Annotated in this window: 55 protein-coding genes and 1 pseudogene (1 of these 56 only partly in view); 33 read left to right on the top strand and 23 right to left on the bottom strand. The window is 54.6% G+C overall.

Annotated features, from left to right (window positions below; translation table 11 throughout):
* The 5 genes from AQS70_RS14260 to AQS70_RS14280 form a co-directional block, all read right to left on the bottom strand.
* Nucleotides 1-96, bottom strand: the 5' portion of a protein-coding gene (locus AQS70_RS14260) for a DUF1244 domain-containing protein (protein ID WP_055103415.1). Its footprint begins 201 nt before the window's first position; 96 of the gene's 297 nt are visible here — the first part of the coding sequence; its start codon is at nt 94-96; the stop codon falls past the left edge of the window.
* A 29-nt stretch (nt 97-125) separates the two neighbouring features.
* Nucleotides 126-497, bottom strand: coding sequence for a dihydroneopterin triphosphate 2'-epimerase (gene folX, locus AQS70_RS14265; protein WP_055103416.1), 372 nt, complete (start codon nt 495-497; stop codon nt 126-128).
* The gene (gene folE / locus AQS70_RS14270) at nt 497-1,060 is read right to left on the bottom strand and encodes a GTP cyclohydrolase I FolE (protein WP_055103417.1); all 564 of its coding nucleotides are present in this window, start codon (nt 1,058-1,060) and stop codon (nt 497-499) included. Before folE ends, folX begins: the two co-directional genes overlap by 1 nt.
* Before the next feature lie 23 nt (nt 1,061-1,083).
* A complete protein-coding gene (gene folM / locus AQS70_RS14275; protein ID WP_055103418.1) occupies nt 1,084-1,794 on the bottom strand; it encodes a dihydromonapterin reductase in 711 nt (236 codons plus the stop codon).
* 95 nt (nt 1,795-1,889) lie between these two features.
* Complete coding sequence (locus AQS70_RS14280; protein WP_055103419.1) at nt 1,890-2,459, bottom strand: putative antibiotic biosynthesis monooxygenase; 570 nt, start codon at nt 2,457-2,459, stop codon at nt 1,890-1,892.
* Between the two features lie 335 nt (nt 2,460-2,794).
* Here AQS70_RS14280 and AQS70_RS14285 point away from each other — a divergent pair, with 335 nt between their 5' ends.
* Nucleotides 2,795-3,736 (top strand): MerR family transcriptional regulator, encoded by a 942-nt coding sequence (locus AQS70_RS14285; protein ID WP_055103467.1) that lies wholly within the window; start codon nt 2,795-2,797, stop codon nt 3,734-3,736.
* A 76-nt stretch (nt 3,737-3,812) separates the two neighbouring features.
* Here AQS70_RS14285 and AQS70_RS14290 read toward each other — a convergent pair whose 3' ends face one another.
* Nucleotides 3,813-4,286, bottom strand: coding sequence for a PAS domain-containing protein (locus tag AQS70_RS14290; protein WP_055103420.1), 474 nt, complete (start codon nt 4,284-4,286; stop codon nt 3,813-3,815).
* A gap of 134 nt (nt 4,287-4,420) precedes the next feature.
* Here AQS70_RS14290 and AQS70_RS14295 point away from each other — a divergent pair, with 134 nt between their 5' ends.
* Nucleotides 4,421-4,876, top strand: a complete 456-nt coding sequence (locus tag AQS70_RS14295) for a flavodoxin (RefSeq protein WP_055103421.1) — start codon at nt 4,421-4,423, stop codon at nt 4,874-4,876.
* Between the two features lie 494 nt (nt 4,877-5,370).
* Nucleotides 5,371-5,745 (top strand): hypothetical protein, encoded by a 375-nt coding sequence (locus AQS70_RS14300; RefSeq protein ID WP_055103422.1) that lies wholly within the window; start codon nt 5,371-5,373, stop codon nt 5,743-5,745.
* Between the two features lie 12 nt (nt 5,746-5,757).
* Here the strand turns inward: AQS70_RS14300 and AQS70_RS14305 are convergent, their stop codons facing one another.
* The gene (locus AQS70_RS14305; protein WP_055103423.1) at nt 5,758-6,552 is read right to left on the bottom strand and encodes an IclR family transcriptional regulator; all 795 of its coding nucleotides are present in this window, start codon (nt 6,550-6,552) and stop codon (nt 5,758-5,760) included.
* Between the two features lie 162 nt (nt 6,553-6,714).
* Here AQS70_RS14305 and hmgA point away from each other — a divergent pair, with 162 nt between their 5' ends.
* From hmgA to AQS70_RS14325, 4 genes and pseudogenes are all read left to right on the top strand, one after another.
* Nucleotides 6,715-8,019 carry a homogentisate 1,2-dioxygenase gene (gene hmgA, locus AQS70_RS14310; RefSeq protein ID WP_055103424.1) on the top strand — a complete coding sequence of 435 codons (1,305 nt, stop codon included), beginning with the start codon at nt 6,715-6,717 and terminating at the stop codon, nt 8,017-8,019.
* Between the two features lie 2 nt (nt 8,020-8,021).
* Nucleotides 8,022-9,326 carry a fumarylacetoacetase gene (gene fahA / locus AQS70_RS14315; RefSeq protein ID WP_055103425.1) on the top strand — a complete coding sequence of 435 codons (1,305 nt, stop codon included), beginning with the start codon at nt 8,022-8,024 and terminating at the stop codon, nt 9,324-9,326.
* A 12-nt stretch (nt 9,327-9,338) separates the two neighbouring features.
* Nucleotides 9,339-9,879: pseudogene (gene maiA / locus AQS70_RS14320) on the top strand (maleylacetoacetate isomerase).
* 352 nt (nt 9,880-10,231) lie between these two features.
* Nucleotides 10,232-11,257: a Leu/Phe/Val dehydrogenase gene (locus AQS70_RS14325; RefSeq protein WP_055103426.1), complete on the top strand. Its 1,026-nt coding sequence runs from the start codon at nt 10,232-10,234 to the stop codon at nt 11,255-11,257.
* On the opposite strand, the gene AQS70_RS14330 is transcribed toward AQS70_RS14325, so the two are convergent.
* The 3 genes from AQS70_RS14330 to AQS70_RS14340 form a co-directional block, all read right to left on the bottom strand.
* On the bottom strand, nt 11,254-11,622 hold the full coding sequence (locus AQS70_RS14330) for a MerR family transcriptional regulator (protein WP_055103427.1): 369 nt from the start codon (nt 11,620-11,622) through the stop codon (nt 11,254-11,256). The two genes, AQS70_RS14325 and AQS70_RS14330, sit on opposite strands and share 4 nt — an antisense overlap.
* Nucleotides 11,623-11,659: 37 nt before the next feature.
* Nucleotides 11,660-12,235: an NAD(P)H-dependent oxidoreductase gene (locus tag AQS70_RS14335; protein WP_055103428.1), complete on the bottom strand. Its 576-nt coding sequence runs from the start codon at nt 12,233-12,235 to the stop codon at nt 11,660-11,662.
* Nucleotides 12,236-12,310: 75 nt separating this feature from the next.
* Nucleotides 12,311-12,568, bottom strand: a complete 258-nt coding sequence (locus AQS70_RS14340) for a YebG family protein (RefSeq protein ID WP_003439988.1) — start codon at nt 12,566-12,568, stop codon at nt 12,311-12,313.
* A gap of 243 nt (nt 12,569-12,811) precedes the next feature.
* On the opposite strand from AQS70_RS14340, the gene AQS70_RS14345 reads away from it, so the two are divergent.
* Complete coding sequence (locus AQS70_RS14345) at nt 12,812-13,312, top strand: phosphate-starvation-inducible protein PsiE (protein WP_055103429.1); 501 nt, start codon at nt 12,812-12,814, stop codon at nt 13,310-13,312.
* Between the two features lie 78 nt (nt 13,313-13,390).
* Here the strand turns inward: AQS70_RS14345 and AQS70_RS14350 are convergent, their stop codons facing one another.
* The 4 genes from AQS70_RS14350 to AQS70_RS14365 all read right to left on the bottom strand — a co-directional run bounded on the left by AQS70_RS14350 (nt 13,391) and on the right by AQS70_RS14365 (nt 17,972).
* On the bottom strand, nt 13,391-13,816 hold the full coding sequence (locus tag AQS70_RS14350; RefSeq protein ID WP_055103430.1) for an HPF/RaiA family ribosome-associated protein: 426 nt from the start codon (nt 13,814-13,816) through the stop codon (nt 13,391-13,393).
* A gap of 201 nt (nt 13,817-14,017) precedes the next feature.
* The gene (gene fecA / locus AQS70_RS14355; protein ID WP_055103431.1) at nt 14,018-16,348 is read right to left on the bottom strand and encodes a TonB-dependent Fe(3+) dicitrate receptor FecA; all 2,331 of its coding nucleotides are present in this window, start codon (nt 16,346-16,348) and stop codon (nt 14,018-14,020) included.
* Between the two features lie 173 nt (nt 16,349-16,521).
* Entirely contained in the window at nt 16,522-17,487 is a 966-nt protein-coding gene (locus tag AQS70_RS14360; RefSeq protein ID WP_055103432.1) for a FecR domain-containing protein, read from the bottom strand.
* Nucleotides 17,484-17,972, bottom strand: coding sequence for a sigma-70 family RNA polymerase sigma factor (locus AQS70_RS14365; RefSeq protein ID WP_055103433.1), 489 nt, complete (start codon nt 17,970-17,972; stop codon nt 17,484-17,486). The genes AQS70_RS14360 and AQS70_RS14365 overlap by 4 nt, the downstream gene beginning before the upstream one ends.
* A gap of 184 nt (nt 17,973-18,156) precedes the next feature.
* Between AQS70_RS14365 and AQS70_RS14370 the strand changes: the two genes are divergently transcribed.
* From AQS70_RS14370 to AQS70_RS14380, 3 genes are all read left to right on the top strand, one after another.
* Nucleotides 18,157-18,708, top strand: a complete 552-nt coding sequence (locus AQS70_RS14370) for an RNA polymerase sigma factor (protein ID WP_055103434.1) — start codon at nt 18,157-18,159, stop codon at nt 18,706-18,708.
* A complete protein-coding gene (locus AQS70_RS14375; RefSeq protein WP_055103435.1) occupies nt 18,705-19,694 on the top strand; it encodes a FecR family protein in 990 nt (329 codons plus the stop codon). The genes AQS70_RS14370 and AQS70_RS14375 overlap by 4 nt, the downstream gene beginning before the upstream one ends.
* A gap of 140 nt (nt 19,695-19,834) precedes the next feature.
* Nucleotides 19,835-22,270 (top strand): TonB-dependent siderophore receptor, encoded by a 2,436-nt coding sequence (locus AQS70_RS14380; protein WP_055103436.1) that lies wholly within the window; start codon nt 19,835-19,837, stop codon nt 22,268-22,270.
* Between the two features lie 53 nt (nt 22,271-22,323).
* On the opposite strand, the gene AQS70_RS14385 is transcribed toward AQS70_RS14380, so the two are convergent.
* Nucleotides 22,324-23,202 carry a helix-turn-helix transcriptional regulator gene (locus AQS70_RS14385; protein ID WP_055103468.1) on the bottom strand — a complete coding sequence of 293 codons (879 nt, stop codon included), beginning with the start codon at nt 23,200-23,202 and terminating at the stop codon, nt 22,324-22,326.
* A 134-nt stretch (nt 23,203-23,336) separates the two neighbouring features.
* On the opposite strand from AQS70_RS14385, the gene AQS70_RS14390 reads away from it, so the two are divergent.
* Nucleotides 23,337-24,236 (top strand): DMT family transporter, encoded by a 900-nt coding sequence (locus AQS70_RS14390; protein WP_055103437.1) that lies wholly within the window; start codon nt 23,337-23,339, stop codon nt 24,234-24,236.
* A gap of 67 nt (nt 24,237-24,303) precedes the next feature.
* On the opposite strand, the gene AQS70_RS14395 is transcribed toward AQS70_RS14390, so the two are convergent.
* Both AQS70_RS14395 and AQS70_RS14400 read right to left on the bottom strand, forming a co-directional pair.
* The gene (locus AQS70_RS14395; RefSeq protein ID WP_055103438.1) at nt 24,304-25,293 is read right to left on the bottom strand and encodes a 2-hydroxyacid dehydrogenase; all 990 of its coding nucleotides are present in this window, start codon (nt 25,291-25,293) and stop codon (nt 24,304-24,306) included.
* Nucleotides 25,294-25,406: 113 nt separating this feature from the next.
* A complete protein-coding gene (locus AQS70_RS14400; protein WP_055103439.1) occupies nt 25,407-26,339 on the bottom strand; it encodes a LysR family transcriptional regulator in 933 nt (310 codons plus the stop codon).
* A 205-nt stretch (nt 26,340-26,544) separates the two neighbouring features.
* Here AQS70_RS14400 and AQS70_RS14405 point away from each other — a divergent pair, with 205 nt between their 5' ends.
* From AQS70_RS14405 to AQS70_RS14425, 5 genes are all read left to right on the top strand, one after another.
* A complete protein-coding gene (locus AQS70_RS14405) occupies nt 26,545-28,017 on the top strand; it encodes an efflux transporter outer membrane subunit (RefSeq protein WP_055103440.1) in 1,473 nt (490 codons plus the stop codon).
* A gap of 72 nt (nt 28,018-28,089) precedes the next feature.
* Nucleotides 28,090-30,276, top strand: a complete 2,187-nt coding sequence (locus AQS70_RS14410) for an FUSC family protein (RefSeq protein WP_055103441.1) — start codon at nt 28,090-28,092, stop codon at nt 30,274-30,276.
* Complete coding sequence (locus tag AQS70_RS14415; RefSeq protein WP_055103442.1) at nt 30,266-30,466, top strand: DUF1656 domain-containing protein; 201 nt, start codon at nt 30,266-30,268, stop codon at nt 30,464-30,466. Before AQS70_RS14410 ends, AQS70_RS14415 begins: the two co-directional genes overlap by 11 nt.
* 10 nt (nt 30,467-30,476) lie before the next feature.
* Complete coding sequence (locus tag AQS70_RS14420; RefSeq protein ID WP_055103443.1) at nt 30,477-31,337, top strand: efflux RND transporter periplasmic adaptor subunit; 861 nt, start codon at nt 30,477-30,479, stop codon at nt 31,335-31,337.
* Nucleotides 31,338-31,415: 78 nt separating this feature from the next.
* Nucleotides 31,416-31,817, top strand: coding sequence for a VOC family protein (locus AQS70_RS14425; protein ID WP_055103444.1), 402 nt, complete (start codon nt 31,416-31,418; stop codon nt 31,815-31,817).
* Between the two features lie 401 nt (nt 31,818-32,218).
* Here the strand turns inward: AQS70_RS14425 and AQS70_RS14430 are convergent, their stop codons facing one another.
* The gene (locus AQS70_RS14430; protein ID WP_055103445.1) at nt 32,219-32,614 is read right to left on the bottom strand and encodes a hypothetical protein; all 396 of its coding nucleotides are present in this window, start codon (nt 32,612-32,614) and stop codon (nt 32,219-32,221) included.
* Between the two features lie 13 nt (nt 32,615-32,627).
* Nucleotides 32,628-33,851, bottom strand: a complete 1,224-nt coding sequence (locus tag AQS70_RS14435; protein WP_055103446.1) for an MFS transporter — start codon at nt 33,849-33,851, stop codon at nt 32,628-32,630.
* 107 nt (nt 33,852-33,958) lie between these two features.
* Between AQS70_RS14435 and AQS70_RS14440 the strand changes: the two genes are divergently transcribed.
* From AQS70_RS14440 to AQS70_RS14470, 7 genes are all read left to right on the top strand, one after another.
* The gene (locus tag AQS70_RS14440) at nt 33,959-34,843 is read left to right on the top strand and encodes a LysR family transcriptional regulator (protein ID WP_055103447.1); all 885 of its coding nucleotides are present in this window, start codon (nt 33,959-33,961) and stop codon (nt 34,841-34,843) included.
* A gap of 343 nt (nt 34,844-35,186) precedes the next feature.
* Nucleotides 35,187-36,380 (top strand): MFS transporter, encoded by a 1,194-nt coding sequence (locus AQS70_RS14445; RefSeq protein WP_241492840.1) that lies wholly within the window; start codon nt 35,187-35,189, stop codon nt 36,378-36,380.
* 119 nt (nt 36,381-36,499) lie between these two features.
* Nucleotides 36,500-37,117 (top strand): CDP-alcohol phosphatidyltransferase family protein, encoded by a 618-nt coding sequence (locus tag AQS70_RS14450; protein WP_055103448.1) that lies wholly within the window; start codon nt 36,500-36,502, stop codon nt 37,115-37,117.
* 17 nt (nt 37,118-37,134) lie between these two features.
* Nucleotides 37,135-38,445, top strand: coding sequence for an ATP-grasp domain-containing protein (locus AQS70_RS14455; RefSeq protein WP_055103449.1), 1,311 nt, complete (start codon nt 37,135-37,137; stop codon nt 38,443-38,445).
* Between the two features lie 76 nt (nt 38,446-38,521).
* Entirely contained in the window at nt 38,522-40,882 is a 2,361-nt protein-coding gene (locus AQS70_RS14460; RefSeq protein ID WP_055103470.1) for a PEP/pyruvate-binding domain-containing protein, read from the top strand.
* A complete protein-coding gene (locus AQS70_RS14465; RefSeq protein ID WP_082428114.1) occupies nt 40,879-41,481 on the top strand; it encodes a gamma-glutamyl-gamma-aminobutyrate hydrolase family protein in 603 nt (200 codons plus the stop codon). The genes AQS70_RS14460 and AQS70_RS14465 overlap by 4 nt, the downstream gene beginning before the upstream one ends.
* The gene (locus AQS70_RS14470; RefSeq protein WP_055103451.1) at nt 41,478-42,203 is read left to right on the top strand and encodes a phosphocholine cytidylyltransferase family protein; all 726 of its coding nucleotides are present in this window, start codon (nt 41,478-41,480) and stop codon (nt 42,201-42,203) included. The genes AQS70_RS14465 and AQS70_RS14470 overlap by 4 nt, the downstream gene beginning before the upstream one ends.
* A gap of 69 nt (nt 42,204-42,272) precedes the next feature.
* Here the strand turns inward: AQS70_RS14470 and AQS70_RS14475 are convergent, their stop codons facing one another.
* Genes AQS70_RS14475 through yaaA form a run of 3 tightly spaced genes read right to left on the bottom strand, consistent with a single transcriptional unit; the run spans nt 42,273 to nt 44,402 of the window.
* Nucleotides 42,273-43,118, bottom strand: coding sequence for an SDR family oxidoreductase (locus AQS70_RS14475; RefSeq protein WP_055103452.1), 846 nt, complete (start codon nt 43,116-43,118; stop codon nt 42,273-42,275).
* A 10-nt stretch (nt 43,119-43,128) separates the two neighbouring features.
* Nucleotides 43,129-43,593 carry a hypothetical protein gene (locus AQS70_RS14480; protein WP_055103453.1) on the bottom strand — a complete coding sequence of 155 codons (465 nt, stop codon included), beginning with the start codon at nt 43,591-43,593 and terminating at the stop codon, nt 43,129-43,131.
* 29 nt (nt 43,594-43,622) lie between these two features.
* Entirely contained in the window at nt 43,623-44,402 is a 780-nt protein-coding gene (yaaA, locus tag AQS70_RS14485; protein WP_055103454.1) for a peroxide stress protein YaaA, read from the bottom strand.
* 145 nt (nt 44,403-44,547) lie between these two features.
* Between yaaA and AQS70_RS14490 the strand changes: the two genes are divergently transcribed.
* Entirely contained in the window at nt 44,548-45,666 is a 1,119-nt protein-coding gene (locus AQS70_RS14490) for a polysaccharide deacetylase family protein (protein WP_055103455.1), read from the top strand.
* Between the two features lie 43 nt (nt 45,667-45,709).
* On the opposite strand, the gene AQS70_RS14495 is transcribed toward AQS70_RS14490, so the two are convergent.
* Nucleotides 45,710-46,030: a hypothetical protein gene (locus tag AQS70_RS14495; RefSeq protein ID WP_055103456.1), complete on the bottom strand. Its 321-nt coding sequence runs from the start codon at nt 46,028-46,030 to the stop codon at nt 45,710-45,712.
* 479 nt (nt 46,031-46,509) lie between these two features.
* Between AQS70_RS14495 and AQS70_RS14500 the strand changes: the two genes are divergently transcribed.
* The 8 genes from AQS70_RS14500 to AQS70_RS14535 all read left to right on the top strand — a co-directional run.
* Nucleotides 46,510-47,904 (top strand): PhoH family protein, encoded by a 1,395-nt coding sequence (locus tag AQS70_RS14500; RefSeq protein WP_055103457.1) that lies wholly within the window; start codon nt 46,510-46,512, stop codon nt 47,902-47,904.
* A gap of 142 nt (nt 47,905-48,046) precedes the next feature.
* Nucleotides 48,047-48,520 carry a cyclic pyranopterin monophosphate synthase MoaC gene (gene moaC, locus AQS70_RS14505; RefSeq protein WP_055103458.1) on the top strand — a complete coding sequence of 158 codons (474 nt, stop codon included), beginning with the start codon at nt 48,047-48,049 and terminating at the stop codon, nt 48,518-48,520.
* Complete coding sequence (locus tag AQS70_RS14510; protein WP_055103459.1) at nt 48,517-48,762, top strand: MoaD/ThiS family protein; 246 nt, start codon at nt 48,517-48,519, stop codon at nt 48,760-48,762. The genes moaC and AQS70_RS14510 overlap by 4 nt, the downstream gene beginning before the upstream one ends.
* Nucleotides 48,763-48,764: 2 nt before the next feature.
* The gene (gene moaE, locus AQS70_RS14515; protein WP_055103460.1) at nt 48,765-49,223 is read left to right on the top strand and encodes a molybdopterin synthase catalytic subunit MoaE; all 459 of its coding nucleotides are present in this window, start codon (nt 48,765-48,767) and stop codon (nt 49,221-49,223) included.
* A gap of 159 nt (nt 49,224-49,382) precedes the next feature.
* Nucleotides 49,383-51,407, top strand: coding sequence for a type VI secretion system Vgr family protein (locus AQS70_RS14520; protein ID WP_055103461.1), 2,025 nt, complete (start codon nt 49,383-49,385; stop codon nt 51,405-51,407).
* 10 nt (nt 51,408-51,417) lie between these two features.
* Nucleotides 51,418-52,308, top strand: coding sequence for a DUF4123 domain-containing protein (locus AQS70_RS14525; RefSeq protein WP_055103462.1), 891 nt, complete (start codon nt 51,418-51,420; stop codon nt 52,306-52,308).
* Nucleotides 52,301-55,699: a toxin VasX gene (locus AQS70_RS14530; RefSeq protein ID WP_055103463.1), complete on the top strand. Its 3,399-nt coding sequence runs from the start codon at nt 52,301-52,303 to the stop codon at nt 55,697-55,699. Before AQS70_RS14525 ends, AQS70_RS14530 begins: the two co-directional genes overlap by 8 nt.
* Nucleotides 55,692-56,449: DUF6708 domain-containing protein (locus AQS70_RS14535; RefSeq protein WP_055103464.1), on the top strand; the 758-nt coding region annotated here is incomplete at its 3' end. The genes AQS70_RS14530 and AQS70_RS14535, both read left to right, overlap by 8 nt.

A 56,449-nucleotide genomic window follows, 5' to 3' on the forward strand; every position in this document is an offset into this window, starting at 1 on the left:
CAGGTCAATGTTCTGCACGTCTTTGCGGCTGTCCAGATGGGCAACGAGGCGGCGAAAGGCGGCAGCTTCAAGTTCAAGGCGCTCTTGGGGGGTCATAAAATTCACCAAGGTTAAATGGGCTGAAACTAGCGGCTAGCCGCTAACGTAATTGACACCGACTCAGCAAAGCGAAGGGCGTGAGGCTTGTCGACTTCGACCTCGGCGTACAGAACCGCGGTATTGCTCATTACCAGATCCAGAAGCTCTTGTGTCAGGCGCTCAAGCAGAGCGAAGCGATTCTCTTCGACGTGTTGAATCACGGCTTTAGTGATGGTCCGGTAGTTCAGTGCGTGGTCAATGTCGTTATCACGCACGGCTTCTTGCGCGGCATAGAGGATGGTGAGGTTGATCAACACATCCTGTTTGTTGAGGATTTCTTCCTCATTGATCCCGATATAGGTGCGCAGACACAGGTCTTTTACGCGGATGCGGGCCATTCCTGGCTGAAGTTGTGGCATTACGACTTGCTCCGTCCTATCAATTGCAGAAACTCCATGCGGGTGCTGCTCGATTCGCGAAAGGCGCCGAGCATGACCGAGGTGTTCATGGTTGAGTTCTGTTTTTCTACGCCGCGCATCATCATGCACATGTGCTTGGCTTCAATCACCACGGCAACGCCAGCCGCTTGAGTGATGTTCTGGATGGCGTCAGCGATTTCTCGGGTGAGGTTTTCTTGGATTTGTAGGCGGCGGGCAAACATGTCGACGATACGGGCTACTTTTGACAGCCCCAGTACTTTGCCGGTCGGGATGTAAGCCACGTGTGCCTTGCCCACAAAGGGCAGCAAGTGGTGTTCGCACAACGAATACAGCTCGATGTCAGCCACGATCACCATTTCATCGCTGTCTGAGGCAAAGAGTGCGCCATTGACGATCTCTTCCACGCTTTGGTTGTAGCCGTGACACAAATACTGCATGGCTTTGGCTGCGCGTTTTGGGGTATCGAGCAGACCTTCGCGCTCAGGGTTTTCACCGAGGCCGACCAAGATCTCGCGGTAATGCTCAGGCAATGATGTGCTCATGAAAATACTTCCTCGCGGACGTCTTATTTAACGTGTCGTCCGCCGTTGACGGTCAAGGTGGTGCCGGTCACGTACGGGTTATCCAGCAGGTAGCGTAGGCTTTGATAAATAACCTCGGCTCCAGGTTCAATGCCCAGAGCTGACTTAGCCAAGGCTTTTGCGCGATACGCCGCGTCGTCGTCGGGGTTGAACATCAGCAGGGCCGGGGCAATGCCGTTGACTTTGATCTGGGGCGCCAATTTAGCGGCAAATGACAACGTCAAGTTGTCTAGGCCCGCTTTGGTCGCGGCATAGGCGATGTGCTTACTACTGCCTTTGCGTGTTACGTCATCACTGATATGGACGATATCAGCGGGGCTTGAGCGCGCTAACAGTTCGCTGCAATGCAGATTAATTAGATAAGGGGCGAGCATGTGTACGCTGAACATTTCGGTAAATGCGCAGGTTTCGCTGCCTGGTGTCTCAGCCAGCCACGTTGACGCATTGTGGACGATAGCCCGCAAACTGTCGGTGTGTGTTTTAAGCCGTGCAATAAAATCGAGAATACCGATTTCAGTCGAGAAATCGGCAAATAAAGTGATCGCGCCCAACTCACGCAAAGCCTGCACGCCGGGTTTTTCGCTGCGATAGCTGATGATCACGGGAAAGCCGTCAGCCAGCAGTTGCTTAGCGCAATGCAAGCCGATGCGCTGGCCAGCACCAGTAATCAGAATCGGGGCATAAGAAGTTGGCATGTCGGGCTCGTTGCAAAATCGCCGGAAACAGTCGCGGCGCACTGGCAAAACTATACCAGCGTGCACGACCTAACGGCCAAGCCCAAGGCGATCCTTTAACTGCGATGACTCAGGGCGTTGTTGGGTAAGGATTTGTTCGGCGCGCTGTGCAGCCAGCTCGCGAGCAAATGCGTCGAAAGAGGGATGAACAAATACACCATCAGCGGCGTTAGGGCCAAGGTACTGACAAACACCCGCGGCAACAGACTCAACTCGCCCAGCAATGGGCCTAAAACAAAGTTGAATAACAACGACACAGGAAAGAACGCCAGCCAGATGGCGACGGCTTGTTTCCAGCGCGGTGGCCGATGCCCTACAGCGCCGAACCAACCATCAATGCCGCTGACGCGATGTTCAGAAGGGTTGGCGAACAAATGGCTGCCGCGTTGCAGCCATGCTTTACGTGAAACCGAGTGTTCCCATGCGTATAACGTGGATTCGTCGGCAAAGCGGAAAATAATCTGAAATTCATCGTCGCCGGGAGGGGGGGCCAACACGCCAGAACCCAGATAACCGGTGAAGTCTGTGGCGAGCTGTTCGCCTTCGTGCAGCCAAACGATTAATTCTTGATAACGGCCTTGTGCAACACGGCGTGCCACCATCAGGGTGACTGGGGAGGTAGACATTGTGTATCTCCATGAGGCTGATGTCGCCCGGGTAGGGCAACCACACAACACAGCGCCGGGGTGTTGGGCTGTGTGAAATAAAACATGCAAGGATTGTTCCTTTATATCGGTAGGAGCCAGTTTACTCGCAATCTTTTGTTTTTAACGATTAAAAGATCGCAGCCTGCGGCAGCTCCAAAAGCAGAAGCAGCGCCGTTGTGGCCGCAGCAACGCAGGTGACACAAAAAAGATCACAAAGATGAGCTGTAGGAGCGAGCTTGCTCGCGATCTTTTTAAAGATCAAAAGACCACCAGTACGCCCGCTCCCACAGTGATGAGTACTCCAGGCCAGAATGATGCCCGAATTGACTAAACTTGAGCCCATTACAGCCTCTGTAGATCCTTCTCAATCTCAGGGTTTGTACCCGATCAGAGAAGTCGCTCGACTGACGGGTATCAATCCGGTGACGCTGCGCGCATGGGAGCGACGCTATGGCCTGATCCAGCCAACACGCACCGAAAGTGGGCATCGCCTGTACACAGTGCGCGATATTGAGGCGGTGCGTCAGGTCATGGGCTGGCTTGAACGTGGTGTGGCGGTCAGTAAAGTCGCCGAGTTGCTAGCGCGTTCGACCTCGTCTGGCTGTGTGTCGCAACCGTTAATGGCCGATGAACACGGGCAATGGCAAGTGCGCATCAGAGATGCACTCAGCGATTTTAATGAGCCTGAGCTGGACCGTCTGTATGGGCAGATATTTTCCCTTTATCCGGTTGAAAGCGTGTTTCAAAGCATCTTGATGCCAATTTGGCATCAGTTGTTGAGGAGCCAGGATGAATTTGGCCGCACCAGCGAATGGCTGCTGTTCGATAATTTCTTGCGCGCACGCGTGCAGCACCGTCTGCACATGCAACCTGTGGATGCGAGCCATCGCGTATTGCTGGTGGCGCTGCCCGACATGTGCCGTGAACTGCAACTGCTGGTCGCCGGTTTACTGTTGAGCCACAGTGATCGGGTTGTCAGGGTGCTGGCAGTCGGTCAACCGCTGGATGAGCTACCCCTGATTTGTGAGAAAGTTATGCCTCAGGCGGTGGTACTTTTTGCCCATCAAGTGTTGGGGGCGGCCCACCAACGTCGATTAGTGCGGCTGGCGCAATCCTTAGAATGTTCGCTAGCGCTGGCTGGTGAAGCGTCTAATGGGGCGCAAGAAGCGCTGAGCGGCGCTTCGATTGTCTGTTTGGGCAGTGAGGCGCGCTTGATGAACCAGCGTCTGGAGAGTGAACTCACAGCCTCGATTTGAAAAACCTACCGTATAGGAGCGAGCTTGCTCGCGATCTTTTGATCTTTAACAGATCGCGAGCAAAGTTTGAGCGGCTTTAAACGGGCGATTTATTAACGGTATTTGCGGCTTTAAGCGCTTGCAGCTCAGCTTTTACTGCGGCCAACTCGAGTTCAAGTTGGGCAGTTTTTTGCTGGGCTTTGACCTGTTGGGTGACGTCTTTTTGCACCCCAATAAAATAGGTCAACTGATCCGAGTCATTGAATACGGGCGTGATCGATAGCTCGTTCCAGAAGGGGGTGCCGTCCTTGCGATAATTACGCAGTATCTGGCGTGTAGGCTCTTTGCGAATGATGGCTTCGCGAATCAATTGCAGGCCCGCTTGGTCGCGATCACCGGACTGTAAAAAGCGGCAATCTTGGTAAAGGATGTCGTCGCTGCTGTAGCCCGTCAGTGTCTCGAACGCTCGATTGACATAAATAAGGATGTTGTCTTCACCTTCCTGTTCGGCCACCACAATACCGTCCTGAGACGCGTCGACCATGCGCTGCAGTAAACGGGCATTGATCATGGTGCGGCACTCCAAAGGTCAGTTAAGTTGGAGCCATTTTAGGTCATCGCGCCAAGCTGTCTACGTGCTATCACCGAAAGCGCTACATCACCTGTTAGTATCCCTGCCTTTTAGTCAGTTACAGGATCAGATTGATGAAAGTCGCCATCCTTTCCGGCTCGGTGTACGGCACCGCAGAAGAAGTCGCTCGCAATGCCAAACAATTATTGAACGCTGCCGGCTTTGAGGTTTTGTTCAATCCGCGCGCTAGGCTGGCCGATATTCAAGCCTTTGCGCCTGATGCTTTTTTGGCGGTCACGTCCACCACAGGCATGGGCGAGTTGCCAGATAATTTGACGCCGCTGTATAGCGAAATTCGCGATGTGTTACCTGCCGCTTGGCGCGGCCTGCCGGGCGCCGTTATCGCCTTGGGTGATTCGAGCTACGGCGATACCTACTGTGGTGGCGGTCAATTGCTGACTGAACTGTTTGCCGAGCTGGGCCTGCAGGAAGTGCAGCCAATGCTGACGTTGGATGCCAGTGAAAGCGTTACGCCAGAGAGCGATTCTGAACCTTGGTTGGAAACACTCATTAAAGCGCTGAGCCAGTAAACACGGTAGGAAAAGCCAGTCGACGGTGGATTGCTTGCGCACTGTTGAAGATCAACAGATCGCGAGCAAGCTCGCTTGTACCTACTCATTGCGCTTTCGTCATACCCCAGACGAAAAAAGGCCGCTGTAAAACAGCGGCCAAGGAAGACGTTCATCAAGGAGCTACAAATCAACGTCAGGGTAAGCAGTGGAGCAGCAGAGTCGTTGAACTTACTGTTCAGGCAGGCAAGGGTAAAGATTTGCTCGTCACGGAGTAAGTTCGATTTTAGACATTGTCTTTTACATGTGAAGCAACAGTCCACCCGCTTTCTTGAGTGCTCTTGTCCGAGAGCGTCAGCTTGCAAGCTCAACGAATTGTTAGTGTTTAAACAATAACAATGTAGTGCACTTAGCGCTCACTCCCGGTGTTCAATAGTTCTGTATAGGCATTCAGCAGGCAGACTTAATTACCGCATGAAGCGGGATGTGCCTTGCTACTTAAAAGGAGCGACACCATGAGTGATTTAAATGATGCACCTTCAGACCCGCGCGCAAATTACATAATGGCTGACATTGAGTTAAAAGAACGAGTGCGGATTTTTTTAAATGATCAGCTCAAATCCTATGGTCTGGAATGCGACAACCTGTACATCAATACCGTCCACGATGTCATTGAGCCAAAGTTAACACTTAGCCAGCCGTTGCATGACGCGGCCATTGAAAGTCTTAAGCGTAAGGTTGCACCCACCTATAGCATGTCGCTTTCGGGTGTGTTTTCTAAGGGCTGGACTTATGAAGACGCCCACCGAATTCGTAAACCCTCAGTGATTCATGTTGAGAAAATAATCCAGAACTTGTTGGATCATGCTCAATACAAATGGTTTTTGTAACCCTGTGATGCATTAATGGGGTAGATACCCCATCCGCCAACTAATGGCGTGGGCGGTGGCCAATAATCGTTTGGCCGCCGGCCCGTTTTCATCGGCGTGAAACAGCGAAGTTGGGCCGACCACGGTCAATACTCCCGCCACCTTGCCGGTGGCCTCGAAGACGGGCGCTGATAGCGCATCCACACCTGGCATCAACAATCCATGCACAAAGTGCAAGCCTCGTGAGCGTATCTGGTCGCTCATTGCGGCATAAGCTTCAACGCTCAGTAAGGGATGCAGGACCTCAGCTTTTTGCTCCAGCGCGCGCAGTTCGGCAGTCTCGCGGTCTGGCAAAAAGGCGTTGAACACCAGCCCCGTAGATGAGCTCAGCAGCGGCAACACTGAGCCTAACTTGGTGACCACGGTGACTGCACGAACAGCGGCTTCAATGTGCACCACGGTCGCGCCCTGGTTACCCCAAACGGCCAGAAAACACGTTTCGTTCAATTCATCGCGCAGCTCAGCCATTGGCAGGGCGGCGACTTTAAGCACGTCCATGCTATTGAGTGCCGCCAGGCCCACGCGCAACGCTTCGCGGCCAAGGGCGTAATGGTTGGTGGCGGAATTTTGTTCGGCAAACCCGCTGGCAATCAGCGCCTGCAAGTAACGATGAACCTTGCTCGCAGGCATTTGCACGTGTTCGGCCAAGCGCGACAACGAGGTCGATGGCGACAGTTCGGCCAACGCCTTGAGGATGTCAGTGCCGACTTCTGCTGAGCGCACTTTCTGTTTACCGGTGCTCTCAGTGTTGCTAGGTGGCTTTGGCATGGCGAGGCGGGTTCTCAAGATAAATGGGGGCCTTTATAGCTTGACGCTTCATACCAATCAAATTACGTTATGCGTAATTAGATTACGATAAAAATAACGCAGTGACCCACACATGGCTTCAGCGTTGAGTGAGTCCACTGTTTTCTCCACTCTGGAGGCTCCATGAACCTCGACTCGTCATTGTCTGATCTTGCGTATCAAGCCGGGTTTGGCAACGAATTCAGCAGCGAAGCACTGCCCGGTGCACTGCCCATTGGGCAAAACTCCCCACAAAAAGTCCCCTACGGCCTGTATGCCGAATTATTGTCTGGCACTGCGTTCACCATGGCCCGCGGCGAATCGCGCCGCACCTGGATGTACCGGATCAAGCCGTCTGCTAATCATCCAGCGTTCACTAAACTTGAACGCCAGCTGGCCGGTGGCCCGCTTGGGGCGGTCACGCCTAACCGTCTGCGCTGGAACCCGCTTCCAATTCCCGCAGAACCTACGGATTTTGTCGACGGGCTGGTCGGGATGGTCGCCAACAATGCTTGCGACAAGCCCGCAGGAATCAGCATTTACAGCTATCGCGCTAATACCTCGATGCAGCGTGTATTTTTCAATGCCGATGGCGAATTGCTGCTGGTGCCGGAGCAAGGCCGCTTGCGCATTGCCACCGAATTGGGGCGATTGGACCTTGAACCCTTAGAAATTGCCGTGATCCCGCGTGGGCTCAAGTTTCGAGTTGAGCTACTCGACGCTCAGGCCCGGGGCTACGTCGCTGAAAACCACGGCGCGCCGCTGCGCCTGCCCGATCTCGGGCCGATTGGCAGCAACGGTTTGGCTAACCCGCGTGATTTCTTGGCCCCGACCGCGCACTACGAAGACACTCAGCAACCGATCACGCTGGTGCAGAAGTTTCTTGGCGAGTTGTGGGGGTGTGAACTAGACCACTCGCCTCTGAATGTGGTTGCGTGGCACGGCAACAATGTGCCGTATAAATATGACCTGCGCCGTTTCAACACCATTGGCACGGTCAGTTTTGATCATCCTGATCCGTCAATTTTCACTGTGCTGACCTCGCCGACCAGCGTGCCAGGCATGGCCAACCTCGACTTTGTGATTTTCCCACCACGCTGGATGGTGGCTGAAAACACCTTCCGCCCGCCGTGGTTCCATCGCAACCTGATGAACGAGTTTATGGGCTTGATCCAAGGCAGTTATGACGCCAAAGCTGAAGGTTTTTTACCCGGCGGTGCATCGCTGCACAGCTGTATGAGCGCCCACGGCCCGGACGCCGAAACCTGCACTAAAGCGATTGCGGCCGATCTGCGACCGAGCAAAATCGACAACACCATGGCCTTTATGTTTGAAACCAGCCAAGTGTTGCGTCCGCGTCAGTTCGCTCTCGAATGCCCGCAACTGCAACCCCATTACGACGCCTGCTGGGCCTCGCTGCCCTCGACCTTTACCCCAAATCGGAGATAACCATGACCCAGACCACCTTAACCCGTAGCTGGATCGCCTCCGCCAATGATCACAGCGATTTCCCGCTACAAAACCTGCCGCTGGGCGTATTCAGCATCAACGGTTGTGCCCCGCGCAGCGGTATTGCGATTGGTGAGCACATCTTCGATCTGGAAGCTGCGCTGGCCGCTGGCTTATTTGAAGGCCCGGCCAAAAACGCGGTAGAAGCTTCGCTTGGCGGCGCGTTAAACGCCTTTTTTGGATTGGGCAAAACCGCCCGTGTTGCCCTGCGTAAGCGTGTGCTCGAACTGCTAAGCGAAGGCAGTACCCTGTGCGGAAAAATCGAGGCGCAGGGGGCAAAACTGCTACCGCTGGCGGCTGATTGCCAACTGCACATGCCAGCGAAAATCGGTGATTACACCGACTTCTATGTCGGCATTGAACACGCCAAAAATGTCGGAAAACTGTTTCGCCCTGATAACCCGCTGCTGCCTAACTATAAGTACGTGCCTATTGGTTACCACGGCCGCGCCTCAACCATTCGCCCGTCGGGCGTTGAGGTGCGTCGTCCTAAAGGTCAAACCTTGCCTGCGGGGCAAACCGAACCTAGCTTCGGCCCTTGTGCCCGCCTGGACTATGAGCTGGAACTGGGGATCTGGATCGGTCAGGGCAACGACATGGGCGATGCCATTGCCGTGAGTGAAGCGGGCGAACACATCGCCGGATACTGCCTGCTCAACGACTGGTCGGCGCGTGATATCCAAGCGTGGGAATATCAGCCGTTGGGGCCGTTTCTATCCAAAAGCTTTATCACCAGCATCTCGCCGTGGGTGGTCACTGCCGAAGCCCTTGAACCGTTCCGTCGTGCCCAGCCTGCGCGCCCAGAAGGTGATCCGCAGCCATTGGCCTACTTGCTGGATGCTAAAGACCAAGCCCAAGGTGCGTTAGATATCGAACTGGAAGTGTTGCTGTTGACCGAGGCGATGCGTGAGCAAAATCTGCCGGCCCAACGTCTGGGTTTGAGCAACACCTTGAACATGTACTGGACCGCGGCTCAATTGGTTACTCATCACAGCGTCAACGGTTGCCAATTGCAGCCTGGTGACTTGTTCGGTTCGGGGACTTTGTCGGGGCCTGATCGCTCGCAACTGGGCAGCCTGCTGGAAATCACCGAGGGCGGTAAACACCCGGTGGAATTGGCGTCGGGCGAAGTGCGTAAATTCCTCGAAGACGGCGACGAAATTATCTTCCGAGCCCGTTGCACGCGTGAAGGTTTTGCCTCCATTGGTTTCGGCGAGTGCCGGGGCAAGATCATCGCTGCGCACTGACAGGAGCGAGCCATGCAACTCTTTACCTATTACCGCTCGACGTCGTCCTACCGGCTACGAATCGCGCTGGCGCTCCAAGGGTTGGATTCAGGCAGACGATGGCAGCGGCCTCATTCAGTCACCGGCAATCATCGAATACCTTGAAGAGCGCTATCCGGCGCGGCCATTGCTGTCCAAAGACCTGCTTACACGTGCCCACGAACGGGCAGTTGCGGCCTTAGTGGCCTGTGATATTCACCCCTTGCACAACGTCAGCGTGCTCAACCAACTGCGCCAACTGGGGCAGAGCGAAGACCAAGTGACTCAATGGATCGGGCATTGGATCGGTCAAGGTTTGGCTGCCATCGAGCAATTAATCGGTGATAACGGCTATTGTTTTGGGCCAGAGCCTGGCCTAGCAGATGTGTACTTGATACCGCAGTTATATGCGGCAGAGCGATTCAACGTATCGCTGGCGGCCTACCCGCGTATTTCGCGGGTGGCGGCATTGGCGCTGCAGCACCCAGCCTTTATTCAGGCACACCCGGCACGGCAGCCAGATACACCGACGTAACGGGCTACGAGTTTTGATTTCAACGATGAAAAGATCAAAAGATCGCAGCCTGCGGCAGCTCCTACCAAAAACAGAAGCAGCGCCGGTTGTGGCCGCAACAACGCAGATGACACAAAAAAGATCACAACGATGAGCTGTAGGAGCAGCCGGTCGACGCTCAATTGCTCGCGATCTTTTGCCTTTAACGATCAAAAGATCGCAGCCTGCGGCAGCTCCAAAAAAGGCGGCGACACAGTGGGTTCGCTTATAGCCGTAAACGCCGCAAACCCCAGACCTTATTCCTGCTCACTTCAACGACTTTTCTGGCACGGCCTATACTGGCGACTACCTGTCACAGATCGAGGGCTGGTCAATGTTTGCTCTCATGCAAAGCGCTCATGTGGAGTCGCTTCACCTCAGCATTGACCCTGTCACCGGGCTTAAAGCCGTGATTGCCATTCACAGCAGTCGCTTGGGGCCAGCATTGGGAGGGTGCCGTTATCTGGCGTATCCCAACGACGAGAGTGCCGTCAATGACGCGATCAACTTAGCCCAAGACATGAGCTACAAAGCGGCGTTAGCCGGGCTAGCAGTGGGCGGAGCAAAGGCGGTGATCATGCGTGCGCCGCATGTTGAAAGTCGCTCGGCGTTGTTTGAAGCATTTGGGCGCTGCATAGAGCAGCTCGATGGCCGTTACATCACCGCTATCGACAGCGGTACTTCCACCGCCGACATGGACTGCATCGCCCAATACACCCGGCACGTTACCAGCACCACAGCGGCAGGCGATCCTTCGACCCATACGGCTATGGGCGTGTTTTCCGGAATTCGCAGTACCGCGTCGTCGCGCTTAGGCAGCGACAATCTCGAAGGGTTGCGGGTCGCTATTCAGGGGTTGGGCAAAGTAGGGTTTGCGTTGGCAGAGCAACTGCACGCAGCCGGAGCGGAGCTGCTGGTGTGCGACATCGACCCCGGCAAGGTGCGTCTGGCCATGGAGCAATTGGGCGCTCATCCAATCGCGTGCGAAGCCTTGCTCAGCACGCCGTGTGACATTCTGGCGCCGTGCGGTTTAGGTGCCGTCTTAAACTGGCACAGCGTCGCTCAACTGCGCTGCTCAGCCGTAGCAGGGTGCGCCAACAACCAACTGGCCAGCTTACAAGTGGCCGACCAGTTGGAGCGCCGGGGCATCTTATACGCGCCTGATTACGTCATTAATTCAGGTGGGCTGATCTACATGGCCCTGACCCACCAAGGTGCACAGCCAGCAACCATCAATCAACACCTGCTGCACATCAGCCAACGCCTGACCAGCATCTACGCCCACGCCCAAGCGGAAAAACGCTCACCGGCGCGGGTTTCGGATGAGTTGGCGCACAAGCTGTTGTATGACGAGGATTAAGAGCCCGCCGCCACAGGTTCACAGGCGCTCTTGTACTGGGCTTCAAATTCAACCAACCCGGCATGGACCTTCTGCAACGTCTTGATCTGATTTGCCACCGCGCTTTTTTTTACCTCAATGGCATGGCTTACCACCTCCCATGGCAGTGGCTGCCCGCGATGGCTCTCGACAATCGCCAGCATTTCTTTGAGCTTGAAACCCAACTGCTGTGCGCATTTGATGAATTTCAGTAACTCAACAGAGTCTTGGGTGTAGACGCGGTAATTACCTAGTCGTTGAGGCGAGGGCAACAGGCCGATGTCTTCGTAGTGGCGGATGCATTTGATCGTGGTGCCTGCCAACTGCGCGGCTTTGCCGATGTACATGAAAAGTCCTTTTAATGGCTAGCCGTGCACTGCGAGCTTATCGGCTGGCGAGTACTCGGGCCTGTTGGAGCCACTTGGCTCGTTGCGTTGCGGACGAGTGTATAAGAGGGCCGAACATCAGAGTAGTCAGGGGTTTGATACCGCAAAATCTCAAGGTTGTTTTGCGCATCTGATGCACCCCCGGCATGCGGTAAATCCATCTGAAATACCACGGCGGGGTATCCATCGTGACCAGCAGGTGGGCACTACGACCTTTAAGTAATGGTTCGGGAAAAGCCTTACCTTGGCGATACTGAAAAGCAAAACCGGGTAAAAAAATGCGATCAATAAAGCCTTTCATCAGGGCTGGAATACCGCCCCACCAGATTGGAAACACCCATACCACATGCTCAGCCCATGTGATGTCCGCCTGGGCGTTGAGCAAGTCGGGTTCTAACGCTTGGATCTGGTTGTAACCTGTGTGCAATACCGGATCGAAGCGCAGCGTGCCCAGTTGCATCACGCGAACATCATGGCCTACGCCAATGGCCGCCTCAACGTAGGTGTTCGCTACGGCACTACAAAAACTGTCTGTAGAGGGATGCCCCAGAATGACCAACACTCGCTTGCTCATAATCACGCCAACCTTAAAGAAGGCTTTAACGATAGGCGTTGCCCCAAAGGGGAGAGTCAAGCGAGGGCGTGCTGATTATTCGCTTTCGACCAGCAACTCAGACAGCGCGTCGGGCTGGCTCTTGAACGCCTTGGCGAATACATCGCGATTCTTCGCCATGTAGATGCCTGCTTCTTCGACCTGCTGCTCGCTCAGGGACGGCACTGCTTTTTGCAACACTTCAGCCAGCAGCTCAGCGAGTTCGAGCATTTTGTCATGACGGTCAGCTTCGGCTTTATCCATGAACAAGCGCTCCAGATCTCGGCTGCTGCGGTATACCACTTCGACGGCCATTTACCACCTCATATGCCTTCACGATAATTTATCTTACGGATACTGTGTTTTTATACAGCTAAAAGCATAAGCCAATCATCGCGCTTTGGGTAGCGACTTTTTGACTCTAGCTGCAAATAGCCAAGCACGTGTCTAATCGCAGCTGGCCACCATCTTACTGGCGATGGCTGGCCTTTTTTCTGCATGTAGAAAGCGTCACGTTCATCGCGGATGATCCGTGTAATCGACCCTAGGAGCTGCATCGTGAGAGTAAACAAAGCTGAGAAGCTACGTCGCCGGGTTCATGAACTGGCCGAATCGATGGGCAACCTGTTCGTAGAAACCTTCCACTATCTAGCGTTGTTCGCTATTGGTGCCGTCACAGCCTGGGCGGCGGTGATGGAATTTTTGCAGATGGTAGAAAAAGGCAATATCAGCATCGACGATATTCTGCTGCTGTTTATCTACCTGGAACTGGGTGCGATGGTCGGGATTTATTTCAAAACCAACCACATGCCCGTGCGCTTTCTGATTTACGTGGCGATCACGGCGCTGACTCGGTTGTTGATTTCTAACGTGTCGCACCACAACGCGCCGGACATGGGCGTTGTGTACCTGACCGGGGCGATTCTGTTGCTGGCGCTTGCCATTTTGGTAGTGCGTTATGCGTCGTCGCAGTTTCCGTCGGTGAAGATCGAGAATCCGCATCGTAAGACCGGCGCGGGCTCAGGTGAGCATCCTGAGGTCGAGAAGGGCGAGCTGTAATCACGCGTGGTGATGCCGAATAAAAAAGGCGGGCTTACCGAAGTAAGCCCGCCTTTTTATTACACTCCTAGCGCTGAATCAGCTATTGAGTGCAGCCTGTTCTTTTTCTAGGAATTCTTCTTCGAGCAACGCATCAACGTTCTCTTTTGGCTCTTGTTCTTCGAACCCTTCAATTGGCAGCTTTGAGGCATGTTTACCACGCAGCTTACCGAACAAATGTTCCAGCTTGTGCTCCAGTTTGGTCGCCGCACCCTGCACCGCTTCTGTCAGCGTATCAGCGTCGTGGGAGACAAGAATCGGTTGGTGACCTTTGGGACGAGCCTCCATTTTGCAACGTTTGTCTTTAGTGCCAGCTTTGCCGCCATTTTCATCGGTTGCATGCACGATCACTCGAGTCAGGTCTTCCAAGTGGCGCTCGAGCGTAACTTCAACTGTAGCTTTCACCCAATTTTGGGTGCGTTCGTCAGCAGTGATGTTCTTATCGGAAAAGACTTCAATTTGCATAATGCTTCCCTTTTCTAGCGTGCTCGTGTGAGTTGTGACGGCCTTGAAACTCAAAGGTTCATCGTCTGCGCTCACCTACAGTGTTTGAGCCGATGAGCAAATATTTCAAGCACTATTTTCAAGATAAACTCTGCACCCTGATCCGCGTCAGTCTTTAATCGAGGGCAAATACCCGCGTGTGCGGGCCTTTGGCGATTTATATCAAAATGCAACCGAGGTCTGTACATACAGGGTGCGAGGTTCGCCCACGTATTTGCCCTTGTTGTTGTCGTCAAACGAGCGGGTGTAGTACTCGTGATTGAGGATGTTTTTAACCCCTACAGCGACGTTTAAGTCAGACAACTGATGACCAAAATCATAGGCCACGCGGGTGTTAAACAGCATGTAACCGGGGATCAAACCTGTGCTGCCATCGGCGCTTTCAGCGCGGGTGTTGGCATTGTCTGCGAACTGGTTGGTTTGGAACGTGCTGTCGAGGTTGGCTTTCCAAGGGCCTTCAGTGTACGCAACGCCTAAGCTGCCTTTGTTTTTCGAGGAGAACGGCACACGATTGCCTTTGTTCGGGCCGTCTTCGCGGATGGTCGCGTCAACATACGCGTAGGTGGCGTACACATCGAAACCGGCAAAAATAGGGCTAGCGCCTTCGAGGGCATAGTTAACGCTGGCTTCAATACCTTGATGGCGAGTTTTACCGCGAGCGATCACCGTATCAGTGGTTTGGTTGCTGTCGTATTGATTGTTGAAATTAATCAAAAATGCGCCGATCTCCGCGCGCAGGTTGCCATTGTCGTAACGGGTGCCGAGTTCCCACGTGCGGGCTTTTTCAGGTTTTACTTCACCGCCGGTGACCCGATTAGGCATTTGACTGTATTGCACGCTGCCAAAAGAGCCTTCGGTATTGGCGTAGATATTCCAACTGTCGGTGACGTGGTACATCACGTTCAACGCGGGCAACGGTGTGTTGTAGTCGCCTTTGTATTTCACGTGGGTCAGCAGATTGGTTTGCTGCTGTTCGATCATTTCGTAGCGAATGCCGGGTGTGAACGTCCACTTGCCGATGTCAATTTTATCGTCGAGGAATAAAGCGTGGGCTTCGGTCGCGCCACGGGTGTCGCGGTCGTTGCGGCTGCTGGTGGTCGGCAACTGGTTATTAGCGATAGGCGTGCGGTAACGCAGCTCGTGCCCGGCTTCGTTGATGTAGCGATAACCCACGCCGACTTCATGCGTGCTATCGCCCAAGTCGAAACCTTGGGCAAGGCGTGTTTCAACCCCACGCACCCAGTATTCGCGTGGTGATAGCGAGAGGAACGTGCCTTGATCCAAATAACCGCTGCGCAAGGTTTTGGTGAAGAAGCTGTTCAGCGTGAACTCGCGGCGGTCTTCCTGATAGCGATACCCAACATTGACTAGGGTGCGGCGGCCCCAGAACTTATCGTTCGGGCGGGTCGATTGATACGGGTCTGCCTTGTAAGCCGCCGTGCTCAAACCGCCCGGCATTTGCGCTTCCCCGTCGTAGTACTGCGCCATAGCGTTGAAGCTGTTGGCGTCGTCGAGCTGGTAATTGCCTTTCAGAATCAGATCGTCGATGCGCGTATCGCTGTGTTCACGCCAGTCGCTACCACGGGTTCCTGAGTATAAAAGCGCGCCGCCCAAGCCATTGTCGGCCGTGCCGCCGGCCAGCACATTGGCGGTTTTCTTAAAGCCGTCTTGGGTGGACGAGGGGCTGGTGTCGGTCTGCAAGCCGACCTTGACGGTCGGTTCGTCGGGTATCGCACGGGTCACAAAGTTAACGATACCGCCCACGTTTTGCGGGCCATAGCGCACTGCACCGCCGCCGCGCACAACATCAACCGCGTCCATATTGCCCATGCTCACGGGCGCGAAAGATAACTGTGGCTGACCATAAGGGGCGAAAGGCACTGGAATGCCGTCCATCAACACCGTCGAGCGCGTGGCCAGACGCGGGTTTAAGCCGCGTATGCCGAAGTTGAGCGCCATATCATGGCTACCGGTGCCGTTGTTTTGCGGGGCATTAACGCCGGGGATGCGGTTTAACACTTCGCGGGCCGTAGTCGCGCCTTGGCGTTCGAATTCTTCGCGGCGGATCACGTCACGTGCGCCCGGATGCTCAAAGACATTGATCTGCGCCGCGTCGCCCAGCCAGTCGCCAACGACGCTGGATGCACCCAGCTCGATGCTCTGCGGGGCGTTCTCGGCGGGTGCTGGTTGCAGGCTGAAGGCGCCGTTACCTTCAGCGCGGGCTTGCAAGCCAGTGCCTTCAAGCAACGCCTGCAAGCCTTGCTCAGGGTTGAAGTTACCTTTCAGGCCATGGCTTTGCAGGCCGCTGGCAGCGTCTGAGTTGAACGAAATCAGCACCCCGGCTTCGCGTCCAAATTGATTCAGCGCGCTCTCAAGAGAGGAAGGTGCGATGTGATAGCGCTTGGTCTCAGTTTGAGCCGCGGCGTTGAAACTTAAACTGGCGCCCAACAATAAACTGGCTAAGGACGTAAGACGGAACGGCTGAACGGGCATGAAAAAGTCCTGAGAAGGGGATGAATCGAAGTGGCTTACCTTCTCTGTCACGCCAGATCTGAAAACAGCTCACCTTTTTGAAAATAAATACACCCCCCGCAGGCTGCGATCTTTTGATCGTTAAAAGATCGCGAGTAAGCTCAATTGCTCCCAAAAAGTAGGGGGTAGGGAGCCTACGCACGCGCCTCAACCGTCACCCAATACCGGGTAAAGCGTTTGACCTGGACCGGCAGGCTAACTTGCAACACATTGAGGACCCGCTCGCTGTCGTCCAATGGGTAGGTGCCGGAGATCAGCAAGTCCGCGACCTTGGGGTCGCAATTGAGCTGGCCGCGGCGATAGCGGCTCAGTTCGGCCAAGAAGTCTTCGAGGCGCATATGCGCGGCCACCAGCATGCCGTCGGTCCAAGCGCCGCTGCCAGCGTCCAGTGCTTGCGGGGGTCTCCAAGCTTGGCGGTTAAAGCTCACCTGTTGATTCGCCTGCATCCACAATGGGCTGGCTGTGTGAGCGGCTGGTGTCAGCGCGACCCGACCGCCAAACACTGCAAGTTGTGTGCGGTCAGTGAATTGGCGTACGTTCAAGCGCGCGGCCTGCGGCTGCAACAGGCCGTCGGCGGTGAGTACGTGCAGAGGGCGTGAGTCTTGGGCGGTCACTAAATGCATTTCGCCTTCAAGCAAGCGAATCACGCGCTGTTGGGCGTTGAACGTCACATCAATCGAGCTGGCCGTATTGAGCTGGATCTGGCTGCCGTCCTGCAATTGCACGTTGCGCCGCTGACCCACCGGGCTGCTGTAATCGGCCAGCAGTGGGGTGATCGGCAGTTGGTCGCGCAGGCCATAGGTCAGTGCCGAGCCTGCACCCAACAACAGTAAAAGCTTGAGGGCGTGACGACGGCTGGTACTTTTCGGCGCGTTCAGCGCCGCGTGGGCCAGAGGCGATGACAAGCCGCGTAAACGTTGGTTGACCCGCTGAATATGCTCCCACGCCCGTTGATGTTCACTGTGCGCGCTTAGCCAGTGTTCCCACGCGTGTTGGCGCCGTGGGCTGAGCGCGCCGCCCTGCATTTCTACCAGCCAGCTCACCGCTTGCTCGGCGACCCCCGGCGAAATAGCGGGCGGGTTGTTAAAGGCGCCGTTCACAGGGCGAAGTAGCAGCGCAGGGCGGCTTTGTTCAAGTGACGTTTGACCGTGGCAATCGAAATGCCCAACTGAGCGCCGATCTCGGCATAGCTCAAGCCATCGACCTGTGCCAGCAAAAAGGCGCGCTTGACCGGTGCGGGCAGGCCGTCGAGCAATTGATCCAGCTCGGCGAGGGTTTGCAGAATGATGGCCTTTTCTTCTTCTGACGGCACCAGTACTTCGGGCTGGTCCGCCAGTGCCTGTAAATAGGCATGCTCCAGTTCTTGGCGTCGATAGTGGTTGAACAGCACGCGTTTGGCGACCACGGTCAGAAAAGCCCTAGGTTCGGCAAGAGTCGGCGTTTCGCGGGCGGTGAGCAGCCGCATAAAGGTGTCTTGGGCCAGGTCGGCAGCACCTTGCGGGCAGCCCAGCTTGCGCCGCAACCAGGCTGTGAGCCAGTTGTGGTGGTCCTGATACAGAACCTCGACGGTATTTGACGGGGGCAACGACCACTCCAACTGCGTTCACAACGCTTTAGAGAACAAGAATTGTTCGCATTGTAGGGGCGAGTGATCGTATTGAGCAATCATCCTTGCGCAACGGCGTCAGAACAGCCTGTCATCTGTTTTTGCATATGAGAATATTTATCATTAATATCCGCTCTCTTTTTTGACTCCCGTCTCGACCCCCATGAATCCTCCCGAACTCAAGGATGACCCCGGCATTGAATCGCGCCAAGGACGTGCGCATTTTCTGCAGGTGTTTTTATCCCAACGTCCTCAAATGGAGGCGTTGGTCAGGCGCCGGGTGGGCTGCCGGGCCACTGCCGCCGATCTGGTTCAGGATTTATTTTTACGTTTCTGGCGACGACCTTTAGTCCAAGTCGAAGAGCTGGGTACGTATTTATTGCGCTGCGCGGGCAATATTGCGATTGATCATCTGCGCAGTGAGGGCACCCGAGACCGACTCAACCAGCAGTGGGAGGCCGCGCCCGATGCGCAGGCCAGCGAGCCACAGGCGGCGTTGGAGGCGGGCAATGATCTACGTCAGGTCGAGGCGGCGTTGCGCAGCTTGCCTGAGCGCACGCGACATATTTTTTTGCTCAACCGAATTCATGGGCGCACCTATGCCGAAATCGCCAAGGTGATGGGCGTGTCCCAAAGTGCCGTCGAAAAACATATGATGCGCGCCCTAGAGGCCTGCAAGGCCAGCTTGCGCGAGCCGCCAGGGACAGCACAGTGAACCCGTATTCTGAGATCCAGGTGACACCCGAGCAGGAGCGCACGGCGCTGCAATGGTTGAGCGTGCTGCACGATCAGCCCGACAGCGGCGATCAAGCGACCTTCAGCCGCTGGCTGCAAGCCGACCCCGCTCATGCCCAAGCTTACGCTCAAGCTCAAGTCATCTGGGAGCTGAGCGAAGTGGCAGGCAACACGCTGGCCAATGAAGAAGCGTTGATGATGCAACGCTACCTATCGCAGATCAACGCCCGCCGCCGGACTCGCCTGACACGGTGGTCCAGTGGCTTAGCAGTGGCTGCGTGTTTGGTACTGATGGTCGGCGTGTTCGCCGGCTGGCAACCCTTGCGTTGGTTTAATGACCTCGGCGCCGATTTCGTCAGTGCGCCGGGGCAAGTGCGAACGCTGGCCTTGGCCGATCAAACCGAGGTCACGTTGGGGGCTGACAGTGCCATCGCGGTGAATTTTAGTGGCAATGAGCGGCATGTTGAATTACGTCGCGGTGTGGCGTTTTTTCACGTCACCCACACCGGCCAGCCTTTTGTAGTAGAGGCCGACGGCGGCGAGGCACAGGTCTTGGGCACCGAATTTGAAGTCCGTTTACAGCCCACCGGGGCGCAGGTCACGGTGTTAACCGGGTGGGTGGGGGTCAAGGCTGATAAAAATGCATCGCAGCAGATTCTGACCGCCGATCAACAAGTGGCCTACGCGTCTGGCAGAGCAGACAGGGCGCACCGTATCGACAGCGCCGCGCAGTTGGCTTGGCGTACGGGCTGGCTGACGTACTACAAAACACCGCTGGTCGACGTTATATCTGATCTCAAACGTTATTACCCAGGGCAAATTGTGTTGCTCAACACGGCGCTGGGTGAGCGGCGCATCAGCGGCAGCTTCCCCAGCCAAGACCCACAAGCGGTGATTAATTCGCTGCAAGGCGTGTTGGGGTTTGAGCAACACAACGCCTTTGGGCGGGTGATTGTTCTGCGCTGATGGCCTGGCCGGTGAGGCTCTTGACCCGCCAATAAAATTATTTTTCAACATCCGGTGAGGTAAACCCTGAGCTCATCCGTGTAGTGCTTGAAAATGCGAAAAGTTCGTATTCCGTAGCGAGTCACACACAGGTCATGAGCATGAAGTCCAGGGCAAGGTCAGCGGCAGGTGGTTCGGTAAAACAGTGGATGGGCGCGTCTGCACTGGTGATGGCGGGGCTGGCGCTCAGTCCATTGAGCATGGCGTTGGCCCAAGACGCTAGCCAACAGCAATCGGCGGCGCTGTTTGATTTCAATTTACCCGCGAAACCTTTGCCTCAAGCGTTGAACGATTTCAGCCGTCTGACTGGCCTCAGTGTGGTGTACACCGATGAGGCGCCGTTCGGGTTGCAAGCCACCGCAGTCAACGGCCGCATGAGTGCGGACCAAGCTCTGCAACAATTGTTGGCGGATTCAGGTTTCAACGGTCGGCGTATCGACGCCAACACCTTTGCCCTAGAACCGCAGCCTAGCGGTGATGCTTTGAATCTGGGGGCGACCAGCATCACCTCGCAGATGCACAACGAAACGTCTTATCAGCCGCCTGCGGTCTCGTCAGTTATGCGTGGCACCGGCTCCACCATGGAGGCCCCGCAAACCATCAACGTGGTAGCCGCTCAAGTGCTTCGCGATCAGGCGCCGCGCAATTTGGATGATGCGCTGAACAACATCAGTGGCATCACGCAAGGCAATACGTTGGGCAGCACTCAAGACTCGGTGATGAAGCGCGGATTTGGTGACAACCGTGATGGCTCGATCATGCGCGATGGCATGCCCATTGTTCAGGGGCGCGCGCTCAACGCCACCGCGCAGCGGGTAGAAGTTCTCAAAGGCCCGGCTTCGTTGCTGTACGGTATTCAAGACCCCGGCGGCGTGGTTAACGTGGTCAGCAAAAAGCCGCAACTGGAGCAATACAACGCTCTGACCGTAAGCGGTTCCAGCTATGGCACGGGTAAAAACGGCAGCGGCGCTAGCCTAGACAGCACGGGTGCCCTAGGGGGGGCCGGGCTGGCTTACCGAATGATCATCGACCACGAAGATGAAGATTATTGGCGCAACTTTGGGACGCATCGCGAAACCTTGGTGGCCCCGTCGTTGGAGTGGTATGGAGACAACACCCAAGTGCTGCTGGCCTATGAGCACCGCGAATTTCTCGCGCCGTTCGACCGCGGCACGGCCATCAACCCCAACACCAACCACCCGTTGGACATCCCAGCCACGCGCCGTCTGGATGAGCCGTTCAACAACATGCAGGGGCGTTCTGATCTGTATCGTTTAGAAGTCGATCACGACCTCAATGACGACTGGAAAGCCCATTTAGGCTTTAGCTGGAACCGTGAAACCTACGACGCTAGCCAAGTACGCGTCACCGCAGTCAACCCAAAAACGGGCGTTCTGACCCGTAAAATGGACGGCACCCAAGGTGCCAACAGCACTGACCGGTTTTCAACGATTAGCGTGCAAGGCACTGTTCAGGCAGCGGGCATGCAGCATGATGTGGTGTTCGGATTCGATGATGAATACCGCAAAATCTACCGCGCCGAATTGATCCGACAGGACAGCCAGTCCACGTTTAACTACCAAAATCCGGTGTATGGCCAAGAAGTGGCAGGGACTACCGTCAGCCCTAAAGACAGCAACCAGACCGACTTGCTGCGCAGCGATTCGTTATTTGCCCAAGACTCCATCCACCTGACCGATCAATGGATTTTGGTGGCCGGTGCGCGTTTTCAGAAGTACGACCAACTGGCCGGTAAAGCTATTTCGTTCAAGGCCAGCACCGACACCAACGGCGTTAAGTGGATTCCGCGTGTCGGGTTGGTGTACCGCTACACCGATGAGCTGTCGTTGTATGGCAGCTACACCGAGTCGTTCAAACCCAATTCCAGCATCGCGCCGCTGAACGGAGGCCTGGTTCTGGATTCGGCGATTGCGCCAGAAGAGTCCAAGTCATGGGAAATCGGCGCCAAACTGGACATCCCAGGGCGTATTACCGGCTCGCTGGCGTTGTATGACATTAAAAAACGTAACGTTCTGGTATCGACCACGGTGGGTGAAGACACCTTGTATTCGACGGCGGGGCAGGTTCGCTCTCGTGGCGTGGAGTTAGACGTCAGTGGCCAATTGAGTGAGCGTTGGAGCCTGATCGGCAGCTATGCCTACACCGACGCCGAAGTCACCAAAGACACGGTCTATCAAGGCATGCGCTTGCAAAACGTGGCTAAAAACAGCGGCTCAGTGTCGGCGGTGTATGACGTCGGCAGCCTTGTCGGGGGTGACAAGCTGCGGGTGGGCGCCGGTGCCCGCTATGTGGGAGAGCGTGCTGGTGATGCGCTGAACGACTTCGACCTACCGGCGTACACCGTGGCCGATGCGTTCGCCACCTACGACACCCAGATTGAGGGGCAGGCCGTGACCTTTCAGTTCAACGTGAAAAACCTGTTTGATCGCACCTACTACACCTCGGCTGCCAGTCGTACCTTCGTCTCGATAGGTGACGCGCGGCAGTTCACACTCTCCAGCACCGTGGCGTTTTAATCCTTTGCTTGCGATCTTTTAAAAAGTCAAAAGATCGCAGCCTGCGGCAGCTCCTACAGAGGTGTGAAAACCGCGCGGTACTCACCCGGAGTGGCGCCCACGCTCTGTTTGAAGCGATTAGTAAAGTGGCTGGCGCTGGCGAATCCGCAGGCCAAAGCAATGTCGCCCAATGCCAGAGAACTGTTGCGTAGACAATCCCGGGCACGTGCCATACGGCGGGCCAGCACATACTGATGCGGCGGCACGCCGAAGCTTTCACGGAACATACGCGCAAAGTGATAGGGCGACAGCGCACACTGCGCCGCCAGTTGCCCGATGCTGATGGGCTCTGCCAGCGAGTGTTCAATGCGCTCAACCAGTTGGCGACGTTGATGGGCGGCCAGCCCACCTTTGAGCTGTAACCCGCCGCGCATACCCACCTGATTTAACACGGCGTGATCGAGCAAAGCGCTAGCCAACGTGCTGGTTAACAGGCGCTCACCTGGTTCACTCCAGTTCATTTTGATCAACTGATGAAAACGCAGACTTTGTTGCTCGTCTTCCTGGAAGGTCAGTTCGCGCAAATGCAGAGTGCGCGGTTCGCGGTCGAGCAAGGTGATGCAGCCCAGCGCGAATTGTTCCTGGCTGACATACACGTGGGCCAGCCGAATTTCGCCGTTGATGATCCACGAAGACTGATGCTCGGCGGGCAAGACGCAGAGCTTTCCCGGGGCGCCTTTGGCCCCCGGTTTTTCGCGGCGAAAGGTGCCGGTGCCGCCCGAGATGTAGCACGACAAGGTGTGATGCGTCGGTGCTTCATAGGTCCGCGCGTCGTGATGATTGCTCCACAACGCCGCGGCCATGCCGTCACCGAGTTCGGCGCAATGCTCTAGCCGCGCATTAGGCGAGCTGCCCATCGCTTGAAAGACTTGCAGGGTGTGCAGTGTGTGCATGGTCAGTTCTCCAACGCCTTGCATCCTACTCCGTCAGGCGCGGCCTGCCAGCCCCGCACAAACAAAAGCGCAAGAATCTGCAAGTGCAGCAAGGCGCCGGGCCGCACACTGAAAGCCATTGACTGGAGTGCGCCATGAACCTGTTTTTATATGTGTTGACTGTGCTGATCTGGGGCACCACATGGATCGCCCTCAAACTGCAATTGGGCGTTGTCGCGATCCCGGTATCCATCGTTTATCGCTTCGGCTTAGCTGCGCTGGTGTTGTTTGTTGTGCTGTTGCTCAGTGGCCGATTGCAAACCATGAACAAGCGCGGCCATTGGATCTGTCTGGCTCAGGGGTTGTGTCTGTTTTGCGTTAACTTCATGTGCTTTTTGACTGCCAGCCAATGGGTGCCAACCGGCTTGATTGCGGTGGTGTTTTCCACGGCCACTCTGTGGAACGCCTTGAATGCACGGGTGTTCTTCAAGCAGAAAATAGCCCGTAACGTGATTGCTGGTGGCGGCTTAGGTTTGCTGGGGCTGGCGCTGCTGTTCTGGCCAGAATTGAACGGCCATACCGCGACCCCTGAAACCTTGCTGGGCTTGGGGTTGGCCTTGATTGGCACGATGTGTTTCTCGGCGGGCAACATGCTGTCTAGCCTGCAGCAAAAGGCTGGGCTTAAGCCTTTAACGACGAATGCGTGGGGCATGTTGTATGGCGCAAGCATGCTGGCGTTGTACTGCGCGTTTAGCGGCATCCCGTTCAACATGGAGTGGAACACGCGCTACATCGGGTCGTTGTTGTACTTGGTGATTCCGGGCTCGGTGATTGGCTTTACCGCGTACCTGACGTTGGTCGGGCGCATGGGGCCGGAGCGCGCAGCGTATTGCACGGTGTTGTTCCCGCTGGTAGCGCTTAACGTGTCGGCGTTCGTCGAAGGGTATCAATGGACAGCGCCGGCCTTGGCCGGGCTGATACTGGTGATGCTGGGCAATGTGCTGGTGTTCCGTAAGCCCAAGCCAGTGGTGATGGAGGCTAAATACAGTCTGTAGGTGCCGCGTAAGGCTGCGATTTTAAAGATTAAAAGATCGCAGCCTGCGGCAGCTCCTACGGGGTGGGTCAGCCCTTAAACACCTGCGGGTTGACTAGGTCTTGCGGGCGCTCGCCCAGTAAGGCGCTGCGCAGGTTGTCCAGCGCACGATTGGCCATCGCTTCACGAGTTTCGTGGGTTGCTGAACCGATATGCGGCAAGGTCACGGCGTTTTTCAAGGCAAACAACGGCGACTCGACTAACGGTTCTTTCTCGTACACATCCAGACCTGCGCCGCGAATCGTGTTGTTTTGCAGTGCTTCAATCAACGCCACTTCGTCCACTACCGGACCGCGCGAGATGTTCACCAGAATCGCGCTTTTCTTCATCAGCTTCAGCTCACGCTCGCCGATCAAGTGTTTGGTTTTCTCGCTTAATGGCACTACTAGGCACACGAAGTCTGCTTCGGCCAGCAACTGATCGAGGGTACGAAATTGCGCGCCCAGTTCTTGCTCAAGCTCGGTCTTGCGACTGTTACCGCTGTACAGAATAGGCATGTTGAAACCCAGGCGACCGCGGCGGGCCACGGCTGCGCCGATATTGCCCATACCGACGATGCCCAAGGTTTTGCCATGCACATCAGTGCCAAACAATGCGGGCCCTACGCTGGCCTTCCATTCACCGGCCTTGGTCCACGCGTCCAGTTCGGCAACACGACGGGCACTGCTCATGATCAAGGTAAAACCCAAGTCGGCAGTGCTTTCGGTCAGCACATCCGGGGTGTTGGTGAGCATAATCCCGCGTTCGTTGAAGTAATCGACGTCGTAGTTGTCGTAACCCACCGACACACTGGAGACGACTTCAAGATGCTTGGCGCTGTCTAACGAATTGCGCCCCAGCTTACGACCGACACCGATCAAGCCGTGGGCGTGCGGCAAGGCTTCTTCAAACTGGGCGTTGATGTCGCCCAGCGAAGGGTCCGGCACGATAACGTTAAAATCCTGGCGCAGTCGCTCGACCATTGCTGGCGTGACGCGGCTGAAGGCAAGTACGGTTTTCTGGGTAGTAGAAGAACTCATCGGTACAAGGCTCGTCGGCTGTCGGGAATGTAAGCACGCTATCATTCCTGCCGATCATCCGCCAATCCCAGGTGTCATCCGCTGAAGCGGCCGCTGGCTTCGATCTTAAGATTTCAGCTATAAGCGGCCAACTCAGCCTGATGCGCGGCCAGAAGCTCAGGCAGTGTGCCGCGCAGGAACTCAACCCAGGTTTTGATCTTCGCATCCAAGTACTGACGTGACGGGTAGATGGCGTACAGGTTGAGCTCTTGTGAGCGATATTCAGGCAACATCCGCACCAGCGTGCCGTTGCGCAGACCTTCGATGGCCGAATACAGCGGCAATACACCCACGCCCATGCCGCTGATGATCGCGTTGCGCATGGCGTCAGCCGAGTTAACCAAAAAAGGTGAGGAGTTGATCAAGACCATTTCTTGACCTTCAGGGCCTTCGAACACCCACTTGTCCAATGCAATCACCGGGCTGACCAAGCGCAGACAAGCATGATTGAGCAGGTCGCTGAGCTTGAGCGCATTGCCGTGGGTTTTCACATAATCGGGTGAGGCACAGATGATGCTGTAAGTGATGCCCAAACGCTGCGACACAAACCCGGAATCCGGCAGTTCGGTGGCCAGCACGATAGAAACGTCGTAACCCTCATTGAGCAAATCAGGCACGCGATTGGCCAGTGTGAGATCGAACGTGACGTCAGGGTGAGACTTGCGATAACGGGCGATGGCGTCGATCACAAAGTGATGGCCAATGCCGGTCATGGTGTGCACTTTCAGTTGGCCGGCTGGGCGCGAATGGGCATCGCTGGCCTCGGCTTCGGCTTCTTCGACATACGCCAAAATTTGTTCACAGCGCAGCAAGTAACGCTTACCGGCTTCGGTCAGGGCGATACGTCGGGTGGTGCGATTGAGCAAGCGGGTTTGCAGGTGAGCTTCAAGGTTGGAGACTGCGCGCGAGACGTTAGCGGTGGTGGTGTCCAGAAGCGCGGCGGCTGCGGTAAAGCTGCCGGCTTCGGCCACGCAACTGAAGGCGCGCATGTTTTGCAAAGTGTCCATGAAGTGCTCTCAAGGGGCGGTATAGGGGACAGCAACAAAGTGTGACATGAAGTTTCTGATTTTACTGACAGGATCGCATTCGACTTACGGATTATTCTGTTAACGGTAATAAACAATCGCAGTTATGCCAGCTTATCGTCGCCCCTGCCAAGCCATAGACTTATCGACGTCGAAAAACCCCCTCCCTTGTCAGGAATTTGCAGCAGTGCAGCGTCGCATCAGCAGAGAGCTTAAAGCCCTCAGTGTTCTGGCTTTATCGTTGGCATTAAATGGCTGTATCGGTTTTGCAGGTATTGCACCCAAGGGCGAAATGCTCAATGCCAATACCTTGGCCACTGACGAGGCGATTCAAAGCGCCGCGCAAGACGCAAACTGGCCCCAAAGCCAATGGTGGCGCGCCTATGGCGACCCTCAATTAGACAATTGGCTCAGCTTGGCTATTCAAGGTAGCCCGACCATGGCCATCGCCGCTGCCCGCGTGCGTCAGGCCAAAGCGATGGCCGGTGTGGCCGAGTCGGCTGAATCCTTGCAAGTGAACGGCGAATCAACCCTCAAACGTCACCGCTGGCCGTCAGACCAGTTCTACGGCCCCGGTGATCTGGACAGCGCCAATACGTGGGACAACAACGCCCAGTTGGGTTTCAGCTATGCGCTTGACCTGTGGGGGCGTGAACGCAACACCACCGAGCAGGCGGTGGACATGGCGCACATGAGCGTAGCCGAGGCGCGTCAAGCGCAGTTGGAATTGCAGAGCAACGTGATTCGCACCTATATCCAGTTATCGCTGAACTACGCGCAACTCGACATCGTTGAAGCGACCTTGCGCCAACAAGTACAGATCTGTGACTTAGCTCAAAAGCGTCTGGATGGCGGCATTGGCACCCACTTTGAAGTCAGTCAAGCGCAAGCGCCGCTGCCCGAAACCCATCGCCAAATCGACGCCCTAGAAGAAGAAATCGCCCTGACGCGTAACCAACTGGCCGCATTGGCTGGCAAAGGTCCGGGGGAGGCTGCACGTCTCAAGCGCCCGACGCTGGCGTTGAATACCGTACTCAAGTTGCCCTCAACCTTGCCCGCGCAGTTACTTGGCCAGCGCCCTGACGTGGTTGCCAGCCGTTGGGAGGTTGCTGCTCAAGCCCGCGGCATTGACGTCGCCCATGCCAATTTTTACCCGAATGTGAACTTGGTAGGCAGCCTGGGCTTTATGGCCACAGGCGGCACCGCGCTGGGTTTTTTGACGGCTCAAAAAATGAGCTACAACGTGGGCCCGGCCATCTCCTTGCCGATCTTTGATGGCGGCCGCTTGCGCTCTGAACTGGGCGCAGCCTCCGCGGGCTATGACTTGGCAGTCGCCAAGTACAACCAGACGCTGGTGAACGCCCTTAAAGGGGTTTCTGACCAATTGATCAAACGCCAGTCGATGGACAAGCAGCAGGTATTCGCGGCGGAGTCAGTCGCTGCGGCGCAAAAAACCTACGACATCGCCATGGTCGCCTATCAGCGGGGCCTGACCGACTACCTCAATGTGCTCAATGCCCAGACCTTGTTGTTTAGCCAGCAACACATCCAGCAGCAGGTCGAGGCGGCGCGCTTACGTGCCCATGCCGAACTGGTGACGGCATTGGGTGGCGGCCTGCAAGCAGGTAGCGATGCGCCCAAGCTGACGCGCCCCCTGTAGGGCTGAGCTTGCTCGCGATCTTTTGATATTCAAGCTCGCTCCTACAGGCCGAACGTTTTTCTGGAGATGTAGATGAACCCTTTATCTGCCCCGATACGCTGGCTGTATTCGCTGGAATGGCGCCGCGGTTTTTTTGACTGGGCGCGCAGCGATGGTGTGACCTGGGTGCATATTTTCAAAGTCTTGATTGCTGCCTTCCTGACCCTATGGCTGGCCATGCGTCTGGAACTGCCGCAACCACGTACCGCCATGATCACCGTCTTTATCGTGATGCAACCGCAAAGCGGCCAAGTGTTCGCCAAAAGCTTTTATCGGTTTTTAGGCACCCTGACCGGGTCGGCGGTAATGGTGGCGTTGATCGCCTTGTTTGCCCAAAACACCGTGTTGTTTCTAGGCTCGCTGGCGATATGGGTCGGTATCTGCTCGGCCGGTGCGGCGCGTTGCCGTAACTTTCGAGCCTATGGTTTCGTTCTGGCCGGTTACACCGCAGCGATGGTCGGTCTACCCGCATTGGCACACCCGGACGGTGCGTTTATGGCCGCGGTCTGGCGCGTGCTGGAGATCTCGCTGGGCATCTTGTGCTCAACCGTGGTCAGCGCCGCGATTTTGCCCAAAACCGCTGGCGCCGCGATGCATGACGCGCTGTATAAACGCTTTGGCGTGTTTGCCGGGTTTGTGGCTGAAGGTCTACGCGGGCAATCAACGCAACAAGCCTACGAAGCCAGCAACGTGCGCTTCATCGGTGAAAGCGTGGGCCTAGAAGGCATGCGTAGCGTGACGGTCTTTGAAGACCCGCACATGCGCCGTCGCAGTGGTCGTCTGAGCCGTCTAAACAGCGAGTTTATGGCCGTGACCACGCGCTTCAATGCCCTGCATCAACTGCTGGCACGGTTGCGTTCGCGCGGGGCCGGGCAGGGGATTTCGAGGGTCGAACCCGAGATGGAATTACTGGCGCAGTTGCTTGAGGCTTATTCCGGCCGCGCGTTGACCGATAAAGACGCTGCGGTTCTAGCCGAGCAATTGGCCGAATTCAAAGCCCGCTTGCCCGCGCAGATACGCGCCCTGCGGGTGAGCTTTTTGGACAGCCAACCCAGCGACACTGAGTTTTTAGACTTCAACACCGCCTTTGAGCTGCTATTTCGGTTTGTCGACGATTTACACAACTACGCGCTCACCCACGCGTCGCTGGCCGATCATACCCACGAGCGTGAGCGTTGGGACCAGCCGTTTATCTCGCAGACCAACTGGTGGTCGGCGGCGGCGTCAGGGATTCGGGCAGCCTTTATTCTGGTCGTGCTGGGCACTTACTGGGTGATGACGGCCTGGCCGAGCGGCGCCACCATGACCCTGATTGCCGCCGCCACCGTTGGCCTGTCGGCCGCCACACCCAACCCTAAGCGCATGGCCTTTCAAATGGCGTGCGGGACGTTTATTGGGGCGGTGGTGGGTTTTGTCGAAATGTTCTTTGTGTTACCGAACATTGATGGTTTCCCGTTGCTGTGTTTGGTCCTCGCTCCCGTCATCGTCTTCGGCTCGTTTCTGACCTCTCGGGCCAATTACGTGGGTGTCGGGCTTGGCTTGCTGATCTTTTTCAGCACCGGTTCGGTGCCCGACAACCTGACGATTTACAACCCGTATCAGTTCATCAACGACTACATCGCCATGGTGATGGGCATGCTGGTGTGTGCGGCGGCGGGGGCAATTATTTTGCCGCCCAACAGCCATTGGCTATGGAGCCGACTGGAACAAGACCTGCGTGAACAAGTGGTGTACGCCATCAGCGGCAAGTTGCGCGGCTTGAGCTCCAGCTTGGAAAGCCGCACCCGTGACCTGATGCATCAGGCTTACGGCTTAGCGGCGGGTCAGCCCAAGGTGCAACGTGAACTGCTGGGCTGGATGTTCGTAGTGCTGGAAGTGGGCCACGCGATCATCGAGTTGCGCAAAGAACAGGCGATTTTGCCAATTCACCCGGCCTATGCCGAATCGCAGCCGTGGCGTCAGGCCATTCGGGTGATGGGCCGTGCGCTGGTGCGCTTGTTTATCGTCCCTAACGCTAACAACCTTGAACGTGGGTTGATCGCTGTGGATCACGCCATTAGCCGCGTTCAAGCCGCCGACGAACCGTTTGCGCGCAACTTCGACACCTCAGCGTTGGTGCGGGTGCAAAGCTATCTGCACTTTATCCGCACCTCACTCCTAGACCCGCAATCACCGCTGGCGGCCCACGCTCAGCCGCAAGGACTTGAACATGCCTCGTGAAATCGCCTTTCACGGCGTCTACATGCCCACCATGACCCTGATGTTTTTTATCGCGGCGGGGTTGGCATGGGGCTTTGATCGACTGTTTTCTGGCTACGACTTGTATCGTTTTTTCTGGCACCCGGCGCTGCTGCGTCTGAGCCTGTTTGTGTGTCTTTTTGGCGCCTTGGCGCTCACTGTTTACCGTTGAGACTGATCCGATGAAAAAGTTCTTCAGCCTACTTGCCACCTTGCTGGTGTTGACCCTTGCGATAGGCATTGGCCGTAGCCTTTGGGAGCATTACATGAACACCCCGTGGACCCGCGACGGGCGTGTCCGAGCGGACATCATCAACGTCGCCGCAGACGTCAACGGCTACGTGGTGAACGTGCCGGTCAACGATAACCAGTTGGTGAAAAAGGGCGATGTACTGCTAGAAATCGACCCTGAGCACTACCAAATTGCCGTCAAGCAAGCCGAGTCGCTGTTGGCCTCACGCAAAGCCACGTGGGAAATGCGCAAACAGAACGCCCGTCGTCGAGCAGACATGGACAACCTGGTGATCTCCCGTGAAAACCGCGATGACGCCAGCAACATTGCTGACTCGGCGCTGGCGGATTATCAGCACGCCCAAGCGCAACTTGATGCGGCCAGGCTCAACCTCAAGCGCACCAAGGTGGTGGCGACGGTTGACGGCTACGTGACCAACCTCAACGTGCATCCAGGCGACTATGCCCGGGTTGGCGATCCGAAAATGGCCGTGATCGATAAACACTCGTTTTGGGTGTATGGCTTCTTCGAAGAAACCAAACTGCCGCACATTCGCGTTGGCGACAGCGCTGAACTGCAAATGATGAGCGGTGAGGTATTAAAGGGCCACGTAGAAAGCATCTCGCGAGGCATCTACGACCGCGACAACCCGCAAAGCCGCGAGTTAATCGCCGACGTGAACCCGACGTTCAATTGGGTTCGGTTGGCCCAACGTGTCCCGGTGCGTATCCACATCGACGAAATCCCGGAGGGTTACCTGCTGGCAGCCGGCACCACCTGCACCGTGATAGTTGATCAGGCGGGTCAATAAGGGTATGTGAGTATGAGTAGAGCGGCTGCTACCTAAGTGGACGCATGCCCCTTAAACAGCTTATTGCCTGGAGATGACATGTTCAGCCACATTCAGATTGGCGCTCGTGACCTTACGACCCTGATTGCTTTTTACGATGCGGTACTCATGGCGTTGGGATTAACACGCCTACCGGATGCTAACGATGGCGGCCCCGCCGGAGCGGGCTGGCACCGTTCTGGGCACAGTTGGCCACAGTTTTATGTTCAATTACCTTTTAACGGATTACCTGCAACCTCGGGCAACGGTGTACAGGTCAGCTTTGCCGCAAGCTCCCAGGAGCAAGTACGCGCTGCCTGGGAAGCTGCGATGGTATCAGGTGGCCAGGATGAAGGGGCTCCCGGTTTGCGACCGCAGTATGCTGCCGACTATTTTGGAGCCTATTGCCGAGATCCAGAGGGCAATAAACTCTGTTTTGTGCATGCTGAAGGCTTGAAATGACGGGCCACTATGTCTCCAACTTTTGGGCGCAGTTGATTCTTTAACGATCAACAGATCGCAGCCTGCGGCAGCTCTTATCAAACATGCATTAAGTTATTGATTTCAAAAGGCGCCACTGTGTTTGTATTTACACAGGGTGTGTTGGCAGACAAATATCCCGTGTAGGAGCTGCCGCAGGCTGCGATCTTTTGATGTTGCGGTAGAAGATCAAAAGATCGCAGGCTGCGCCAGCTCCTACAACGTTTAGGGCGCAGATCATCCATGCGTAGGAGCGAGCTTGCTCGCGATCTTTTGATCTAAGAAGCCCCGTTAAACCGCGCTGGCCTCACACACATTTTGCGCAGAGAGCAACCCGTCAGCGATTACACATCGCCTCAACATCCGATCAAGCAGTCACTGACTCAACCCGCAACAAACGTTTCGTGCAGGTGGCGCCACACCACCACACCTGTGGCGTTGCGCTCAAACACCACAGTCGCCCGACGGTCTGTGCGATTACCGTTGTGTTCTTCTTGCAACTCTCGATAGCTAACCACCGCGCCCTCGGCGTGCAACGCAATACCTTGGAACTCGCTAAGGGTGATGGTTAACCCCGGACGCGCCCCACGCAGTTGCTCAAATAGCCCCTCTACACCGTCGGCATCCAACACCTTGCCCGTGCACGTCACCATCGAAAACTGCGGTGAGAAGCGTGCGAGCAGGGTGGGCAGCACGCCAGGCGTAAGCCCGGAAAACCAGCCTTCAATTTCAACATGGGTTTTGGTTACATGTTCAAAGTAGATCGAATAATCAGTCATCACTATGTCCAGGTTAAGGCGCCAGCAAGGCCAGCACGTGCGGAGTATTCAGGCGTAACACGAGAATGAGCGGCGCCAGCGTTAATGCGCAACCGATGGCAAAGCATAGGGCAAAGGCGTTGGGCGTCGAGGTGATTGTGCTTAAGGTCGCAAACACCGCCATCATCAGCGCCGGGCCTAGCAGGAAGCTCAACTGCCGGTTGAGATTCCACAGCGCGCTGGCGTGCCCCATGCGCTCGGCTGTCACATCAATAAAGGCGGTATTTTGCGCGGTGCTACTGCACAAGCTGCCACCAAAGCCCATCAACGCGTAAAGCAGCATCGCCAGCCAGGTGTTGTTGCTGTCCAGTTGAATCAACAAGCCAATGCCCAACGCTTGTGCGCTCATCCCCAGCAGCAGTAATGGCTTAGGGCCGAGACGGTTGAATTGAACACGGCTCAACGTGATGCCCACTGCGGAGGCCAGCGCCCACGGCAGCATCAATGCGCCGGTCTGGGTGGGGCTAAAGCCCAACTGATGCAGATACAAAATACTCACCAGTTGCGTGCCGATAAAAATCCCCGCCACACACACGTACATAAGCATGGCGACCCGTAGCAGCGGGCTTTTCAGCAAACCGCCCATGTGCTGGGCACCGCTTGCTAGGCTGCTGAAGCTGAGCGCAGGGCGCGAGGTGAGGCGCGGCTCAGGTTTGAGCCACAGCCCAGCCAGCATCAAGGCCAGCACGGCAAATGGCAGGTTGGCGTAAAAAATCCCACGCCATGACCATGACTCAACCACCCAGCCGCCGAGCGCCGGTGACAGCGCGGGCACCAGCAGCGCGACCGATAGAATTATCGACGTCAAGCGCGCCCGCTCACGCACCGGAAAGTGTCGGTAGACCATGGCCTGACCGACCGGAATCAATAATCCGCCGCCCAAGCCTTGGAGCAACCGCCAACCAATCAGGGTTTCTATGGAAGACGCTTGCGCCACACACCACGACGCGACACTGAACAACACGAGCGAGGCTACGATCAGGCGCTTTTCGCCAAACACCGCCGCGAGCCACACACTGGGCAAGATAATCAGCGTAAGGCCGAGCATGTAGGCATTACCGATCCAAGCCAGTTGATTGACCGAGGCGTGCAAGGTCTGGCCGATCTGCGGATAAGCAATCGACGCCGCGAACATGTTGACTAAGTCCAGTGCAAAGCCCAGTAAATACACCAACGCGAGTTTGTTGCGATAAGCCATGCGGGGCTCCTTGATAGAGCCTGCACAGTAAGCAGCTTTTTCGTTTAGAGAAACCGTCAGCGGCCTGCTAGATTGTCAAAATTATTTTGACAATTGGCGGGTTAAACATGGTCAGTCTCGATCGTTTCGACACCTTTAAGGCTGTGGTCGAAGCGGGCTCTTTAACCGCCGCCGCTGATTTACTGGGCCAGACCCGAGCGGTGGTCAGTTTCAACATCAAACGGCTGGAGGCTGAACTGGGGGTGACCTTGCTCACACGCAATACCCGGCGCTTGGCACTGACCGAGGCGGGTGAGCGTTTCTATCTGCGCTGCTTGAGCATGCTCGAAGAAGCCCGACTGGCGATTGATGAGGCGCGCAGTGAACACACCGAACTCAAGGGCACGTTGCGCATCACCACCACGGTGGAATATGCGTTGGCCAAAGTGGTGCCCGCGCTGGAATTGTTTCGCACCCTACACCCTGATCTGGATGTGCATCTCTCAACGTCCTCAACCCATGCCGACCTGATCTCAGAGCGTTTTGACGTAGCCCTTAGGCTGGGCCGCATCCTCGACTCCAGCCATCGCGCCGTGCAGTTGAGTACCTTTGACATTCTTGCAGTGGCTTCGCCGACCTTTATCGCCAATCAGTTGCCGATCAATAGCGTACAAGCCCTTGAGCAAACCCCGTGGCTGGAACACGGGAGGGTTGGGGAATTGAGCATCACCGAGTTGAGTAGCGGGGTCGTTAGGCCCTATCAACCCAACCCGGTAAAAGCGCGAATCAAAGCCGACAACTCATCGGTATTGCAAGCGTTTGCATTAACCGGGCAGGGCGTGGCGATCCTGCCCGACTGGCTAATCGAGGACGATTTGAAGGCGGGTCGGTTAGTGCACTTGCTGCCCGGCTGGCAACTCACGCGCCAAGGGATTTACGCGTTGTACCCCGACACTCGGCATCTGCCGCTAAAGGTGCGGGTGTTTATTGATTTTATGAAAAACAGTCGATGACTCCCATAGCATCACTCACGTGGTGGCTGCCTTTAGCTCATCTAAAAGTTCAGATCGAATGTGGATCAAAGGCCTCTTTGTGCTGACTTTTTGGTATTTGAAATATCGGCTTGGTAAGTGTCAGAAAATATGGGGAAAGCCAAAAATAGAGTGAGCTTTTGAGCGAGGAATTATGTGCTATTTAAAATTGTGTCGGTGGTGGCTGGCAATGGCTTAAGGGTTTTCCTGCTAAATTGTAGGGTACTTCCTTAAATCTTTAACAGTTGATTTTATGTGTTGTTTTTAGTTTTTCCTCATTCTAGTGTGCTTGTCGTTAGCAGGCGTTTATTGGGTGGGGAAGCATATGCGTACTCTGTGTTCGTTTAAGAAGCTTGCGATTCTTATTTGGATTGTTAATCTAAGTGCCATCTGTGCTTCTACGCTAAGTTATATTTACCTCTCTTATTACACGTATAAAGAAACCGGTAGTTTGCTTTACTCGCAGATTGTGCTGTTTTCACCCATGGTCTTGCCCGTCTTGTTTGTTGGGCAGATTTATAGGCTGTCTGATCGGGTTTCTCCGCGCACACTGCTGATGTTGTCCAATTTTTTAGCATTGATAGTGGTAGTGTTGGTTTACTCGTTACTGCCAAGTTTTGCACTTGTTGCGATTATTGGCGGCATTTTAATTGGAACAATAGACGCGGTACAGCGGGTGGGCCGAATCGTTGCCATCAAATGTTATTTCAATTCATCGAATATCGAATCAACCCTTCCTTTAACCCTGACAGCACAGTTCATCGCAGGAGGTATTGCCGGCGCTGCAATGATGATGGTCAAGGGTAATATGGTGCCTTGGCATGCGCTAGTGATCACTGCCGTGTTGTTTTCCATAGCGGCCTTCGCCGCCTTTGTGTTGCCTCGCGTGGAGCGCCCGAAGACTGCCTCAGTCCCCGAGTTTTCGGCGCTAATTCGAACATTTAAGAATCTTTTATATACTCATCCTCAATTGCGTCGTAGTTTCTGGCAGTTCATTATTTTCGTAAGTGTTTATCAAGGTTTTTTCAACGTGTCGCGCATTACCCTGCCAGCCCATGTTCTCAGTTTGTCGGAGAGTTATGTGGGCTTGCTGCAAGCGGTCAATAGCATAGCCGCTCTGGGGGGGGCTATTTTTTACTACGTGTTGAGTAAGCGTGGCTACAGAGTGGCGCCACTTTTTATGGCTGCTATCAGCGCATTTTTCATGGCAATAGCTTCCGGTGGTACCAGTGTGCTCTCTAGTTACGGTGCTTATTTTTTCTATATTTTTTTCTTTGAATTAGTGTTTTTTAAGTTGCAATCCGATGTCGTGCTTGCAACACCTGACGATGCTATGCCGCTGATTGCGTCAGTTCAGTATGCGGGGGTCTATGCTGGCATGATTGTAGCAATATTCGTCGGTTCATTATTGCTTGAGTACATGGGCTTGTTTTGGGTGAGTTTAGTATTTATCGCTTTTTATTTCGCAGTTTTTCAGTGTATGGATTTGTCTTTTAAATCTGTTAAGCGGCCTGTCTAGGGAAGTTGAAATCTCGATCTTTTGGGAAGTTTTCGACAAGCAAATGAATAGGCTGTGTGGATTGGAAGTCTGTTTGTAGCTTGTTCTGGTTTTTAAATAAAATAAGGAGGTCGTCAGTGATGCGTCAGATAGCGTCGATATTCCCGTTTATTCGATTTTTTGATCTGGCTAATGGGGTAACAGCTTTTAATATCTTGTTGTCTTTTGCCTCGGTGGCGGCAGCACTACAGGGGAAGCTTACTTGGGCGGCAAGTATTATTTGTTTAGCCGCGATACTGGATTTTGTCGATGGACACATTGCCAGAACTTGGTTGGCCGGCGATATACCACGGCGTAAGTTTGGTAAGCATCTAGACAGTTTCTCTGACCTGCTGAATTTTAGTATTGCCCCAGCTTTTGTGTTGGTCTTGCTGCTCCCTTCATCTCTGGCAATTGTCGCGGGTTGTGCCCTGGTGCTGTCTGGTGTTCTACGCCTCGCTGTTTTCGCCGTTAAAGACTCCGATGCTCCGATGGAGTATCGCGGTTTGCCAACTACTTATTCTGGTTTGCTGTTCGCGCTCGCTTTCCAGTCAGTCGCGGCGTACAGAATCGGCGTTCAAGACTTACTGATGCTGATGTTCATCATTGCTTTTTTTCAGATCACGAATCTGAAATTACCGAAATTCAAGGCCGTCTCCACTGTGACCTTCATTGCGATTGCCTATCCCGTTTGTAGTTTTCTCCTCCATAACGCATAACAATACGGAGCGCTTATATGAAACACGTTGTTTTGGTCGACAGCACCGTTAGCGGCCTGCTTGCTTTTGAAGCGGCCAAGCGTTTGGGTTGTCATGTGACATTTATTCACCAGCGCGATACGTCGTTTCTGACACTATCGATCAATGGTGATGACTCGATAATCGAACCGTACCTTAACTACGTCGATGAATACTTGCGCGTCGATTCGCTTGACGGAGACGATTTCCATAATCTTCTAGTAACGCTCCATAACACTCGAAAAATCGATGCGCTTATCTCTACCTCTGAGGCAGCGATTGTTGCCGTCGCCCGTGAGGCCGAGCTACTTGGTACGTGCTACTTAAACCATGAGAGCCTTTGTGGCGCTGTTTACAAGGGTCGTCTGCGGGAAACCTTACGCGCCAACAACGTGCGATCTCCCGACTTCCAAGTCTTGACTGAGGAACAACTGGTCGAAGGTATCGCGCCTCGGTTGGCGTTGCCATTTGTGGTCAAACCTACCCGTGGTTTCGCCAAACAGTTTTCGATGATCTGTTACACCCAGCTGGATTTTGACACTTTTGTCGACACTATCCGTCTGGCACGAACTGCCTCCAATTCTACGATTGATACTCTGATTAGCCGCGACTACCTGATCGAACAATACGTGAGCGGTACGCTGCATTCTGCTGAGGTCATTGTTCAGAGCGGGGTCGTGCAGTGCTTCGCCACGACTATTCGTTTCCGTGCCGACTACAACGAAATGCTCGAGATGACGGCAACCATGCCATCAGGGCTGGACGTGAATGCGTGCGATGAAATAAAGGCTTACGTCCAGCAGGTATTCACCGCCTTGAAATTGAACGTTGGCTTGTATCACGTCGAGTTGCTCCGCGATGAAAATGGTCCATGCCTAGTAGAGATTAATGCCCGCATGATGGGCAGTGTTGCGCCGCAGATGTATCGGATGCTGACCGGTATTGATCCATTCGAAATGCTGATCCGGCTGCACTTGGGGGAGGTCATCAAGATTGATGATTCGCTTATCCAAAAGGCTGGCACTGTGGTCACGATCGCCTCACGACATGGCGGACGGATTGCCCATAGCTACGACCCTCTAAAACTGCAAGCCTTGTTGGATAAGTACGAGATCGAGTTCTGTACGGCTCATGCAGTTTCTGGTCAGCGGGTGAGTGCCTACACCGGCAATATTGGAACCATTGGCCATGTCATTTTGCTTGGCAACTGCCCCTATGCAGTCGCGAATAAGGGCAATCGTTTCTTAGCTGAACTGTCCTTGCTCTATGGCAACGAACTGGCGAAATACTCCGGTCCAGAGCTGGGGTAAGTCGTTGTCTCGCGGGTTCTTGGAGGTCATCGCTACCCCCAATGGAATGTAATTATATTTATCAATGGAAGATGACATGCAGTCGAAGACTTTAGCCCGGCCTTTCCAGTTCACCGGTAAAGCCGGAACGCTGGAAAGCCTAGCCCCGTTTCTGAACACTGGCCGTGTACTGCCACTCATCAGATTTACGGTCAGTCACTGGCGCAGTCAACCCCAGGCCATTCTGGACTGTTGTGAACAGCGCTTCGGTGACCGTTATTTGATCGTGCGCTCCAGCAGTCTGTCCGAGGATCAGGAGGGTACTTCACAAGCTGGTATGTACGATTCGATTGGCAATGTGTGTGGGGCATTGGCATTGAAGCAGTCCATCGAGAAGGTGATCAGATCCTACGGGCAAGCCCGCGAGTGTGATGAAGTGCTGATCCAAAGTATGGCAACCGGGGTACTGGCATCGGGTGTCGCCATGACTCGTGATCCTGAAACCGGCCTAGCTTACTACGTGGTCAACTACGTGCCAGGGTACGGAACGGATGGCGTCACCGCCGGTACCGATACCGTCCACTCGTTCGTTGCGCTCAAATCCCGGTGCAGTTTAGAGCCAGTGGCGCTTAAGGGGTTGTTCGACCTTTTGGCCGAAGTCGAGCAACTGACTGACCGCGATGCGCTGGACATCGAGTTTGCGATCACCGATGACGGGCCGTTGCTGTTTCAGGTTCGCCCGATGACGGGGCAAGGCGTTGAGAGTATTGCCCCGCACTCAGACCTGACGTTGCATTCGGTTCTGGATTCAGAGGTACTGTTGCTTGAGGGGCTAGCCCAAAAAATGCGGGCACCCGGGCACAGCTTCAATGCCTTTTTGGGGCTGATGCCAGACTGGAATCCAGCCGAGATGATTGGCGTCAAACCGCGACCACTGGCTTACTCGCTTTACAAGGAGCTGATCACTGATGTGAACTGGGCATCGGCGCGATTCCGTTACGGTTACCGCGACATGCGCAACAAGCCATTGATGTATCAGTTAAGTGGTTCACCGTATATCTGCATCCCTTACAGTGTGGAATCCTTCATTCCGGCGGCGCTGCCGTTGTCAATCGTTAACTCAGCGGTCGCTCGGTGTTGTGACCATCTGGCTGCTAATCCGTCGTTGCACGACAAGATTGAGTTTTCGATTATTCCCACCTGCTTCACGCCACAACTGGCGGCCATGCCCGCGAGTTTCATCCCTGCTTTCACCGGGTTGAGTGCGGCTCAGCATACCCTCTACCTAGCAGAATTGAAGCGCGTGACTGAGCACATCATCAGCGATGAAGGCCCGTTTTATTCGGATTTGACGCGCCTTCCAAGGATTCAACAAAGAATCGAAAGACTGGGTACACATCAGCAGAACGAGGATCCACTCCAACAATTGCGTCATGCTCTGGCTGAGGCAAAGGTCGTGGGGGAAATTTTTTCTGGCGTAGCGCGGGCGGCATTTGTTGCTACTGCAATTATCAAGTCGTTAGAAGCCATGCAAAGAATTCCTGCTGGTTTCACAGATTTACTGATCGGCGGCGTGCGTACCATTGGGCGCAAGATGGCTGACGACTTCCGAATACTGCATAAAGAAGCGTTCTTGCGTTTGCATGGCCATGTGCGGCCCGGTACGTACGATGTGCGCGTGGCTCGATACGATGAGACCCCTGATGCCTATTTCGACTGGAGCTCGCCACTACAACGTGTTCATCGTGATGAGGGACCGCGAGTAATCAGTCGAGAAATTCATAATGCCGTGCAACAAGCTTTCAATGAGTGTCAGTTGCGTGTAACGGCCGAACATTTTTTTAAGTTTTTCGATGCTGCTGTCGCCGGCCGCGAGAAGGTTAAATACATGTACGGCGCTTTCGTATCGCAAGCCCTCAAGGCGTTCGGCAGTTGGGGGCAGGGGCATCAACTGAGTCGTGAAGAGTTAAGTTTCGCAAGGCTTGACGATTTTATCGGTCATTGTGAAGAGGTCGGATTAGAAACAATTCGCCATCAGCTTGCCTGCAACCGAGCGCGATGGCAGTCGACTCAAAGCATCCGAACCCCAGTCATTGTGTGTAAGCCACAGGACTTGCTGTATCACGCCATCGAGACCTGCAATCCAAACTTCATCACCCGTACTGCGACTGAAGCGCCAGTGGTCGTATTGCGGGCAGAGGACACCCGTCAGCTCGATATTGAAGGCTGCATTGTTCTGATCGAGAGCGCCGACCCTGGTTTCGACTGGATATTCACGCACCGTATTGCAGGTTTCATTACTGCTTACGGTGGTGAAAACTCTCATATGTCGATTCGTGCCCGTGAGTTTTCCATCCCTGCTGCAATTGGCGTTGGGCAGACAAAGTTTCGTCATTTGCTAGCAAGTACACGGTTAATTCTCGATTGTGCTGAGCGGCGTATCCAGGTGCTTTCATGACATTGATAGCCATCACTATGCTTCGGTTATTGGATACAGCACGCGGGGAGTGGAGGGATGCGATTGATGAGCGCTGGACATCTTTTCTTTCTCATTGTGGTGTTCTACCCCTTTACATGCCAAATGATGCCCGCGTCAGCCGCGATCTGCTGGCGAGGCTTCAGCCGCAGGGAGTGCTATTGACGGGGGGCGGCAGCTGTCAGGCATTGTCGGGTACTGCCGACTCGCGTGATGAAACCGAATCCCTATTGTTGGCGTGGGCTGCAAAGCATCGTCTTCCCGTTTTAGGCGTCTGTCGTGGAATGCAAGTGATGCTCAGCTGTGCCGGGGCAAAGTTGGAGCCGCTTTCATGTCATGTAGGCTCCCACAACATTCACAGCCACGGCGTGGTGCGACGGGTCAATTCATTTCACAATTACGGCTTTTATGTCGCTCCATCTGGCTATGAAGTTGAGGCAGTCAGTGAGGACGGTGTCATCGAAGCCGTCAGCAACCTAGGTTTAGGTCATAGCGCCGTGATGTGGCATCCCGAGCGTCATCAGCAATGGCACAGTTCAGATATTTCCTTGATTCGCAGGGTTTTTGGAGTTGCACCATGAAGGCAATCATTCTTGCGGCTGGACGTGGGAGCCGATTAGGGGGGCTCACTGAACAGCGGCCTAAGGCAATGGTTATGTTCAACGGTATGTTGCTAATCGAGCGAACAGTTTTAACTTTGCGCTCAGCAGGTATTACCGAAATTGGGATTGTTGCGGGTTATCGAGGCGATATGCTCGCACCTTATGCCGATCGGTTGTTTATCAACCCACTGTGGAGTACTACAGGAATTCTCCAGTCGCTAAGTGCGGCCCATGAATGGCTGGATTCGCAGACGTGCGTGGTGAGCTATGGCGATATTTTCTATGCGCCTGAACTGGTTAATGACTTGATTCAAAAAGACGAGGACATCGTTCTGGCCTATGACCCCCAAGCGGTAAAACTCTGGCAACAGCGCTTTGATCAACCTCTGGATGACCTGGAGCGATTTGTTATTGATAACGGCAGGGTTAGGGAAATCGGCCATCGTGCAGAGATGCTGGAGCAGATCCAAGGACAATACATGGGGCTGTTCAAGCTGACGCCGATTGGTTGGCATGCGCTCAATGGTCAACTTAAAGGGTTGAGCATCGAGCAGCGCGAACATATTGATATGACCTCGCTGTTTTCCTTATTAATCGAGGCTGGCGCATGGATTAGCGGGGTCCCGGCTCATGCTCCGTGGGGCGAAATTGACTGTCCTTCTGATGTGCAATTGTATGAGCGGATTTATCCACGACTGTGAGTCGCCTGCAAATCATCAATGGCTCGGTTGGCCCGTGAGTGACTGTCTACGCTCATAGGGCTAGCGCTTTCAATCGTGACCCTGTGTTGGGGATATTGACCGACTCAAACCAAATCGCTTCATTAAGATTTTTTGCAGTAGACCTTTCGGAACCAGCGAAGCCAGCAGTGGCAGGGCGCGGCTGCCGTTGCCGTAACGCAACAGGTGTGGCGGATTTTTACGCTCTACGGCTTTAAGTACCGCGGTGGCGAACGCGCTGGCTGAGGTGGGGTTGTCTTGTGAGGCGTTGGCGCGTGCGCGGATGCCTTCGCGCATCGGCCACCACGCCGAGCTTTGGTTAATCAAGCGTTCGGCTTGATCGTTGGCGTTTCTGGCGAAGTGGGTGTCTATAGCGCCAGGCTGGACTTCCAGCACACGGATGCCAAAAGGCGCCACTTCCATGCGCAGGGCATCGCTCAATGCGTGAACCGCCGCTTTCGAGGCGCAATAAGCGCCGGCGAATGGGGTGACCAGTACCCCCGAGACGCTGCCAATATTCACCACTAGCCCCTGTTTGCTGCGTAATGCCGCAAATAACGCGCGGGTAACGCCGATCACTGAAAATACATTGGTTTCAAATTGCTGCTGCAAGCCTTCAACGCCACCCTCGAGCAGCGGCCCCATGGCGCCATACCCTGCGTTGTTAATCAGCACGTCTAAGCCGTCAGTTTCGTTTGCCAAGCGCTCAGCCAGATGCGCCAGCGCCGCTTGATCATTGACATCCAGTTGCAGGGCGGTAAATCCAGCAGCCGATAAGTGGGCGACGTCTTGTGATTTGCGGGCGCTAGCCCACACCTCATAGCCTGCCACCTTGAACGCATCAGCCATGGCACGGCCTATGCCGCTGGAACATCCGGTAATCAAAACACGGCGCATCAAAAAATCCTTAGTTGGAGAAGCTGCCTTGTAGGCGCTCAGCGCGAAATTCTAAGTTTTGCGCGCGATACCCCGTGCGCAGCGGCGGTATCGGCAGGCAGTCTTGCCATGAAGCACCCGCTTGCAGTTCGCCGGGGCCACGATAGCGCGGAGCCGTGTATTGGTTGTCAGCCAAGTTAACCGTGTCGCCTGGCGCGTACGCAGCAATTCGCCAAGCAAGCTCGGTCAAGGGTACATCATTGCCGTTTTGCAGCCTGAGTTGCAGTGGGCGATCGGCGGGGCATTGGGCCGGGTCGTAGACAAGCCGCAGTTCCAGTCGCGCCAATTGCTCTGCCTCACGGTTGTCTAGCCAGGCCACCGACGCGGCGACGATTGCCAAGCCTGCCAGCGCGGCCAACGACACTGGGAACGCCTTACGCGGATAGCGCAGCAACAGTAGCAGCCAAGCAATAATCAGTAATACGCCGACAAACATGGCACTCCCTCTAACTCATGAAACAGAGGTTACTCGCTCGCTTCGTCACGCAAGAAAACCAGCAGATCGGGTTTGGATTGTTCAGCGTTGTAGCGGTAGCCCTGAGCGTCAAACTGCTTAAGGTCCGCAGGGTTGTTGATGCGCTCCTTGATCACAAAACGGCTCATCATGCCGCGTGCTTTTTTGGCGTAGAAACTGATGATTTTGTACTGCCCGTTTTTCATGTCCTTGAACTCAGTGTTGATGATGCGCGCATTCAGGGCTGACTTTTTTACCGCCGAGAAATACTCGTTGGACGCCAGATTCAGCAGTACGTCATCGCCTTGTTCGGCCAGTGCTTCATTCAACCATTCGCTGATGCGTGTGCCCCAAAACGCGTACAAATCCTTTCCGCGAGCGTTGGCCAGTTTGGTGCCCATTTCCAAGCGATACGGTTGCATCAAATCCAGTGGGCGCAGTAAGCCATAAAGTCCAGAGAGCATGCGCAGATGCGTTTGAGCGTAGTCGAAATCTGCCTCGCTGAAGTCCACTGCATTCAGGCCGGTATAAACGTCACCTTTGAAAGCCAGTAGCGCCTGTTTAGCGTTTTCGGGAGTGAACTCTGGGGTCCAACTGCCGAAGCGGGCAGCGTTAAGGCCGGAAAGCTTGTCGGATAAGTGCATCAGCTCGCCAATTTGTTGCGGGCTCAGTGTGCGCAGTTGTTCGATCAATTCTTGTGAGTGATCCAGATACTGCGGCAACGTGAAACGCGCAGTCGCTGGCGGCGTCTCGTAGTCGAGGGTTTTAGCGGGTGAAATCACCATCAGCATGAGGTCGTCTCCTTTAAGCGTCCGAAGGATTCTAGGGGGTTGAGCGGGTTGACTCCACCTATGGTGGTGATAGGGGCAACGCGGTTGGAACAGCCGGAGCGCGTTGTGGTTATAGTGCAGGCAGTTTTTATACGGAGATAGCTCTGTGCGTGTAGCACTTTTTCTGTCGGCCTGGCTGGTCTGTCTGGGCGTCGTCGCAGCGCCCAATGCCCCGGCAACGCTGGATCGCAACACATGGCCAGAACCGCTGAATAGCCCAGCCTTGTTTGACGTTGCCTCGCGTGCCGAAACTCTAGCGTTCGCCCACGCTTTGCTAATCAGTGAGGGGCTGGATGAGAGCGCTCTTAAAAAGCGCCTGGGCCTCAAGGTCATTAACATGGACGCGATTGAGACGTTTCGTCAGCGCTTATGGCAGCGTCTGCTGGCCAATTACACGATTGCCCTGCAAAGCTGTGATCAAGATGCTTCTTTTTGTTACTACGTCGATGACCTGAGCAGCCTACGTGAGCAAGCGGGCAAGTTCGCCGTGGCCGATGATTCCTTCTACGTGAAATGGGCCGAGCCGAGTGCCGAGTTTCACCGTCGCTACCTCGATGAACAATTACGTATGGTCGCGCTTTCTCCGAATATCAGCAGCGAAGTAGAGCTACTGGGTGATCATGAATTCAATGGCCAAAACATGCATGACCGGCTATTTATGCTGACCTTCGATAGCGGCCCGACATCAACCACTGATTGGCTTACCGACTATCTGCGCAAACAGTCCATAAGCGCGACGTTTTTTGTTTTGGGCAATCGCCTGCAAGCACGCTTGGATAAAACCTCAGAGCAGGCGCTGAGGGCATTGTACAAAGGGCAATGCGTGGGCGTGCAGGGTTGGGAGTACCGGGCGCACAGTCATTGGCAACCTTGGCAGGATTCGGTGCTGCGCAGCACCGCATTAGTAAAACAAACCTTGGCGCAGAACTTCGTACCGCTGTTTCGACCGCCATATGGCCAGCGTCGGGCAGACAGTGGTGCGTTTTTTAAGGCTCAAGGGTTGCGGGTGGCGCTATGGAGCATTGACTCGCAGGATTTAACGGGAAGCCTCACGGCGGAGCAATCAGCCCACCGTGTATTAAGCCTAATGCTGCTCTGGCGTCATGGTGTGATTGTCTTTCATGACAACCAAGACAAGGTGCGCAGCGCGTTGCCTTGGTTATTGGAAGCAACCGCACAGAGTGGGCTAGGTTGGGAAGATTGTGAGGTGTTGGGTTCGCCGTAATTTAAGCGTCCACCTCATGAGAGTGGACGCTGTGATAGGGCGTTTACAGCAAGCGCAAGGCTAGGTCTGCACCGACCCGAAGGTATTCAACCTGGGACACGACGGCATCTTTGACGATGGCTTCGCCGGTATCACTCAGCTTGGCTTTTTTCGCGTCCATGACCGATAGCTGTAACAGTTGCATGGCGACATCCATCGCTTTTTGGAACGCGGTGATGTTGTTGTGCTGGCCAAACTCTCGAATGACGGCCTCCATACGCGCGTCGGCGTTGTCGCGAAGCTGGCGGTATTCAGTGACTGACACGCTGCCGTCCTGGTAGATGTCGAGCAGCAGCTGTTCCAGGGTTTTGGAGATAGGGGTCATACGCTTTCCTTTGGCATAAACAGAGTGTTACAGGCCGTAATTGGCCTGTGCGCAATGAAGCTTAGTGCTGCGCAAAAGAAGAACGGGTAGGTGTCATCCCGGCTGTCTGTAAGAGGGTTCTTGCGTTTTCGATTGAGATTTCGATGGAGTGTTTATGACGTTTAAAACAGGCGAGTGGCTGATTAAAAGCTGGGGCGTTGAGTCAGTTAATTCCTGAGCCTAGTTGTAATTTCACCGGTCGCCAAGGCTATTCATCAGTCAGAAAAAATAAATACCCCAAACGGTAAAAATACTTTTTTTTGTCACACGATTTGGAGTATTACGAAGACAGACCGCCGAAACCTGCAACACAGGTGGCGTCTTTCCAGCCCCTTTGGGCAGGGCACTCATCTGACAGAAACAGATGAGTTCGGCAGTCACATCGAGGCGCAGCACTGTTGAGGTATTGCGTCGAATGGCTCCCACAAAGGTGACCGAGTATGGATGATCACGGACGCACTCCTTCTTCCAACCAGCCAATCCTTTATGTACTCGATACCAATGTTCTGATTCACGATCCCAATGCATTGCTTAACTTCGAGGAACATCACGTCGCAATCCCGATGACGGTGCTTGAAGAGCTCGACAAACTTAAAACCGGCAAGCAACTGGTGGCAGCCGAGTGCCGCCAGGCCATTCGATTGATTGACCAAACCTTGGGCGCGGCCTCTCCTGAAGATGTTGAAAAGGGTGTGCCGATTCAGCGCGGCAAAAGTGGCCCTAAGGGTTTTCTTTCTATCCTGATGAACCGGCGCAGTGAGCCTAATGCGCTGCTCCCTGAAAACCTCAATGACAACATCATCATCAACCAACTGGTTGACTTGCACGCCCGTGATCCAGGTTTGAACGTAGTGCTGGTGACCAAAGACATCAACATGCGACTCAAGGCGCGAGCCTGTGGGGTTGAGTCTGAGGATTACAGCACCGACCAACTGGTTGACGATGTGTCGATGCTGTCACGCGGCTATCACACCATGACCGGTTCGTTCTGGGATCGCGTCAGCAAAGTCGAAACCCGTCAAGGGCACGGCCGCACTTGGCATCAGGTGCAAATGAATGAACACCTGCCAGCGGTGCACATCAATGAGTTCATCCTCGATGAGCAAGGTTTTGTGGGCTGGATCAAAGAGGTGCGCAAGGACCATCTGCTGATCCTCGACATGCACCAAGAGCCCTTACTGCATCAAGAGGCGTGGGGCTTAAAACCACGGGATATTTACCAAGGGTTGGCGCTGTTTGCTTTGCTGGATCCAGATATTCATCTGGTGAACCTGTCGGGTGCGGCGGGTTCGGGTAAAACGATTCTGGCGTTGGCCGCGGCGATTGAACAAACCATGGTCAGCAAACACTATCGGCGGATTATCTGTACCCGCAGTGTGCAAGGTTTGGATCAAGAGATCGGCTTCTTGCCGGGCACCGAAGCCGAGAAGATGGAGCCTTGGTTGGGCGCTATCACCGACAACCTTGAAGCGCTGCACATGGATGATGAAAACACCCATGGCAGTGTCGATTACATCCTCAGCAAAGTGCCTTTGCAGTTCAAATCGCTGAACTACATCCGGGGGCGTAGTTTCCAGCAAAGCTTGATCTTGATAGACGAGTGCCAGAACCTCACACCGCACCAGATGAAAACCATCATCACCCGTGCGGGCGCAGGCTCTAAAGTGGTGTGCTTAGGCAACTTGGCGCAGATTGACACGCCTTATCTGTCAGCGACCAGTTCGGGGCTGACTTACTTGACGGAGCGTTTCAAAGACTTCCCCAACGGCGTGCATATCGCCCTGCAAGGCGTGCCTCGTTCGATTCTGGCGGAATACGCAGAGTCCCATCTGTAACGGTGGATGCTTCACCAGACCCGGGCGGCCCTTGAGCCGCCCGGTTTCGTTTTGGCGGCATGAGTCCGTTGATGGCCGTTGCACACGTGGGCAAAATCGAACCTCGGGCTTACACTGGCAGCTCTTGTTTGGAGAATTCCCTGTGCTAACTCATTTAGATGCCCAAGGCCGCGCCAATATGGTTGATGTCACCGACAAAGCGGTGACCTCCCGTGAGGCTGTGGCACAAGCCGTGGTGCGCATGCGTGCTGACACCCTGGACATGATCGTTAACGGCGACCACCCCAAGGGCGACGTGTTCGCGGTGGCGCGGATTGCCGGGATTCAGGCGGCTAAGAAAACCTCGGATTTAATCCCGCTGTGCCATCCGCTGATGCTGACTAGCGTCAAAGTTGAAATCAGCGCCCAAGGCGCCGACGCGGTGTTGATCGTCGCGCGTTGCAAGCTGTCCGGGCAGACCGGGGTTGAGATGGAAGCCCTGACCGCAGCCAGTGTCGCGGCCCTGACTATTTACGATATGTGTAAGGCGGTCGACCGCGGCATGATCGTTGAAAACGTCCGCGTAGTTGAGAAACTCGGCGGTAAAAGCGGTCACTTTCAGGCGCATGCGTTATGAAACTCACCGTGCAATTTTTTGCGCGCTACCGTGAAGCGCTAGCGCTAGACAGTGAGTCAGTTGAAGGCGAATTTGCCTGCGTCTCACACCTGCGAGATCACTTGCTTAAACGTGGCGAGGCTTGGCAGGTACTGGCTGAAGCTAATCTGATGTGCGCGCGCAATGAAGAGCTGTGCAAGCTCGACGAACCGCTGAATGATGGCGATGTCGTGGCCTTTTTCCCGCCTGTGACAGGAGGCTAACCATGACCATTCGCGTGCAAGCGGGCGCCTTTGATCCGGGCGCTGAGGTCAACGCACTGCATGCGGCCAATTTGGGCGTGGGCGCGGTGGTGAGCTTTGTGGGTTACGTGCGCGACTTCAATGACGGACACGAAGTCGCTGGAATGTTCTTGGAACACTACCCCGGCATGACTGAAAAAGCCTTGGCCAAAATTGTGCTTGAAGCGCAACAGCGCTGGCCGTTACTGGGCCTTAACGTTGTGCATCGGGTGGGAGCGCTGGAACCGGGCGAGCCGATCGTGTTCGTGGGCGTGGTCAGTGCCCATCGCCAAGCGGCATTTGATGCCTGCGCCTTTGTGATGGACTACCTGAAAACCCGCGCCCCGTTCTGGAAGAACGCACAGACCGCAGCCGGCCCGCGCTGGGTCGCAGGGCGGGCCAGCGATGAAGCCGCCGCCGAGCGTTGGCGTACGACACCCTAAACGTAGGAGCTGCCGCAGGCTGCGATCTTTTTAAGATCAAAAGATCGCAGCCTGCGGCAGCTCAGAGTGATTTCTCTAATTTATTTCAGACGCCTCCTACAGCGTGGATTGATGTTCATCCGTTAGCGTTCCTGCCTTTATTTCGGGGAGGATTCACGGATGGCCCTATCAGCCCACAACAACCTGTTTAGCCTGACGATCAACGGTGCCAAACACGGTCTACAGGTTCTGGCCTTCACGGGCAATGAAGCCATCAGCACGCCTTATGCCTTTGACCTTGAACTGGTCAGCGAGCAGTCTGATCTAGACCTCGACGCATTGCTGCATCAGCCCGCGTTTCTAGCGTTTGATACGCAGGGCAAAGGTGTCCATGGGCAGATTTCCAGTATCGGCCTTAGCAGCCCCGGCAGCCGCCTGACCCACTATCGCCTGACCTTGCAGCCACACCTAGCCAACCTGGCCTACCGCACCAACCAGCGCATTTTTCAGCACCTGACGGTGCAGCAGATCATCGAGGTCATACTCGAAGAGCACGGTATTCTCGGCAATGCCTATTCTTTCAATTCGTTCTCGTCCTACACGCCGCGGGAATATTGCGTGCAATACGCTGAGTCCGATCTGCGCTTTATTCAGCGTCTGTGTTTTGAGGAAGGTTTTCACTACCACTTTCGGCATTCGCCGGACGGCCATCATTTGGTTTTCGGTGATAAGCAACACGCATTTGCTGCGCTCAAGCAACCGACACCCTACGTGCAAAGTACCGGCATGGTCGCCTCAGAGCCATCAATCGACCACTTCGAACTGCGCCTGCAAGCCAGTACTAATCGCACGGTACGCCGCGATTACGATTTTCAGCACGCTAGCCGCACGCTGCAAGCAGACAGCAACCCGGAACTTAGCGAGCGCGTACTCGAAAACTACATCTATCCCGGTCGCTTCACCGAAATAGCCCACGGCCAACAGCAAAGCCAGCGCACCTTGGAACATCATCAAGCGGGTTATCGCCAAGCCAAAGGTTGCAGTAATCAACCGAGCCTGAGCACAGGGCACGTTTTGCCGATGACGGGGCACAACAACTCGGCATTCAACAGCGGTTGGCTGCTAACCGCCGTCCAGCACCAAGGCAAACAGCCACAAGTGTTGGAGGAACAGAACGGTGCAGCATCGCAGATCGGAACCGACGACTTTATCCAGGGTTACCGCAACACTTTTCATGCAACGCCTGAGGACGTGACCTACCGCCCCCAAACAGTCTTTGCCAAACCGCGTCTACTGGGCAGCCAAACTGCCCGCGTCACCGGGCCGGCCGGTGAAGAAATCCACTGCGATGAATACGGCCGTGTCCGGGTCAAATTCCATTGGGACCGCAGCGCTATCGACGACGATCAGAGCAGTTGCTGGCTACGCGTCTCATCCAGTTGGGCGGGTGACAACCACGGCGCGGTGACCATCCCCCGGGTGGGCATGGAAGTACTGGTGGGTTACTTAAACGGCGACCCGGACCAACCCATCATCAGTGGCTGCCTAGCCAACAGCCTCAATCCGCCCCCGCTCACACTGCCCGCCAACAACACCCAAAGCGTCTTACGCAGCCGTAGTACCCCCGGTGGCAGCGGCTACAACGAACTGCGCATCGAAGACCGCAAAGGCCAAGAACACATCTACCTCCACGCCCAGCGCGACCTGCAACACCACATCAAAAACGACAGCCGCCTACAGGTGGATGGCAAGCGCGAAGAAACCATCACCGGCAACAGCGTCTCGGTTATGCAAGCGCAAGAACACCGCACCGTCAGCCTTGACCGCAAAGTCCAGCTCAACGCCAACGATCACCTGGCCGTGGCAGTCAGCAGCCACACCCTCGTGGGCGGTGCGCTAGTGGCCGAAGCGGGAATGCAAGTCCACATCAAGGCAGGCGCGCGCGTAACCCTGCAAGCCGGCGCCAACATCACCCTAATGGCGGGCGGCCAGCACGTCCTGATCGGTGCGGCAGGCATCTACGCCAGTTGCCCGATATTACTGGGCGGGTTTCCTGTGCCGGGGATGCCTGCGGTGCCAGTAATGCCGGGGGAGGTCGCGCCAATGCAAAGCGTTGCGCTAGACCCTTCAACCCAAATGTTGGCGTTGAGCGAAGGCAAACCTTCTTGCCCGCAGTGCGAAGCGCTGGCGCAAAATCGCTATTAGGAAAACCCTCATGCTGACGTTTGAAACACTGCCTAAGCAGTTGCCTTGGCAGCCGCATGCTTATTTATTGCTCGACGGAGTGAGCGTTAAAAACCTGATGGCTCAAGCCTACCAGTGGTTTGGCATGCCGGATTTACACGTGCTGTATGCCAATACGCCATTGGCACCTTGCAGCGAACTATCACCGTGCTTGATCACGCTCAACGGGCCAAATACCCCAGGTCTTAATCGCTACTTCGCCCATGCCGCTGAGGAATGGGGCTATTTGATTTTCAGCGAGGCGAGTTCCTTCGAGGTCATGACTCACTTGCGCTTATTGCTCAATGCTCAATATCAGCCTCAAGGCATGAAAGTCTGGTTGCGGGTGGCTGACCCAGCAGTGATGCAGGCGATTTTTAGCCATGCCGCAACTGCGCAAAAGTTTGAAGTGTTCGGCCCGATTGACCACGTGGTTCTGCCAGATGTGATCAACAACACGTGGCAACACCACACCCGTCCCAGTAACGAACAGCGTCCATTGCCTCAACAACCGTATGCCTTGTGCGAGGCTCAGCAAGCCATGCTCGACGAAGTGAGTTTTCGCAGCACCCTCAAGGTGCTGGAAAAGCATGTGCGGGAAAAATTCTCTAGCTATGGAGCAAATGGGGCGAGCGATGTTCGCTGGCAGTGGGTGCGTAAATGGGCTGACAAGGCTTACGCCTGCGGTTTCACCAGCAATCAGGACATTTGTTTGTATACCAATGTTTTTCTGTTATTGGGCGACGACGCGCTAGAGCAGCACCCTGACATCGCAACCTTGATCAATCAACCCTCGATGCTGACGCCTTCGCAGCGTATCGAAAAAGCTGCCGAGCTGGCCTACCGGCGAAGTATTACGCTCAAGGGAGCCGTGCATGAGTAACCCAAACCACATTGATCTGAGTCGCAGTGACGCTAAGTCGGCCTTGGGTGTTTGCCCGCTACGCAGAACCAAGGTGCAATTACTGCCACTGCGTTATGGATTGGTCGAACGACTTGATCCAGCGGTTGCGTTGGCGATGCCTTACCAGCTTGCGTCGCGCCCGCTGGGCATTCGTCTGCTGCGTGATGGTTGGTTGTACGTGATCGATAACAGCAGCGGCTACTTGCATGAGTACCGCGTCCAAAACGGCGAAGTCACTCAATTTGTATGGCAGGGCACCGAAGTCAACCAAGACCAGCGACAAGGCATGGACACGCAAAAAGCCTTGCTGTTCTCGCGTTTGGCCACCTTGCATATTGCTTACAGCGAAGTGCAATGGACAGCCTACAAATGCTCAAAAATGATCGGCAGCCATGACGAGCGCGATCACTTCATGCAAGTCGTCGACTTGAGTCAAGCTGACTGCCTCAAAGGTGGGCAGCATTTACTCACCGCCGTTCAAGCAAAACAGTGGCTGGCCGAAGTGTCCGAGACAGCCTCAAGCGAAACCGCAATAGAGGGCATGCATTCGCAAGAGAACCAGGACTATTCGTGGGAAGACCAGCCGCTGTTTAAAAAGACCCACATGGCAGCGGTAAAACGGCAAATGCTAGCCGCTTATGAGTACGACCATCTGTACTTAGTGTTTAACGACACATTAGGTGTGATGCGGGATTTGGCTCAGGAACAAGATACGGTCGTAGATTGGATCGATGAATGGGTGGCCAAGGAGAAACAGGAACTCAAATACTTAGTGGGCAGTTACATCGAAACCCTGATAGTGCTTAACGACCAAAGCGCGGCGAACGCAGGTGTTAGCAACAAGCTGTTTGAGAAAACCACAGAGCAGCAACGTGAGGCGATATACGACTACTTAAATGCGCGGAATACGCTTAAAGGTATGCCTAGTAGCGCCAGCCCGGAAAAAGCCTCTTATCCGGGTCATGGGTTCAACGCTAGTAACCGGCTTGCTCGACAAGCGATGAACGATAAAAAGAAAGCCATGCACGAAGCGCTCGGAGCGCCGCTGTACGACGAGCTGGAAAACGATATTGAAGCACTGCAAGACAACGGCGATGCAGCACTTCAAGGTCGAGGCCTAGGCTCGCGCGGTATTCATGATTTGGTGCGGCATCAGGAAATGAGCGCCTATCTTGAAGCTGAGCGGGTGCATATCAAACGTTGGACTGCACGCTTAGATCGCATCACACAAGATCGCACGCGGCTATTTACCCATGGCGAACTCCACCGAAGTCTGTGGTACTTCGATCCCCAGCACGAAGATCAACTTCACGCTGCGCTGGTCGCTGAATACAACTGCGTACGTGACCTGTGCCGAACCGATGAAAGCCTAGAAGCGGTTGGTGAGTATTTACATGCCCACCCGTATTACATCTTGCCAGCGTTTAGCAGCCGCTTGGACTGGGCGTTTATCAACAGTAAAGCGGGCGATGTCATCAAGTTGTTGGATGACAAGCGTAACGCCCAAGAAAACATTGCCACTGCGCAAGGGCGCTTGGTTGAGGTTCAGACACTATTGGGACGACACTGGGCTAACAGCCTAGCGCTGAGCCCGCAGGCGATGCTCAACAGCCAGTTGGTTCAGGCCGCATACTCCCCGGCGGCGGCCCTTCGAACAGAGCAATGGCTGGTCAAATTACAAAACGACCTCAATAGCCCGACCCTCAGAGCACAGTTGAGTGAATACAACACTTACAGCAACCGGGCGCATCGTTTGGCGGGGTTGATTGCGCTTGAGCATGAAGGTGCAACTTTACGGGTTGCCAGTGAACAGGACATTCATCAATTCAACACCCGTATCGCGAACTTGCACGTATTGCTGAAGAACGAAGATACCTACAAGCACAACGCTAAAGTATCTCGCAGGGACAGCAATCGGCGCATGCTCAGTGACGAGCAACGGCAGATAGCTCGGTATGAGGCGCAGCGATTTCATCAATTGCATATGAACGCCAAAAAAGAGCGTTGGGAATTGGTTAAAAAGATTCAACGTAGCCTCACGGTGACGGCCAGTGAGTCGGCCGGGTTTATTGGCGTTAAATTTAAATTGGATCCGCAGCAGCAAGCTTATTTGAATGACGAGATGGACCGATTGCGCTCTGGGATTAAAGGCGGATATGGCGAAGGGCGGGCGGGTATTACTGCGTTTAAGGGGGGATTGCTGCCGTTAGCGTTGATGTTTTGGCAGGCGAAGACATTGGGGGAGGCTTGGGGGGAATGGGAGAAGCAAAAAGGCGAGCGAGGTCTTAAAGAATTTACAGTTATTTTTGGTGCTATAGCGGGCGTAGCCTCGTCTGCGTTATCTGTCTATCAAAGTGTGCATATTTCAATCATTACCAAGGCATTTAATGTCATTCAGGTTCGTAGTAATAATGCTAGTGGAATGCTTTTGGCTGTGAAAATTGGGAAGTTGGGTTTAGGGCTAGGGACGCTTATATCGCCTTTGGCTTTTGTGGGGGCAATAGGTACCTCTTTAAATAATTTTAATAAATGGATAGGTGCCATTCGTACAGGTAATGGCGGGGAAAAGGCAGGTGCTTTAATAGGGCTGACCGGTGATTCAGGTAATACAGTGGTAACAGGGATGGTGGCAATCAAGGCTATATCTGAGGCGCGTATTGTTTTGGCTTCACTTGGTTCAGGAGTTAAAGCTTTTAACACTGCTTGGATGTTAGGGGGGACTCGTTATTTAGTCTATGCAGCAAAGTTAACTCCTTGGGGGCTAGGTTTTACAGTTTTGAGTGTGGGCGGAGAAGTTATTTATAACTATAACAATCTTGATGATCATCAGCGCTGGTTAATAAATTGTTGTTGGGGGGTGAATCAGAAAGCTTGGAGTTGGCCAGAGCATGCTCAGTCTTTAGCTGAGGCAACTTTGCTGCCGATAATTACTGATAAAGGCATAGTTCAGTCAGAAGATAAGTTGGATAGTTCTAGAGTTTTGATATTTGAATTCCCAGGTGTGAATGTTCAGCACTTGGGTGAGTGTCCTATATTTTTAACCGCGCAATTGTGGCGTGATAGAGGCGGAAGCTGTAGCGATGTTGGAGGAGTTGTAGCCAATGAGTGTCGCCTTGTTCAAGAGGGGCCTCTAATTTTAAGATTAAACCTTCCTCCTGAGTGGAGTCGTGTGGAGTCAGTGTTGATGATCAGAGTTTCGGTGCAACCAGAGTTGGCCTTTTCACCGTTAAAATCTAAGGAGATGTTTCTTAGGTACCGTATTCCTTTGGGCGCAAGGACAGTTGAGCATTCGATTAGGAATGTTGTAGATATTTCAAGTACTAGTGATGAAAAGTGGTATAAGTTGAATGTGGAGAGTTTTGATGAATAACTCTAAATACAATCGCTTACCTCATGCCGGAGATTTTGAGGTTGAAAGCGGGGCAGAGGCGTTTTATCTGGCGCCTAAACCATTGCCAACGGGATCAACTGCATTTACTGGTCAGCGAATGCATCGTGAAGTCAATGATGTTTTTTTAGATTTTGCTCATGGTGTTAGTGGTTTGGAGTTCTCTATTAGAACTTCTGTTGGGTTAGTTATATTTATGATTGTTTTCATTGTTTTAGTTGGTTTTTTTTTGGGAGTTCATGACTACTTTAAATATGGCTCACCAGTGTTTGAGATTTTGCTAGAGCTAGTGTTACCAAATTATTATTTATGGGGCATTATAGCGATTCTTATGCTTATGGCAGGCGTTCCCCTTTACCAAAGCATCCACGAAATAACCACCGTCCCACCAGTCCGCTTTAACCGCCAACGCCGCGAAGTCGCTTACGTCCGTCAAAAAGGTGAACCTCCATTAATCGTCCCATGGGAAGAAGTTATTGCCTGTGTCACGGCTGGCACCACCGTTAGCCAATACGCCGTTATGCACAGTTATTCGCTGATGATTGGGCTGCGCGACAGTAGCAGTGGCGAAGTTGTAAGGTTGACGCTGAACGTTGGCCATTTAAGTTTGGCGGTTAGCGAGTGGGAGGCGCTGCGGGTCTATATGGAGGAGGGACCACTGGCCTTGCCGGAGCCATTATTAGTGGACGAAGAGTTCCAAGAAGGCACTGTGGCGTACTTTCATATGTGTCG

The organism is Pseudomonas endophytica (genome assembly GCF_001411475.1).
Classification (GTDB): domain Bacteria; phylum Pseudomonadota; class Gammaproteobacteria; order Pseudomonadales; family Pseudomonadaceae; genus Aquipseudomonas; species Aquipseudomonas endophytica.

What these genes read in the sequence shown, in the direction of transcription:
- folX (WP_055103416.1), bottom strand. Translation starts at nt 497, where the DNA reads ATGCCACAACTTCAGCCAGGAATGGCCCGCATCCGCGTAAAAGACCTG.
- folE (WP_055103417.1), bottom strand. Translation starts at nt 1,060, where the DNA reads ATGAGCACATCATTGCCTGAGCATTACCGCGAGATCTTGGTCGGCCTC.
- folM (WP_055103418.1), bottom strand. Translation starts at nt 1,794, where the DNA reads ATGCCAACTTCTTATGCCCCGATTCTGATTACTGGTGCTGGCCAGCGC.
- AQS70_RS14280 (WP_055103419.1), bottom strand. Translation starts at nt 2,459, where the DNA reads ATGTCTACCTCCCCAGTCACCCTGATGGTGGCACGCCGTGTTGCACAA.
- AQS70_RS14285 (WP_055103467.1), top strand. Translation starts at nt 2,795, where the DNA reads ATGCCCGAATTGACTAAACTTGAGCCCATTACAGCCTCTGTAGATCCT.
- AQS70_RS14290 (WP_055103420.1), bottom strand. Translation starts at nt 4,286, where the DNA reads ATGATCAATGCCCGTTTACTGCAGCGCATGGTCGACGCGTCTCAGGAC.
- AQS70_RS14295 (WP_055103421.1), top strand. Translation starts at nt 4,421, where the DNA reads ATGAAAGTCGCCATCCTTTCCGGCTCGGTGTACGGCACCGCAGAAGAA.
- AQS70_RS14300 (WP_055103422.1), top strand. Translation starts at nt 5,371, where the DNA reads ATGAGTGATTTAAATGATGCACCTTCAGACCCGCGCGCAAATTACATA.
- AQS70_RS14305 (WP_055103423.1), bottom strand. Translation starts at nt 6,552, where the DNA reads ATGCCAAAGCCACCTAGCAACACTGAGAGCACCGGTAAACAGAAAGTG.
- hmgA (WP_055103424.1), top strand. Translation starts at nt 6,715, where the DNA reads ATGAACCTCGACTCGTCATTGTCTGATCTTGCGTATCAAGCCGGGTTT.
- fahA (WP_055103425.1), top strand. Translation starts at nt 8,022, where the DNA reads ATGACCCAGACCACCTTAACCCGTAGCTGGATCGCCTCCGCCAATGAT.
- AQS70_RS14325 (WP_055103426.1), top strand. Translation starts at nt 10,232, where the DNA reads ATGTTTGCTCTCATGCAAAGCGCTCATGTGGAGTCGCTTCACCTCAGC.
- AQS70_RS14330 (WP_055103427.1), bottom strand. Translation starts at nt 11,622, where the DNA reads ATGTACATCGGCAAAGCCGCGCAGTTGGCAGGCACCACGATCAAATGC.
- AQS70_RS14335 (WP_055103428.1), bottom strand. Translation starts at nt 12,235, where the DNA reads ATGAGCAAGCGAGTGTTGGTCATTCTGGGGCATCCCTCTACAGACAGT.
- AQS70_RS14340 (WP_003439988.1), bottom strand. Translation starts at nt 12,568, where the DNA reads ATGGCCGTCGAAGTGGTATACCGCAGCAGCCGAGATCTGGAGCGCTTG.
- AQS70_RS14350 (WP_055103430.1), bottom strand. Translation starts at nt 13,816, where the DNA reads ATGCAAATTGAAGTCTTTTCCGATAAGAACATCACTGCTGACGAACGC.
- fecA (WP_055103431.1), bottom strand. Translation starts at nt 16,348, where the DNA reads ATGCCCGTTCAGCCGTTCCGTCTTACGTCCTTAGCCAGTTTATTGTTG.
- AQS70_RS14370 (WP_055103434.1), top strand. Translation starts at nt 18,157, where the DNA reads ATGAATCCTCCCGAACTCAAGGATGACCCCGGCATTGAATCGCGCCAA.
- AQS70_RS14380 (WP_055103436.1), top strand. Translation starts at nt 19,835, where the DNA reads ATGAAGTCCAGGGCAAGGTCAGCGGCAGGTGGTTCGGTAAAACAGTGG.
- AQS70_RS14385 (WP_055103468.1), bottom strand. Translation starts at nt 23,202, where the DNA reads ATGCACACACTGCACACCCTGCAAGTCTTTCAAGCGATGGGCAGCTCG.
- AQS70_RS14390 (WP_055103437.1), top strand. Translation starts at nt 23,337, where the DNA reads ATGAACCTGTTTTTATATGTGTTGACTGTGCTGATCTGGGGCACCACA.
- AQS70_RS14395 (WP_055103438.1), bottom strand. Translation starts at nt 25,293, where the DNA reads ATGAGTTCTTCTACTACCCAGAAAACCGTACTTGCCTTCAGCCGCGTC.
- AQS70_RS14400 (WP_055103439.1), bottom strand. Translation starts at nt 26,339, where the DNA reads ATGGACACTTTGCAAAACATGCGCGCCTTCAGTTGCGTGGCCGAAGCC.
- AQS70_RS14410 (WP_055103441.1), top strand. Translation starts at nt 28,090, where the DNA reads ATGAACCCTTTATCTGCCCCGATACGCTGGCTGTATTCGCTGGAATGG.
- AQS70_RS14415 (WP_055103442.1), top strand. Translation starts at nt 30,266, where the DNA reads ATGCCTCGTGAAATCGCCTTTCACGGCGTCTACATGCCCACCATGACC.
- AQS70_RS14420 (WP_055103443.1), top strand. Translation starts at nt 30,477, where the DNA reads ATGAAAAAGTTCTTCAGCCTACTTGCCACCTTGCTGGTGTTGACCCTT.
- AQS70_RS14425 (WP_055103444.1), top strand. Translation starts at nt 31,416, where the DNA reads ATGTTCAGCCACATTCAGATTGGCGCTCGTGACCTTACGACCCTGATT.
- AQS70_RS14430 (WP_055103445.1), bottom strand. Translation starts at nt 32,614, where the DNA reads ATGACTGATTATTCGATCTACTTTGAACATGTAACCAAAACCCATGTT.
- AQS70_RS14435 (WP_055103446.1), bottom strand. Translation starts at nt 33,851, where the DNA reads ATGGCTTATCGCAACAAACTCGCGTTGGTGTATTTACTGGGCTTTGCA.
- AQS70_RS14440 (WP_055103447.1), top strand. Translation starts at nt 33,959, where the DNA reads ATGGTCAGTCTCGATCGTTTCGACACCTTTAAGGCTGTGGTCGAAGCG.
- AQS70_RS14445 (WP_241492840.1), top strand. Translation starts at nt 35,187, where the DNA reads ATGCGTACTCTGTGTTCGTTTAAGAAGCTTGCGATTCTTATTTGGATT.
- AQS70_RS14450 (WP_055103448.1), top strand. Translation starts at nt 36,500, where the DNA reads ATGCGTCAGATAGCGTCGATATTCCCGTTTATTCGATTTTTTGATCTG.
- AQS70_RS14455 (WP_055103449.1), top strand. Translation starts at nt 37,135, where the DNA reads ATGAAACACGTTGTTTTGGTCGACAGCACCGTTAGCGGCCTGCTTGCT.
- AQS70_RS14460 (WP_055103470.1), top strand. Translation starts at nt 38,522, where the DNA reads ATGCAGTCGAAGACTTTAGCCCGGCCTTTCCAGTTCACCGGTAAAGCC.
- AQS70_RS14465 (WP_082428114.1), top strand. Translation starts at nt 40,879, where the DNA reads ATGACATTGATAGCCATCACTATGCTTCGGTTATTGGATACAGCACGC.
- AQS70_RS14470 (WP_055103451.1), top strand. Translation starts at nt 41,478, where the DNA reads ATGAAGGCAATCATTCTTGCGGCTGGACGTGGGAGCCGATTAGGGGGG.
- AQS70_RS14475 (WP_055103452.1), bottom strand. Translation starts at nt 43,118, where the DNA reads ATGCGCCGTGTTTTGATTACCGGATGTTCCAGCGGCATAGGCCGTGCC.
- AQS70_RS14480 (WP_055103453.1), bottom strand. Translation starts at nt 43,593, where the DNA reads ATGTTTGTCGGCGTATTACTGATTATTGCTTGGCTGCTACTGTTGCTG.
- yaaA (WP_055103454.1), bottom strand. Translation starts at nt 44,402, where the DNA reads ATGCTGATGGTGATTTCACCCGCTAAAACCCTCGACTACGAGACGCCG.
- AQS70_RS14495 (WP_055103456.1), bottom strand. Translation starts at nt 46,030, where the DNA reads ATGACCCCTATCTCCAAAACCCTGGAACAGCTGCTGCTCGACATCTAC.
- AQS70_RS14500 (WP_055103457.1), top strand. Translation starts at nt 46,510, where the DNA reads ATGGATGATCACGGACGCACTCCTTCTTCCAACCAGCCAATCCTTTAT.
- AQS70_RS14510 (WP_055103459.1), top strand. Translation starts at nt 48,517, where the DNA reads ATGAAACTCACCGTGCAATTTTTTGCGCGCTACCGTGAAGCGCTAGCG.
- moaE (WP_055103460.1), top strand. Translation starts at nt 48,765, where the DNA reads ATGACCATTCGCGTGCAAGCGGGCGCCTTTGATCCGGGCGCTGAGGTC.
- AQS70_RS14520 (WP_055103461.1), top strand. Translation starts at nt 49,383, where the DNA reads ATGGCCCTATCAGCCCACAACAACCTGTTTAGCCTGACGATCAACGGT.
- AQS70_RS14525 (WP_055103462.1), top strand. Translation starts at nt 51,418, where the DNA reads ATGCTGACGTTTGAAACACTGCCTAAGCAGTTGCCTTGGCAGCCGCAT.
- AQS70_RS14530 (WP_055103463.1), top strand. Translation starts at nt 52,301, where the DNA reads ATGAGTAACCCAAACCACATTGATCTGAGTCGCAGTGACGCTAAGTCG.